A 57,237-nucleotide genomic window follows, 5' to 3' on the forward strand; every position below is an offset into this window, starting at 1 on the left:
TACCGGACACCCGACGAGGTCTACCTGAGCGGCTTGGGTGGCGGGGCATCCATACCCGATCATTTCAGTGGCCGAAGGGCGACATCGCAGAACGAAGAAACAGGGCAGCGCTGTGCAGCTGCGAACATGGCCGAGGTATTAGCTTAAACTCAGGCAAATTCTGTCTTGACCGTGGGGTCCACTATACAACACATGGCGACCGAACCGCTGAGGCAAGACTGGATGCCCTGGTCACTGTCGAACATATTGATGATGACCCCAGTGCCCATGTCACGCCTGATGCGGTCCGAGAATTCGCCTCTCTTAACCTGCTGGACGCAGAGGGAAAAGATCGCTTCAACGTCGTTCGTTCACTCGGTATTGCACAAAGCGAGGAGGCGGCGCACCTCCGTTTACAGCAGGAGCGTCACCCCCTTCGACGTCAACAGGGCGATTCTGCGTATTTGTCGGTGATTCGTGCCCGCTCAGCCGCAGCCCATCGTCAGAAGGCCGCGCAGCTGCTTCCTCACCGCTGGGATCAGCTCAACGAGTTCGATATTCGAACGCTCTGGAAGGCCGTCGAAAGGCATCGTGACAGTGATGTTCTCGGCGCTGTCATTGCATTGGTGCTGATGACAGGACGCTCCCTGGAATGCGTCCTTCAGTTCAAACTCGTACGCGAGTCATCACAACTTCCCGGCACGATCGAGTCGAACGCCCTCTACCTCTGTCAGAAAGACAGCGCCTGGGTAAGCGCTGTCCTGACACCCGAGCAACGCCGTCAGTTCCAGCCCCAGTGGTCTCCCCACATGCTGCCCACGGTGGACCAGCTGTCCCTGCCCATTCCCCCGGCGCTGCTTCCCCCCCTGCAGAAACGTCTCAAGAGCGCCGCGCGGCGTGCCAAACATCGCTCCGTGGGGCTGTTCAGCAAAGAACATCAGCGCATGATTACCGACGCTCTCAAGACGCTGCTCAGCAAGACCAACAAGACACATGGCACCCGGCTGACCCTCCACCGTCTCAGAAACCACCTGTTCAACACCCTGAACCATAGTGGTCAGGACATCGCCGACGCCTGCCTCATTACGGGGCTCCTGCCTCCCTTCGGTCAACAAGCTTCACTGTATTATTACGCCCCAAGCAGAGACAGCCTTGCCGCTGCCTATCAACAAGCCATGGATCGCATCAACCGACAAGTGGGGATTGCCGTGCCAAGCCAAGCGACTCTCACTGCCACCACGACATCTCCAGAGCGGATCGGCTCCCAGCTCGTGCCAACGGATAGCTATGTCTCGCAGATGGTGAGCACCATCAAGTCGGCCCTCAAGGGAAACCGGCATGAGTGGGCCGGAGAACGACTGATTCAACAGCACAATGCCTATACCGCCTACACGGCAATGATGTTGATGTTTGCCACGGGTTATCGGGGGGTGCGCGATCCACTCTCCACCATCACCGAAATCAATGCCCGTCGAGGCTGGATCATCATCTCTGACAAGGTCGACGACAGCAGCAGCCATTCACGAATTGTGCCGATTATTGGTATTGCCTCGACACAACTTCGCCATTATGCGGCACATGCCGAGTTCATGCGCCGGCGGCTCTCTGCATACCTCGATGCCCACTGGCAAAGCACCTTCTTCTTTCTCGATCAACGCATGGAGCCCACGCAAGTCAGCCCTCGCGCGCTTGTCAGACACCTCCAACTAGTCGATGCCCCTCCTCTCAATATCAACCGCCATCACCTTCGTACGCGCCTAAGGGAGCTCAATGTGTCAGGAGAATGCGTGGATGCCGTGATGGGCCACTGGGATCATGGGCAGGAACCGATGAGCAAGTTTTCCAGTTTCTCCCCCACGATATATCGGAAGAGGGTGGCCTTGGCATTGGATATGCTCATGAGTGATGTGGGCTGGGAAGCGATTGAGGGATTGGCATGACAAGCATTACGTCATACTGGACAGGATGGCCACTCACTCCTCCCGGCGCCAAACCGCATCAAGGTGGGGCCATTCGTGCCCATGAACGCGCCCGACAGCGATACCGCGATCAGCGGGCGTGTCTCGACCTTCTCGCCACGCGCTTCCCAGGGCTGGCGTATGGCGAGCCCGCTATCAGTCTCAGCACCGCACAGGTCGATGGCCTGTTTACCGAGCTGACTCAAGGGCTGTCGGGTCAACCCCTTCGGCACCGGCATAATTTCCTGGTCCGGGGGCTGGAGCGGGGCTGTCGCGAGCTCGGCTGGGAGATCGAGGTACCCGCTCCGATCGTCACGGTGCCCCGTGAGTCACCGGTAGCCGTCAACGCCGATTTCATCCGTCTCCAGCAGCTGGACCGCCTCATCGATTTGCATGAGACGGCGGGACTCATCAGGCCACCCAGTGGCCTGGAAACTCCTGCATGGTCGGCAGGCCGTCTGCTGTTTGCCCTGATCACCGAGGGCAGCGTGTTGCAGCGCAAGCTGCTGGAGCGGCTTCCCGATGCCCTTTGCCGGGGAGTGGGCATGGACGGTCATCGACCGTATTTGACGCTCCAGGAGGTCATAGAAGATGAACTGGAGCGCGAGGACGCCCCTCCGGACACTGAGCATGACCACACTGACGAGACACAGGGCGACACCGACAAGCGTCGCCGGAAGTCAGAAAAGACCAAGCACACGGCGTATCGCCGGATATTTCCGGGCCCCATCTCGGCGCTGCTCCTGCTGCGCTATTACCAGCAGCACGGCAAGGCCTGGCCAGACGACGGGTTGCAGGATCCTACGCCACTCTCGGTGGACAGCTGCCTACGCTGTTACTGCCAGTCACTGGTTGAGGCCTCGAGCCTACCCAATGGCCTGGTTGCCTTCCTGCTGGAGACATCCCGGACGGCGGCCAAACTGACCTTCACACCTTACTTGGCCAACTATGCCGCACATGACGGCATCGGGGTGTCCCTCCCTCCCTCGGTATGGCGCCGGCTGACGACGAAGAAAGCACCTTTTGATTTGGACAGGGTCACGGCAGATTCAGCCCGTCCGCCGTCACATAGCGAAGATGACATCCACCTTCTAGGGACTCTGACCCTGCCAGAGTCCCGACAGTATACCGATCAGGCCAAACGGCTGGTGGACCTAAACGCTTGCCTGGGCCCAACACAGGGGGCGACGTCCTTTTCCCGACAAAAGATCAAGGAAAATCTTCAGGAACTCATCACTCTGGTTCAGGGTGAGAGCCCCATCCTACAGCTGGTCTCCGGGTGGACACTGCATCTGTTGACCCATGGCGGCCGAGTCAAGCCTCGCCTGGAAATCAGCACCATCAAGAAGTACTTGAGCACCGTCGCCCAAGACCTTGTCCGTCTCGCCTGCACCCATACCAGCCTCGGCGACTGGTCCTCGGAGGACTGGGAGACGCTCTACGAAGCCGTGCTACAGCGTGCGAAAGGACATGGCAACAGGATGGACCGACTGGGGCGCTTGCACGATTTCCACCGCTATCTCGAGAGCCGTTATGACGTCCCCCCGGTCGTTCTGGAACATGGCAAGGGCCGAACTCGACGCGTCGACGCCAATCTCCTCACTCCTGCGGAGTTCATTCGAGCGCGGGACGTGATTCGAGCGTCCGGCCAGGATGATCGCCTGCTACTCATGCAGGAGTTGGTGCTGGTTATCGGCTATCGCTGCGGTTTGCGCCGCTCGGAAGTGGCAAGCCTGACGCTCAAGGACCTGCAGGGTGTCGAGGATCCCAGCATCCTGGAGCCGGAGCTGCTGGTGCGACCGAATACCCATGCCTCCGGGAAGACCGCCTCCGCCACGCGTCGCCTGCCGCTGCATATCTTGCTCAGTCAGGAGGAGCGAGCGCAGCTCGCGCTGTGGAAGGGCAGGCGGCATACCGAACAGGTGGGGGGGAATGATCTACACCACCTGTTGTTCTGCCTGCCGGGCCTCCCCCACGAGCGAATAGAGGATGCGCTATTGTTCGGCCCGATTCACCATGCCATGAGGATCGTGAGTGGGGATCCCACCCTGAGGTTCCATCACCTTCGGCACACCTTCGTGACGCTCATGCTGCTGCGTATGACGTCATCAGGGTCTGGCTCGCTGTTGCCCAGGGAATGGGCGACGGATGACGAGGGTCGAATCGCCTTGCCGTGTTGGAACGAGGATCTGTCGGCCCTGGCGATGTTGGCACCACAGCCCGAGGCGACCCGCAAACGCCTCTGGGCCCTGGGCCTGTGGACCGGGCACCTGACGCCCGACGAGACACTGGCGACTTACACCCACCTGATCGAGATGCAGCTTCGTCATGAGGTATGGACAACCCAGGACACCCTCCTGAGCACGCCTCTCCAGCAGAGTCTGATGGGACGCTCAGCCACTGCCGTGGCGGTATGGCGCCACAAATGGCGTAAGAAGGTCGGCGAGCAGGAAGAACTGACCGCATCTCGGCTCTGTGAAGCCCTGAGCGAGGAGTGGACACCATTTCTGGAGCCGAGTGACGATGGATTGGTGTGGTTAAGCTACTCCGCTTCACACGTCCCCCAAAGAAAGTTGTCGCCTCACCACCACCTGTCGGCCTCCACCGTCTACAGCACGCTCAATTTCATCGAGCTGGAGACCGCCAACGGCCAATCGATGACGGCCGCCTTGGCCATTGCATCACGACGGCTGCAGTTGCCTGCCGAGATGCTGTCCCGTTGGGTTGAGGAAGGCCAACGGCTGATGGCGCTGAAAACCTCACGCGGCAAACCCCGGTTCAGCGACATCGCGCGTCGCACGCCACTCCCTCAATCGGCCCATGCCCTGGAGAAACATCCCATGCCGGAACTCTCCACCTGCCTGGCGCCGCCCTATGTACCCTCTCATCAACGCGAGGCCAACCGCTCCTTCCGGGCCCTTTTGGACTGGTACGACGAGGCCCCGGACGCCTGCCTGGCAGCCATCACACCGATTCTGAAGGCCATGCAACGTACAGACGCCCAGATCAAAGTGCGAAGCGAAGAGACGCTGGTAAGCATCATGCCATTCTTCGAGCGACTTGGACTCAGTCGTTACCTTCGCCTGACGGTAGAGATCGCGGATTCAGCCACAGAAAGCCATGACAGAACCTATTGGCGCCGATGCTTAAGGGTTCCAGACCGCTCGATTCAGATCAAAGTGAAGGAGAATGGAAAACCCACCCGGCACCCCCATGGGAATGCCAACGTCATGCTTGCCGACTGGAACAAGCCATTAAGAAAACAGAAGAAAGCCCCAACCAAAAAGAAGCAGACGAGTCAGGATCTGCATGACTTCGGTATCTGGACGGCCGTTCGCTTCGCCCTGTTCACCGCCCTGGTCGTGATACAGCCCGAACGCAAGGAGGGGTTCCTACCGTCCCTCCACGAGGAACCAGGGCACTGTGCAGAGACCCCATAGCGGCCAGGAGCTCAGGTAACGGTCCGGCGGCAACACCTAGGCCCCGCCGCCCGCCCGGAGCCCATCACCTGAAGCCGGGACGGTTATCCGCCCCCTTCCCCAACGCCTCAAGCATCTCACGCTTGCGGATCAGTGCCTCGATGGAGTCAGCAGGAGAGAGGCGGATCAGCGCTTCGAGCAGTTCTGCCTGGCGATCCAGCCGTCGCTGCAGACCCTCTAGCCCCTCAGAGAGACGTCTAATCTCTTGCCAGGAAGCAGTGACAATGGGTGCGTCATGTCCCGTGACAGGTCGCTGACGTGTCACTGCCATGGCAATGACATCGTCTCGACACATGGCACGCCGACCATCGGGGCCTGTGCCAGCTGTCAGCCGCCCCTGTCGCAGCCAGCGATAGAGCGTGCGCGTGCTGATCCCCAGGATGTCCGCGGCCTGCGGCACGGTTACCTGCTCAGGAAGTTCCATCATGGCGGGGCTCGTCGTGTTGTGTCATGTCAGTCAGTTATCACTGACACGTCGGTGACAGGAGGCTGCCCCTGTCACCGACGTGGCTGACTAGTCTGTCAGCATCAGGTAGGTGTCCAGCATGTGGCAGCTGGCTACGCCATGGGGGTAGCCCCTGAGCGTGACCAGGATGGCCTGCCCCGTCCGCGGCACACCCTCGGCGGTCACGGACTCCGCCAGCAGAAAGACGCGCAGCCTTCTGGCTGGGGTGGTCAGTGTCAGTACCCAGCAGCGCTGCGCCTCGGGCACCGGTACCGGCAGCACCTCCACTCGTTCCACGGTCATGGCGTTCTCGAACAGGTCCATCACCCTTCCCTCCGTTCTAGCCTTGGTCATGACGGCATCTCCCAGCGAGTGAGCGTTGACTCCAGCTCACGCAGCAACATCGGAATTGCCTCGCGCGTCGGCAGCAGGTCATGGTTGATCAGCGCCTGAGCCACCCAGGTCTCCAGCGCCTCCTGATTGTTGCGCTCGTTACCGGTGCCGAGGACCATCACCAGGCCGCGACCTGGCTGGACGTTGAGGGCCAGCCCGACAGCACTGGCTAGCTTTCGGACATTGCGGCGTGCCGACTGCGTGATCAGGGTGTCCTGAACGGCCGTGATGGCGTAAAGATCAGCGGGCATGGCTCACCTCCTCGGCGTCTTCGCGTTCGGTCTCGGGATCCTGGGGTGCCTGCGGGACCTGCTGCCGAAGCATCTTCTCGAAGGCAGAGCCGTCCTGGCGGGTCAGGTTGGGCACGTAGCGGGAGTAGACCCGGAACAGCATCTCGGTGGTGGTGTGGCCCATCTGACGGGCGATCCACTCCGGGTTCTCCCCCGCGGCCAACCACAGCGTGGCGGCCGTGTGGCGCGTCTGGTATGGGCGCCGACGACTCAACTCCAGCTCATCGAGCAGCGGGTACCAGATGCGCTTGGTGACGTTCTGGTGGTCGAGCGCGTTGCCCACCCGGTTGCAGAACACCAGGCGCTGGTCGCCGGTCACTTGCTGCTGCGCCCGCAGCGCCTGGTAGACGGGCTCCGACATGTCGATGGCACGGTTCGAGCCATCGTTCTTGGTGTCCACCACCTCGCCGTGTACCAGCGACTCCTTGACCAGGATCTGGCGGCGGGAGAAATCGACGTTGGCCCAGGGCATGCCGTCGATCTCGCCGGTGCGCATGCCGGTGAAGAAGCGCACGGTGTAGTAGTTGCGGAAGTCGGGCCGCACGTTGTCGATGATCCGCCACACCTCCTCGAGCGTGAACGGCTGGACGTCGGTGCGCGGCACCCTCAGCGATTTAATCCCCCGGTACGGTGAGCTAAACTCGAAGCGGTCGGCGGCTTCATTCAACATCATGCGCAATGGCGTCATGATGTGGTTCATGCGACTGGCAGACAGCTTCTTGCCGCTCCGGGACGTCACTTTGGCGAGGGATGACCGGAACTCAAGAATGTCTGCTCGGGTGATGCTGCCGACCTCTTTCTCCCCCAGCTGGGGCAGGATGTGGCGATCGAGGCTGCTGCGCACCGTCTTGATCTGCGAGTTACGCCACTCAATCTCCTTCTCGGCGAACCAGGTCTCGGCGAACTCGCCCAGCAGCGGCGTCTCCCGGTACCCCCCCTGTCGCTTCAGCGCACGCTTGCTGAGCGTTTCGGCCCGCGGGCTGTTGGGGAAGTAGCGGCCGTAGTCGAAGCTATCCAGGGTGATCTCGGCCTCGATCTTCTCCATGATCTTCATCAGCTTGCGACGGTTGGCCGGCGTGTCATCCAGGGTCGTCTGCTCGCGGCAGCGCTTGCCGAGGTAGCGGAAGTCGAAGCACAGCTTCCCGGTTTCCTTCCTGGCAACGATCTTACCCATGGCAGACACCCCCCCGCGCCATCGGCACGCCCAGACTCTCCTCGGCAGAATGGAGCTTCATGTCGCGCTCGATCGGCTCCCAGAGGTAGAGGATCTTGCGTCCCCCGAACGGACGGATGTAGTGGATGCCCTCCAACAGCACCCGGTCCTTGAGGCGCTCGCGGATGGTGCGGGCGTCGTACTTGATGCGCTCAGCCAGCTCGGCCGTGGTCAGGTAGCTATGCTTCATGGTCGTCTCCTTTATCAAGTGATGCCTTTGCGCATCACTTGATAACACCATACATCACTTTGAGATCAATGCAAGCATCTTTTGATGCTTTTAGATATCATCGGATGCGTGATGCGATAGAGGCCTGACCATGCTGCGGTTCAAGATCAAGGAAATGATTGCCAAGAAGGAGTTCGCTGAGGGGCGTCGAATCACCATCGGCGAGGTCGCCAAGGCGGCCGGTATCCACCGCATGACCCTTTCGAAGATGATCAACCAGCGTGGATACAACACAGGGACCGAGAATCTTGATCGGCTGTGTGCGTTCTTCGACTGTGAGATAGAGGACTTGGTGGAGTACGTTCCAGCTACGGAGCAGCCGAGTGACTCCGAGTAGCTGAGATTGGCTGAGCTACGGTGATGGCCGAGACACACCCTGGATGATCACCATGCCGTTGGCGTCGATGGCCAGCAGAGCAACCAGCTTGTCGAAGGCGGTGCGTACCTGGCGGCCGATCAGCAGCCAATCCCGGTTGAGAATCGCCAGGTCCTGCATGGTCTGCTTTTCCAGCAGTCCCTCGTCGGCGAGGCCCGCGGGGCGCACTTGCGTGGCGGCTCGCCGGCGCTGTCCACCAGCTTCCAGATGCCCTGTTCGATGGCCATGGTAGCTCCTTCTCGCGGTGGCGGCTGAAGTCCTTGTCGTTTCCGTGGGTGTGCCCTATCATGCTCGGTAACACGGCCCCCGCCTCTTGGCTCTCACGAGCTTACGCGGGGGTTCTTATTTGCCTGTCTATTCGCCTACCTCACGCTGACCACCATTGCTGCCAACCCAGTGGCGCTCCCATATCGTCAAGCGAGAGCTGGCGCTGAGCGTGTTGCGCCGGGAATGTCACCAGGTGTGCCTGAAGGCGCCGATGCCAGCCGGTATCCGGGCAAACTACCCGGGTCATGTGGCGCGCGATGCCGAGAAGCAGGAAGGGCCGTGCGATCAGCTGTGGCTGATCGTGGAATTCGTCACACCACGGCAAAATGCCCAGCTCAGGCAGCTTGGGCTGGTCGATGACGTTGCGGTTCCAGAGCCGGCTATGGTGAGCGCAGACGTTGCGCAGGTAGTTCAACGAGCGCAGCCAGCTCTGAAAGACCTTCCAGTCGGGTACGCCGTATTTCCCGGCGATGCGGCGCTGGTCCGGTACCTTCATCATCGCAAATAGCTGGGAGAGGGTACCGAAGTCCCAGGTCTCCACGGCGACCCAGACCGGCAGGCGCGGGCCGTGCTTCTGCCGATAGTGCTTGACGAAGTCTTCCTTGGAACGCCTCTCCATGCCCAGGCACCGCTCCTGCCACTTCTCGAAGCTGTCGCGAGGGTCGCGTCCGAATCGCCGGCGGGCGAAGGAGGGGTGGAAGGTAGCGCGGTGGAGGTGCGCGAAGGCGTCGCGCTCCCCGAGCAGGTAGGCGATATCGACCCGCAGGGCGATCTCGATCCGCTCCAGGGCATCGGTCAGGCCCAGCCGAAGCTCCTTGTCGAACAGGTAGAGCCGCACCGCATCGACGAACTGGGTGTCGGGAACGAACCGGTCGGTGGCCTGGGTGATCGGGCGACCGTGGCGGTCATGGTTCACCGTCTCGAACACCCGGAAGGGATACCAGTAGGCGCTCAGCCGATAATAGCCGACGCGCTCCAGGTACTCCAGGGCGGCCGCCTCATTGCCGACCACCATGCCTCGCGCTTTCAGCAGCGCCAGCTGCTCCTCGAAGGACTTCCAGGGGCGATCGTAGGCCATCAACTCACCGCCTGCTCCACCACCGCCTCGGCCAGCTGAGTGCGGGTCTCGCCAATCTCCCTCAGGCGGGATGTGAGCTGGTCGCAGAGTGCCAAAGTTGCTTGAACTCTTTCAACAACTCTTCTTTGTTCATTTAGAGGAGGAAGGGATACATAAAAAAGTGCCTGCTTTGTGATGCTCACTTGATTTCTGGTTGTCTGTTGCATAATAGCGGCAGCTTGATTTTGCCATATCGGCGATGAGAAGTAATAGTAGAGGTAGTATCTATTCAAACTCACACTATTAACTCTATAAAAAGTTACTGATGTTCCAAGGAGAAAATCATCTTCAGGTGGCGCGCTCGCTAAACCAGTGCGCCCCACAGTAGCATTATGAGTAAAGAAAACATCTCCTTTCTGCGACCACCCTTTGGAAAGCTTATTGGCTTTTTTAGATGAAAGGCGTGGACAGTCGCTCCACTTTATCTCGCCAAAATCAGTAATCTGCGCTGCAGTCAAGAAAACAACCCCCTCATCGCCGAAGTCTCCTTTTCTTGGATATAGACTCCCGTGATTTCCATCTGCATAGTCAAGAAGATGATTGTTGGAATACAGTTTATCTATGCTGAAATATGCCCAGTTAGGCGGTATGCTGGGAAGCGTTTCTAGAGGTGTGGCCGGTCTTTCTTTTATTTTTTGTTTGGTTTTTCTGATATAACCTTCTGGTAAAGCAACCTTCTTTCCGTAAGCAATTTCTGCAGGTTCGTCTTCTTGATTTTGCTCAGTTATCCTACCTGTGACGGCCAGCTGAAGGAGGGTATTTTTGAGCTTGTCGATGCTGGCTTCAGTGGTAAATAGGGTATCGAAATGCTCGGTGATGCGGGCCCAGTTATCGGCCACGTCCGACGCGTCGGCGGAGCGGGTCAGGGCATCGAGCAAGGTATCGACTAGCACTTCATGGGCTTCCAGCTGGCCGCCGACCTGCTGCTCTAGCCGGTCGCAGAGGGCCATCAATTCGTCGACTTTTTCGACGATGCGGTGTTGCTCTTCCAAAGGGGGGAGTGGGACGGCAAGCAGCTTCACTGAGCCTGAATTAAGTTCGACTTGCTTAGTGGTGCCTGATACCAATGAGTTTTCATGGTCAGGTCCAATCCTCTGCTGAACACTGGGTGATGCAATGTAGTTCAGGATATGGTTCGGCTCGGTGGCCAGTGGTCGAATTATGGTGACATGAGAGTCAGCAACGATAGGATGCTGCAGATTTTTAGCTACAATGGCTCGGCCAACAGTTCCGGTGCCGGTTGAGTTCCATAGAATGTCGTTGTTTCGAATATATCGCTCACCTTGATAGCCGCTCAAGCTGCTGTCATCGATGAAGCGAGAGGCGCTCAGGTCAAAACCTGACCATTGAATACATTTCTGTGAAACAACGCGCACTTCTCCAAAGTCCGCATATTTGGGCCCTTTTCCGCGCTGGATATATTCACTAATTGCTTTCATGCGAGCCCACAACCAGCCTTCTGGAAGCTCAAACGGCTTTTCTTCCTCCGAAATCTCCGGCAGTTTCTTGGGCTTCTTGATTTTCCCTTCCTTGACCAGCCGGGCCTTCTCCTCGGCGATACGCTCCAGCAGAACGCTGGCGGGTTCATCGCTGGGATCTTGGTCGACCAGTTTGCCACGCACGGCGAGGTCCAGGATCAGCTCGCGCAGCTTCTTGATGCCGGTGAGCTCGATCTTTCCATTGCGTCCTCTACCTGCTGTCGATTTGGTCGTGACGGCGTCGGTCCAGAGGTCGAGGTGGTCGGTGATCAGTTCCCTTGCACTCACGCCTCGTCCTCCTGCGTCTCGCGGCTTGTCTCGGCGAGGCTGTCCTCGGCGTTGGCTCCCTGGCTGGCATGGCTTAGCGCATCGCCGAGGATCTGCTTGAGCTGGTCGCGGAGCTCCTGGATCTCGGCCTGCTGGCGGGCGTATGTTTCCAGCAGCTCGTCGGGATCATGGCTGACCTCTTCGCCCTGCCAGGGGTTCTTGATATCCAGGTTGTAATTGCGCGCCTGGATCTCCTCGATGCCGACCTTCCAGGCCTGCTCAGTCTCCTCGCGGGCGGCGAAGCCGTCGCTCTCCTCACCCCACCAGTCGACCTCGGTGGCAAACTCGGCAAAGCGCATCGGCTTGGTCTTGCTGTAGCTCTTGTAGCCCTTCGGGTAGGGGTGCTCGTAGTACCAGACCTGCTCGGTGGGCCGGCCCTTGGTGAAGAACAGCAGGTTGGTCTTGATGCCGGTGTAGGGGTTGAAGACCCCGTTGGGCAAGCGAACGATGGTGTGCAGGTTGCACTCGCTGAGCAGCTTCTCCTTCAGGCGGGTCTTCATGCCCTCGCCGAACAGGAAGCCGTCCGGCAGTACCACGGCGGCACGGCCGCCCTCTTTCAACAGCTGGATGAACAGCGTCATGAACAAGTCGGCGGTCTCCCGGGTGCGGAAAGCCTGGGGGAAGTTGGTCTCGATGCCGTCCTCCTCCATGCCGCCGAAAGGCGGGTTGGCGACGATGACGTCGACCCGCTCCTTGGGGCCCCAGCTAATCAGCGGGCGGGCCAGGGCGTTGTCGTGGCGGATCTGCTCCGGCACCTCGATGCCGTGGAGGATCAGGTTGGTGGTGGCCAGCAGGTGGGGCAAGGGCTTCTTCTCGATGCCGCGCAGGCTGGCCTGGAGGATCTGCTCGTCCTCCGGGGTCTTCACGTAGTGACTGCGCTTGTGCTCGATGGTGCAGGTGAGAAAGCCCCCGGTGCCGCAGGCCGGGTCCATCACGATCTCGTCGAGCTTGGGGTCCACCCGGTTGACCATGAATTCGGTGACCGCCCGCGGGGTGTAGAACTCACCGGCGTTACCGGCGCTCTGCAGGTCCTTGAGTATCTGCTCGTACATGTCGCCGAGCTGGTGGCGGTCGTCCTGGGTATTGAAGTCGATGCCGTCCTGCAGCCGGTTGATGACCTGGCGCATCAGCTGGCCGGACTTCATGTAGTTGTAGGCGTCTTCAAAGACGTTGCGGATCACCACGGCGCGAGTGTCGTCGCCGCGGGCCTGCAGCTGCTGCAGACCGGGGAACAGCATGGTGTCGACGAACTCCTTGAGCTCGTCGCCGGTCATGCCCTCGGGGTCGGCGGCCCAGTGCCGCCAGCGCAGCGGCTCGGGGATCGGCGAGCGGTAGTCGTCGTTGAGAATTTCCCACTCCTGCTCCCGGTCATCGAAGATCTTCAGGAACAGCATCCAGACCAGCTGACCGATACGCTGGGCGTCGCCGTCGACGCCGACGTCCTTGCGCATGATGTCCTGGATGGACTTGATGGTGGTGGAAATGCTCATGGGCGCGTTGTTTCCTTGGTGTTCCCGACGGATGCGAGTTCATCCACAGGGGAGGGGCGGCATCCGCCTGTGGATAGCGTCGTTTTGTGCGATGGAAAATGCCGACAGGATACCGATCAGCCGGCAGGTTGGTAGAGCGCGTCTTCCAGTTCGTGCAGGGCGCGGTTGTAAGCGGGCTTGCCGCCGAAGGCCTTGACCAGCTCCGTTACGGTTCCGATATCGCTGAACGGCGTGACGGTGAGGACGTTGATATCCTCGATGGGCTCGATGCCTGTATCGGCATACTTGTCGACCAGGGACTCCAGCACCTGGCGGGCCTGGCCCTCGTAACGGGTGAAGATATCGCGCTTCTTGACCTGCTCGGCGCGCTCGCGGCGGGTGAGGGCCGGGCGGTCGAAGGCGATATGACAGATCACGTCGAAGGGGTCGGGCTCGTCGCCGAGGCGGTCGCCCAGCTCCTTGATCAGGTCGTCCCAGAAGATGCCGCTCTCTTCCAGCTCCTCCAGGATCGCCTGCTTGCGTTCGGCGTCGTGCCAGCGGCGCAGGAAGTCGTCCAGCGAGGCGAACTGCTCCTTCACCTTCTTGCGGGTGTAGTCGCGCAGGCTCTCGGTGATCAGCTTGCCGTCCGGGCCGAGGTACTGCACCCGCTCGGCCACCACGCTGACCGTGACGTCGTCGACCACGTACTTGCGCCTGGGCTCGGGCGGCTCTTCCAGTGGGCCCAGGGCGCCGCTGTCGTCGCTCTTCCAGGTGGCACCTTCCTCCGGGGCGAAGTCGGCTCCCTCCTCCTCGACGCCTTCCGCCTCGCCGAGCCCCTCGGCGCTGTCGCCGGGGGCGATGTCGTCCTCCGCCAGCTCGTCATCCGGGGCGATGGGGTCGTCGCCCTTTGGCTGGTAGACCTTGACGGGGTCGCCGTCGAAGTCGGGGTCGGCGAACAGCTCGGTGGCCTTCTTGAAGTCGAGGATGGTGAACCAGTGCTTGTGGTAGTCGTCGTTGATGCGGGTGCCGCGGCCGATGATCTGCTTGAACTCGGTCATCGACTGGATGCGCTGGTCGAGCACGATCAGCTTGCAGGTCTGAGCGTCGACGCCGGTGGTCATCAGCTTGCTGGTGGTGGCGATGACCGGATAGCGCGCCTCGGGGTCGATGAAGTTGTCCAGCTCTGCCTTGCCCTCGTTCTCGTCGCCGGTGATGCGCATCACGTACTTGCGATTCTCGGCCACCCGCTTCGGATTGAGGTTGACCAGCGCCTGGCGCATACGCTCGGCGTGGTCGATGTCCTCGCAGAAGACGATGGTCTTCTGGTAGGGGTCGGTGCTCTCCAGGAACTCGGTGATCTTGCGGGCTACCAGCTCGGTGCGTGGCTCCAGCACCAGGTGCTTGTCGAAGTCCTTCTGGTTGTAGATGCGGTCCTCGATCAGCTCGCCGTGCTTGTCGATCTGCCCCTTGCTGGGCCGCCAGCCCTGCAGGTCGCGGTCGATATCGACCCGCACCACCTTGTAAGGGGCCAGGAAGCCGTCCTCGATGCCCTGCTTGAGCGAGTAGCTGTATACCGGCTCACCGAAGTAATCGATGTTGGAGACCTCCCTGGTCTCCTTGGGCGTGGCGGTCAGGCCGACATGGGTGGCCGAGGAGAAGTACTCGAGGATCGAGCGCCAGGCGGAATCTACCGCCGCGCTGCCGCGGTGGCACTCGTCGATGACGATCAGATCGAAGAAGTCCGGCGAGAACTGCTTGTAGATGTTCTGCTCATCCTCGCTGCCGGTCACCGCCTGGTAGAGCGAGAGATAGATCTCGTAGGACTTGTCCACCGTGCGGTTGGTGACCTTGGTCATCGCTTGGCCGAACGGCTTGAAGTCGTTGTTCTTGGTCTGGTCGACCAGGATGTTGCGGTCGGCCAGGAACAGGATTCGCTTCTTCTGCTTGGATTTCCATAGCCGCCAGATGATCTGGAAGGCGGTGAAGGTCTTGCCGGTGCCGGTGGCCATCACCAGCAGGATGCGGTCCTGGCCGCGGGCCACCGCCTCCACGGTGCGGTTGATCGCCACTGTCTGGTAGTACCGCGGTGTGCGTCCGCTGCCGTCGTCGTAGTAGGGCTGCTCCACCACCGGGCGTGCTGCCTGGTCGAGGCCCTTGTAGCGGCAATAGCGCTCCCAGAGTTCATCCGGGGAGGGAAAATCTTCCAGGCCGAGGGTGGTCTCGGTCTGGTCACCCAGGCCGGTGCAGTCGTGGAACAGGAAGCCGTCGCCGTTGCTGGCAAACACGAAGGGCACATCCAGGGCGTCACTGTAGGCCAGCGCCTGCTGCATGCCGTCGCCCAGGCCGTGCTTGTTGTCCTTGGCCTCGATCACCGCAATGGGCTGGTTCTTCTGGTGGCTCAGCACGTAGTCCGCCCGGCGGCGCTTGCCGCGGGTATGCAGCCGCCCGCGCACGATGATGCGCCCGGCGGTGAACGACACCTCCTCGCGCACCTGGGCCTGGATGTCCCAGCCAGCCCGCTCAAGCGCCGGGGTGATGAACTTGGTGCAGATGTCCCGTTCGCTGAGGGCCTTCTTGTCCATGGCAGCATCCTGCTGGTCGGTGGAGGGGCGGCAGCGGAGGTAGTTACCTAAGCTTACGCTACCCAAGCAGGCTAAGCATCCTGTGCTAGGCTGGCTTCAGCAACTACCGAAATGAAGCCGGTACGGCACCCGCCTGCACCAGGAGGAAGGGAACATGACTACTTCATCAGATGATAGCGGCCCCTCCCGCATTGCAGGCGAGATACCGAACGCTGATGCGGACAAGATATGGCAATCTGCTATTGAACTCTTCGGTGAGAATGAGTCCCTCGCCAGGGGTTGGATGAACACCGAAGCCATGGCACTGGACTGGCGCAAGCCGGTTGATGTCATGGTGGATAACCCAACGGCGGTGATGGACCTCATCACGAGAATTTCATATGGGGTCTATACCTAGATGGCCGATATCGACCCTGAGCGGACATGGGGGCAAATACAACAAGCACGTTCATCGGTATTATGCAGTATGCGCAATGATTGGGCCCTAGTGGCCGAGCAATACTTAATACTCCAATATCTCAGCACCTTAGGTGGTATACGTGTTCGTTCAAGAAATTCAACGAGTAGGCTCTCTAACAACCTGTTAAATGGATGAGGCTTCGTGCCGAAGAAACTGCCAAGTTATAAAGGAAGGTTAAGTTTTGCGCAGATAGCCGAAGGCATGATTGCTGCGTCGGAAAATGCGGCACGCTTGGCGCAGGATGCCAAGCTACTCCTTTACGCTGGACGGCTTCCAACAGCATGTTCTCTAGCAGCCCTTTCTATCGAAGAGTCTGGAAAGGTCTCAATACTTCGGGCCATGTCGCTTGCACGTGACGACAATGAGGTTAAGGAAGAATGGAAGCGGTACCGCTCTCACACCAACAAGAATGTACAGTGGATTTTTCCTCAGCTAGTGGCTGAGGGCGCGAGAAAGCTAGACGATCTTCGTCCACTGTTCGATAAAGGTGCAGAGCATCCATACCTGTTGGATCAGGTTAAGCAGCTCGGATTTTATACGGACTGTCTTGGCAATAAAGGACACTGGTCAATTCCTGACGAAGTGGTTGATGGCGAATTGGCAGACCAGTTAGTTGCTACGGCCGAGCTGCTCTCTTCGGCATCGCCTACGTCAGAGCGTGAGATTGAATTGTGGGTCAATCATGTCGGCCCTGTCTGGAAAAAGGACATTAACTGGATGAAGCATGCAGTGGCAAGTTGGTACGAAGCCATGCAGCGGGAAGGCTTAAAACCGGGCGGTGAAAATGATATGGAGAAATTTTTACATGACTGGATTTATCCAGAAGGCGTTTAACCAGGCGGTCAACCGGACCGCTTTTTCGCTGGCACTACAAAGCGTCCGGCAACCTCTACGTTAGATTTGCAAGGAGAGCTGAATGAACGTCTATTTTTCGGATTATTTTTCTGTTTCAAAGGACGAGCTTGAAGAATATGGCGCGTTCAACGTCTCCTTAATTAATGACCTGCCTGTATTTATAGATCCGTTTTTGCTTTTTAATAGTGATAAACCGGAATATCAGAATTTACATGATGAAATCATAAAATACATTGGGTTCCTCCGTGATATGTCAGAGGATGGCAAGATCTCTAAAGGATTGGTCAGGCACTGGTTCCTATTCCCTGAAGTAAAACAGAATTGGCTGGGTTTCAGTAAAGTAGGGAATGGTGGGTCTGGTCTAGGACCGGACTTTGCAAGCGCTCTAAATGACAACCTAGGTAATATATTCAATGATTTTGGTGCAGAGAAGATAACGAAAAGCAGCCACCTAGAAAAGCTATGCCTTATTAAGGAGGGGGTTGGAAAAGATAGCATAAGCGATTTTACTACTAACCTTATAAAGTCGTATTTGTGCGAATACACGCAATATTTCGCTCAAAAATATATCGATTCGTCGCAAACCAAGTCAGTTATGGTCCCGCATGCGGAGTTTAACTATAAAACTCGTCGTTGGACATCAAAAAAATATACGCTGCCTTATATTGATGGTGATTATGTATTATTAACGCCAAAAGACATCCTTACCAAGGATGAAGCTTGGATAAACAAGCATGACATAATTGGTGATTTTGATGATATTGTCGCGGCTATCCCTAACGTAGAGTTAAGAGGCCAAGTAAACGAATATTTCCTTCGCAGGGTTCCAGAAGACGCGAAGCAGCGTGAAATCAATGAGGCCATAGCTAAGACATTAAGGAATTTTCCAGAATTAATTGACCGCTACATCCGGCTCAAGGAAGATACAGGTGATCAAGCTGTCGCTTTGAGTGAGAAAAAAGTCCAAGAAATAGAGACAGTTTTCATACGTCAAGTAGCTAGCTTAATTGAGAGTTTAAAGAATGAGAGCAGCTTTTACGAGACTTCTGATAATACACATGACGAGGCTTATAATCGCGTTCTGTATTTAAAGCAGGTTATTGAAAATAATGATGGCTACCGAATTTTTTATTCTAATGGCCAACCAATCAAGCGTGAGTCGGATCTTCAGCTTATGTTTCGACTGACCTGGTACGCTTCGCAAGATGACGTTAACTCTGAAGTCAATAATGGTCGCGGCCCGGTCGATTATAAAATCTCTAGAGGTTCGAAAGATAGCACCCTTGTAGAGTTCAAATTAGCTAGCAATTCCAAGCTAAAGCAGAATCTGGCAAAGCAGGTTGAAGTGTATAAGGCAGCAAACCAAACAAAGAAAGCCATTAAAGTAATTTTGTATTTTAACGACAGCGAGCTATTCCGTGTTCAGAAAATAATGAAAGAATTAGAACTCAAAGAAGGTACGGAGTTGGTTTTGATAGATGCGCAAGCTACCAACAAGCCGTCTGGGTCCAATGCAAGGTGAAATCTAACCAATGCGTCAACGGGACCGGTTTTGGCCGGATGCTGAACTGAAGGATAAGCTGATGGATCTGGTGCCGCAGCTGACGACCCTTAGCGGGCATGGTGGCAAAGGCAACAGGCACGTTCATTGGTGATATGCAGCGTGCACGGTGATTGGTGTTATACTGCCGAGCTATTCTTAATATTTATTGATTTCAATGGGTTAGGAAGAGCGTGGCGTGCTGCATAACATTATTGAACGTGCATGCGCGTTCATCCGATATCAGACCGTGCGGTCTAATACCTATTGGACGGAGTAGAGGGGACACGTTAGTGAACACTCGTCTCAAGAATCTAATTGGCGGCCGTCCACTTTTGACTGGAGCGATCGTCTTACTCATCGCAGCGCTCATTGAGTACGTCGTACACACTCCAAGATTTGGTATGAGCGCCGGCTTGGCCGCTTTTCTTGGTTTCTCGTTACTGCTCTATCTTCTCCACAATGGATACAGTTTCAAGAAGATCGTGGCCTCTGGATTTGGCTTCACGGTTTCGGTAGATGGAATTGCTGCTCCGTGGGAGCAAAGCCCAGAGGATCGCAAAGAGACTGTAAAGGACTACATATTTGGTCTTGAGTTCTCTGGTGATGTGGTTGAAAGCGGCTCGAATAGCGATGGATACTGGTATCGTTATTCCAATGAATTGCAAATCGCTCGTTCCCGATGCAAATCCACTAATGCACGCGAGTGGGTAACCTTTCCACAAACGTTTGCGTCAGCCCCGGAGGTTTTAGTTAACTCAGATGCATATGCGCTAGATACCTCGTCTGTTACTGCGGAGGGCTTCTATGTGGATAAGCGCGGGGAGCATGAGCATGAGTCGGAAATTAGGTACTTCGCTATCGGGATGTGGATCTGAATTATGCATAGAATCATGAACGGCGTGGTCGTTCAATTCTGGCTAGACGCTGGTTCAAACCCGTCCAACAAGGCCATTCAGTCGACGCTCGTACCTCACGCGGCTGATGGCTGACGTTAGCCACTCAATCATAGTAAGTATCCCCCGGCAAAGCCGGGGGCTTTATATTGTTAGCCCCTCAAAGGGGCAAGAACCTGAGCCGCCTGAAGGCGGCTATCTTCACATGCCGAACTTGAGCTGATCATAATGCTCATCAGACTTTTCTTGGTTACGGATGTAGGCACGGACCATGTCTTCATCAAGCCCGACTGTCGAAACAAAATAACCTCTTGCCCAGAAGCTCTCGCCTGTGAAATCTTTCGCTCTACCCATAAAGTTCCTGGCTATCGAAATTGCACTTTTCCCTTTGATATAGCCAACAACGTGTGACACAGAATGCTTTGGTGGAATGCTAATGCACATGTGGACATGGTCACGCATCAGGTGGCCCTCCACGATCTGGCACTCCTTCTGCCGTGCCAGCTCATGGAACACCTCACCAAGGTGCTTGCGTATCTTTCCGAAAATCATCTTCTTACGCTTTTTCGGTATAAAAACAACATGATACCTGCAATTCCATGTCGTATTGGAAAGACTCTGGTACTCTCTCATTGGGAACATCCTATCTCTTGGCCGAGATTGGAGGTTCCCTGTGACCGCATCACACGGTCAAACCTCGGGTAGTCCCCCGGCAAAGCCGGGGGATTACCTTATTTATTTAAGGAGGATTTATGCGACTCAAGGAAATGAAGATAAAAAACTTCAGAGGCTATAAAGAGGAAGTCTCCATATCATTTGAGGATGGATTAACGGGTGTCACTGGAAGAAATGACGCAGGAAAATCCACGATTCTTGAGGCACTCGAGATTTTCTTTAATAACAAGTCTGTGAAAATAGATAGTGATGATAAAAATGTAGAGTCGGGTGAATCTGAAATCAAAATATCTTGTGTTTTTGATGAGCTGTCTGAAGAGGTCGTTGTTGATGAGAATTACCCCACAAGCTTTAAAAATGAGCACCTGCTAAATAGTAATGGTGATATCGAAATATCGAAAGTGTACAAGGTGCAGAAAACAGTCTCGGCACCTGCCATTTTAATTCACTGCATGCACCCTTCTCTCGAAAACGCTAATGATCTACACAGTTTAAAACTAGCTGAATTAAAGGCTCGAGGCAAAGAGTTGGGTATCGATGGAGAGGTAGAGGATAAACGAGTTGCAAGTTTATGGCGTTCTGCTATCTGGAAAAAATTTGATGACTTACAACTGACGGACTTCGATTTGGATGTCAGTGCGCTGGAAAAAGAATCAAAAAATATATATAAGAAAATTGAGGCGGAAATGCCTACTTTTGCCTTGTTCAAGGCTGATAGAGAGAGTAATGATTCTGACCCTGAGGCAAAAAACCCAATTCAGGTTGCGGTAGATCAAGCCAAAAAGTCACTTCAGCAAGAAATAGACGAGCTGCAAGAAAAAATCGAACAGTCTGTTTTGGAGGTCGCGGAGCGTACGAAAGAAAAATTGCGAGAAATGGATCCGGCGCTGGCGTCGGAATTACACCCAAGATTTAAGGATAAACCAAAGTGGACTTTCAATTTCACGTTAGATGGCGAGGGTGGAGTTCCGATAAACAAACGTGGCAGCGGTGTTAGAAGACTTATTTTGCTCAACTTCTTTAGAGCTGAAGCGGAAAAGGTTAGGGTGGAAAAGAGCTCTCCTAAGGTTATATACGCTATTGAAGAGCCTGAAACATCACAGCACCCAAGCTATCAAATCATGCTAATTGAAGCGCTAATCGCTTTGTCATGCAGGCCTGACTGCCAAATTTTATTAACAACGCATGTTCCAGCGTTGGCTGGACTCCTTCCTATAGAGTCTATTCGCTTTATCGAAAAAGACGAAAATAACACTCCCAAAATCACCAGCGGGTCAGATGAGGTGCTTGAAAAGGTAGCAATCAGCCTAGGGGTGCTTCCTGAAAGTGAAATTGCTTCATCACGGGGAGTTCTCCTAGTAGAAGGTCATAGCGACGTGACATTTGTTAACCATTCCGCCGAGCAATTAAAGATTAACGGTGATATTGAAAACACCTTGTCTGAACTGGGTATAGCTTGCATTCCTATAGGTGGCTGTGGAAATCTAAAGCACTGGGTATCCAAGAAGCTTATTGATCAATTGGGTTTGGAGTGGGGAATACTAATGGATTCTGATCTAGGGGATCCAATTCAAAACCCAAGGAATGTGGAGAAAATCTCTGAACTAAAGAGACAAGGTAAGATTGCTCTCCTTACCAGGAAAAGAGAGCCTGAGAACTATCTAGACCCTGCGCTTTTTCAAGCTTCTCATGATATCAACATTGAGTACACAGATACCTGTGATGCGAAAAAGAAAATCGCAACAGCTTTAACCGTCAGAAAAGATGATGTATTGGAAAGATTCTGGCCAAGGATGACAGCTGAAAAAATTAAAGAAAGATCAAAATATTGTGATGACGATGGCGTAGACAGATATGAAATCGAAGAAATTATTCAAACTGTCTCAAAGCTGGCAAATGGCTAACAAGTTGCTGAACGCGGATAAATTACTCGCTGCGCGCTTAATTTACCGGTGAGCGAGGCGTTAGGAGTAAAGAAATGGGATTGCTGGATCTGATTTTCGGTTCCAAGAGAAAGGCAGGAGAAATTAGTTCTCGTGGCAGTGAGTCTGGCGAGGACGTTACGTTCATGGATAATTTTATCAGAATTTCATCCATAGATTTCTTCGGTAAGTTCAGAAAGTCCCCCTCGGGAGAGTGGATTGTAGGCTGGAGCGATAGCAACCCAGAAGGGAGTGCTGGAGGGCATCGTCAGAGTGGGCATGGGAAATATGTCCTTTACAATTCTGTTGAGAAGAAGCTGGTTCTGCAAGGCTGCTTGGAGAGGCCAAACTCCGCGAACGTAGCAAACAATGGAAGCTTTTCAATTGAAGACTGGCATTTTGGCAGTGACCTGTCTGGAACATTCTATGTATTTTCATGCTTGGGTGATGCGCTTGTTAAGAAGAAGCTATCAGCAAATATCATGAACAGCGTCATTTCAAATAATGGCCTATTGGCTGTTTGCCAAACTGCGAATGCCAAGTCCGGAAGTGATGGCAACTTACTAATTGGATTCCGTGTAAATGACGGGCATGAGCTTTTCTCTATAAACCCTTGTACTGGCTGGGCCAAGGCATATGAGTTTGATGAAGATGATTCTAAATTTGGCGTAGTGTTGAAGGGTGTTGGAACATTCTTTTACAACTCAGAAGGCTCCCTATTGGACCCACAAGCCCTCGATTTAGCGCGCTTGCGTAGCGATAGGTACGAAGTTTGTTTGTTTGCATCCGAGGAAATCGTCAAGTCGGATCAGTCCAGCCAGGAGTTGGTGGAAGAGGCCCTTAGGGCTAGCTTAAAAGCACTGGCGTCCGGAGCTGAGGCGCATGATCATTGGAAGGCCATGGCTTTGAAGGTAAAAGGTTTAGCTAATGAGCGGCTTGGAAAAGATGAAGAGGCGCTCGAAGCATTCGATGCCGCTCTAGACATCAACCCAAAAATCGGTGTGAAGCGTAATGCTAATGCGATCAGGAAAAGGCTCAATAATAGAAACTCCTAACAAATGCAGGCAAGGGACGCTCCTGTCGTCGCGCCCCTGCTGCAAGCGTTAAGTCAGCATATCCTAAATGTGCGCTTCTGGCCGAAAAGAGATATTTCTACTACCCTGAACTTGAAAGGACTGATTAAATGTGCGTAGCCCGGTAGGGATGATGTCTGTACGCTTAATCATTCTTATAAATTGTTCATCCCTTGGATGACTGGTTTTAAAAAAGAGGTTGGCTATGGCTGTCAAGCACACACCTACAGGGGTGGTTCATAAGGGAACCAAAGGTGGTACTACTGGTTGCGGATTTAATACGCGGGAGAATGCTGGTCATTGGGTTTCATCCTCTCAACGAATAACTTGCGACAAGAACGGATGTAAAAACTAGGGAAGCAATAAGTGCAATCCCACTCGGCTTGTAGTTATGAGGGCTGAGTGGGTATCAGATGCCTAGCCAGCGAACGAATAGAGGCCGTTTACGGCAAGTTTTCATATTAGAGATTTTCAAATGTCAGCTTCTGGCCGATAGCTGCTGCGCACCATATGGTCGTTTTCTTTACGCATGCCGTCCGCCCCTCTAGGAGGGGTGGTTTTGCGTAAAGAAATGGCGTAAATTTTTCTATGCCAAGAAAAGGTATATTTTTTGTCTGTTTTTTGACCTATTGAAGGATGGCCCTGAGGCGGCAATTAGGGCATTATTTGAGGCTGCTAATGTTAAGCAAGCTTGCACTTGCGTAGCATTGGCACTGCGCCTCTGGCCAAGAGGCGCATCCCTGATATTCTTGCTTGCCCCTGGCGTCGTCCCGTCACCAGGGGCCTTCTTCTCTGCTAGATCTTGATGACCTTCACGCCGTAGTCGGCCGGATTGACGATGTCCTCCAGCTTGCCGATCTGTGCGAAGTCGCCACTGCCAAGCTCACTGCTGATGTTGGTTTCAGGAAAACGCAGGTTCTTGATCACCTTCACCTGGGTGGGCATGCCCTTGCCGTCGATCTCCATCACCCAAGCGAGGAAGCCTCCCGAGAACTTGGCCAGGCTGCCGATCGGGTAGAGCCCGTAGGCCTGGATGTACTCCACCAGCACCGTCTTGTCGTATGCCGTGGCGGCCTCATGGATCATGCGGTAGGCATCCAGCGGTGTGCGTGGTGGGATACCGTTACGGACGTGCATCAGCTTGTTGACCGCCTTGATCACCGATACCAGGCGCACTCGTTCCGAAAGCTGATCACCCCGCTTGCCAGCCGGGTAGCCGGTCCCATCCAGGCGCTCATTGGCATTCTCGATGATGTCGCGGCAGGTGGGGTTAGGCGTCCAGCCAAGTGCCTGCAGCTTGTGCTGTAGCGCGATCACATGGCCCTTAAGTATGTCTTTCTGCACCGGATTTATGTTGACCTTGAGCGACGGCAGCTGCGCGCTGATCAGTAGCGGCTTGCCCATGGTGTGCAGTAGCGCACCTAACACGGCTTCCCGCACGTGCGGGTCATGTGGATCACGGGCCAGCAACATGTCGGCCAGCTGACCGGCCACCTGTGTTGCATGACGCACCCAGTCCGGCTCGTCACGCAGGAAGGCCTGCGCATAGAGAAACGCCTTGCGGTCCTGTTCCACCAAATAGCGCAGGGTGTCGACGCAGTCGTAGAAGATTTCTTCGGGGAAGAGGTCACGGGTTTTCATGTACATCAGTCCCACCTGGAGCTGATGCGCCACGTCCGTGACACCACGCTCCATGGGCGACTGGCGGGCACGTTTCTCGCGCTCCTGAGCTTCGCGCTGCTGGATCTTCTTCTCCTTGGCTCCGGGAATGAACAGAGGAGCATGGTAGTCGAGCTTATCGTTGGCCCCGGTGCGATAGGCGGCCTCGCGCTCTGACTCACTCACGTAGTGGAACAGGGCCTCGGTCTGGGACGTACCCATGTTGATGAACTGGATACCTACCGCGGCGTAGCCATTATTGCCGAAGGGACGGATATGACGGATCTTGCCCTCGGCGAAGAAGCTGTCCCCGTTGGGAAACTCGATGGTGACCCCTGGGATCTCCTGGTCCACTCCGATGGAAATGCTTTCCGCCAGGTCGATGTCGACCATGCAGCCCCCCACCGAGAGGTTGCGCAGCCGTCCCGGCACATTCAGCTCGTGCAGGTAGACTTCGAGACTGACACGAGCCTGCATGCCAAGGACAAAGGGGATACGGATGGCCCCGCGCTGCTCGGCGACGAACACCGATTCCGGTAGCTGGCACTCCAGGCGATAGAGCGTGCTGTCGGTCTTGAGCAGCTTGGCGGCGACGTTGCTAAGGCTGTAGGTATCACGCTCCATGACCTGGTTGCCCTTCAGGGCCTCCAGATCGAAGCTGACGCCGCCGTCGGTCAGATACCGCTCGATATCCTGGCCGGTATACTCCACTTCCAGCACCAGGCGGCCACTGCTGAGATCGAGCTCGTGGACCACGGCCTTGAGCGGGTAGGCCATGCTCTTGGCATACAGGGAGATCTCATGAGTGTGCTGGAGCAGCGACCGAATCACGGCCGCTGAAGGGTTTTCGTACAGGGCGGGGAGGGCCATGTTGAGTGCCTGCGCATGCGATAGTCGTATTTATTGATATATCAACGAGACATATCTGTTCTATAGAAGTTGACTATATACCTCTTTGTTAGCAGGGCAACCATGCTGATGTGGCTCCTTGCCCATAGGGTCAGCGAGTGAGACGGAGAATACAGCCTGGGAACGTCCGCTTATCGGCCCTCCAGAGGGCTGGATTCAGGTCCCGGGAGACGGCAACATGCATAAGTGCAAACCCCATCCGCCGTTCCTCCCTGTGCGTGGTTGGGTAGTAGCCCGCCTCTAGCCAAGAGGCGCATCCTTGTAAGACCCTGCCTCCCCCCTGGTCTCGAGCTCCGAGATCAGGGGGGATCTCTTTGTGCAGGTAGCAAGCATCACGCTTCGGTGGCGGGCAGCCGGTCAGGCAGCTTCATGAGCGCATCCCACGGCATCGGCTTGGCAAAGAGATAGCCTTGCAGCAGGTCGCATTCCCTTTTCACCAGATCCTCTTGCTGCGCGCGCTCCTCGATACCCTCCGCTACCACCACTAGGTCCATGTGATGCGCCATGGTGATGATGCCCTGGACGATAGCGGCATTGCTGCGGCTGGTGAGGACGTCACGGATAAAGGCACGATCCAGCTTGATCTTGTGTATCGGCAGGTCGCGCAGGTAGCTGAGGCTGGAGAAGCCGGTGCCGAAGTCGTCGATGGCGACCGTGATGCTCATCCCGCGAAGGGTGTCGATCATCTCGATCGCCTGCTCGGCGCCGCCCAGCAGGATGCTTTCGGTCATCTCCAGCTCGAGGAGCTCGGGGGGGAGCCCTGTCTCGTCCAGGATGGCCTGCACCTCCTCGAGGAAGCCGTCACGGCGGAACTGCAGCGACGAGATATTGACTGCGACAGGGAACACTCGCTCTCCCTTGGCCCGCATGGTGGCAAGATGCTGGCAGGCCTGCCGCAGCACCCAGCGACCGAGGGGGATGATCTGCCCGGTCTGTTCGGCGATCGGGATGAAGACACCAGGCGACACCACGCCCTGTGTGGGGTGGTGCCAGCGGACGAGAGCCTCGAGGCTACGAATGTGCCCACTGACGGCATCGACAATGGGCTGGTAGTAGAGCTCGAACTGGTGCTCGCGCAGGGCGGTGTGGAGATCATGGCGCAGCAGCACGTGCTCGCCAGTGTCTTGCCTACCCTCCCCTTGGTACCACTGCCAGGTGTTACGCCCCTGGCGTTTCGCTACCTCCACGGCCAGGCCAGCATGCTGCAACAGCTCGAGGGGGTGCTGGACCACTTCATCGCTGCAGGCGATGCCGATGCTGGTACTGATGTGCAGAGCCTGGCCGTCGACCTCGAACGAATGTTCGAAGGCGGCGAGGACGCGCTCGGCCGCTGTGGCCACCTCTTCACGGTTTTCCAGATCCGGCATCAAGAAGGCGAACTCGTCTCCGGTGAGTCGAGTCAGGGTGTCGGAGGGACCGAGCAGCTGACGCAGACGCGCGACGATGGCGACTAGCAACTGGTTGCCGACCCGGTACCCCAGGCCATCATTGATGGTCTTGAAGCCGTCCAGGTCGAGGTGCATCACCGCCAAGAGGCGCCGGTCCTGTTGGCTCCACCGGTAGTCCTGCTCGAGACGGTCATCCAGGGCCGTGCGATTGGGCAGGCCGGTAAGCAGGTCGTGGGTGGCCTGGTAAGCGATCTTGGCCTCTTGGCGGCGCTCGCGGGTGATGTCCTCCTGGATGCCGATGAAGTGGGTGCAGTGACCAGCCTCGTCAGTGACAGGACTGATTGTCAGGTGATTCCAGAAAGGCGTGCCGTCCTTGCGGTAATTGAGCAGCGTGACCTGAGCATTGGTCTGCGCTTTCAGAGCATGGCGCAACGTCGCGATGGCCGTAGGGTCGGTCTTCTCCCCCTGCAAGAAGCGACAGTTCCGACCTAGCACCTCGTCCGGCTCGTAGCCTGTCAGCCGGCAGAACGCCTCGTTGGCATAGACGAGCGGCATATCGCTCCGGGTGGCATCCGCCATCAGCACGCCATTGGGACTGGCTTCGATGCCCCGTTGCAACAGGCGAAGAGCGGACTCCTGACGTTTGCGTTCGGTGATGTCGCGGCAGATGCCATAGACCCCGACGATCTCATCTTCGACGGTGACCGGGAAGTTGGTGATTTCGACGTGGTAGGGGTGGCCGTCGGCATGAATGCCGACAGTTTCGTAATGGCGCGACGCACCATTCTTGGCGGCATCGAAGGCTTCCTGAGTCAAATCACGATAGTCGGGATGGACGAACTCGTTGAAGTGACGACCCACTAGTTCCTCTTCCGAGTGGCCAGTGATGCTCTCTCGGGCGGCGTTGCCCCGCTGGAAACGGCCTTCCAGGTCAAACTCGTAAACCCCGTCAGGATGATTCACAAACAGCGAGCGGTGCCACTCAGCCAGCGTACGATGGTGGCGGCTGTCGCGGTCCTTGATTACCGCCAGAGCGATCAGGGCAGCGGCTTGGTGAAGCCGTCGCCGGCTCATCTCGCTGGGGGCGGTGGGTTCGCGGTAGTAGGTGCCGAACGTTCCCAGAAGCTCCCCCTGGGAGGTGAGCACGGGGCTGGACCAGCAAGCGTGCAACCCTTCGACAAGCGCCTCGCAGCGAAACGCCTCCCAGCGCCGGTCCGTCTGGATGTCTTCCGTGATGACCTGCCGGCGCCGATAGGCAGCCTCGCCGAAGGACGCCATCCCCTCCCCGATGGGGACATCCTGAAGCCGCTCGTAATAGGCCCGCGAGAAGCGTTGGCTGGGGGACAGACTGAGAGTGCAGCGTGCTGAATCGAAGCGCATGAAGGCCACGATAGCGCCAGGCAGTTGAATGCCGATCCAGCGGGCGATGGCGTCAAGCGTTCCTTCGAGCGGTGCCTGTTGAGCGATCAGTTCATGGATGTCCTGCTGCGCCTCCAGCAGGGTGAGGTCGTCGGTCACGCAAATGCCTCCTTTGGTCTTCCTCCTTGTAGTTGTTAGGAGGCCGATAAGTCCAGCGAATACTGAACAATCCAAGCAGGGTAGGCAAGCGAGCTATCGGCAGTCAATGAATAGCTCCCAACTGCTTGACGACCAATGAATCATCAATGAAAGAGCGGCTTTACTATCAAGCCCTAGCGTGGCCGTCATGCTTGAAGCACATATAAATAAAATGATCGTATTTTTTCCTAATCTAACGTCAATTGGGTATTATCGCCTTTCTCGGCTCCTGGGGCCTCTCCGGGCGCTCTTGTGGCATCATCTTCTTCCGTGCTCATTTCGCTAGGATATGGACCGCGCGACGGACGTTCCAGGGGGCATGTACGACATCCCCGTGAAACTGATTGAGAAGTCCGCTCGGTAGGAAGAGGCCGCCGCTACCAGCATGGCACGATAGCCCCTTTCCAGATTCAGCCAGAGCCCCGATGTTTCGCCACCCTGGTCCCCCCCTGATTCCACTCTCTGGAGCTAGCGCATGCCCAGCACCCATTACAGTGATGCGGAAATCGCCGCTGCACTCGAAGCCTGTGCCCGTGAACCAGTGCATATCCCTGGCGCTATCCAGCCGATGGGCTGTCTGGTAAGCCTGGACTCTGACATGAGCCAGATTCGCCAGGTGAGCGCCAATATCGAGAATTTCCTGGGTGTCAGCGTGGCGGATGCACTGTCCGGCGAGGCCAGGATGGTACTGGGCGATGAGTTGATGGATCTCCTGGCCACAGAACTAGTGAAGCAGGACAAATCAGCCACCGTTCTCACCGCCCAGCGCGAGGTGCAGGGAGAACGACGCCGCTATCATGTGGTGGCCTATCCCAGTGGCGACGACGCTTTCGTCGTGGAGCTGGAAGACCAGATGTGCCCGGAGGGGCATCGCCTGCTGGACAAGGTAAACGACTGGCTGGCCGAAGTGAGGCAAATCGACGACGCCGATACTCTCCTCGATGCCCTGACACAGTGGGTACAGGAGCTCACCGGCCACGAGCGGGTGATGGTCTATCGTTTCGATGAGCAGTGGAACGGCCAGGTGGTCGCCGAGACCCGTCTGGCCGCGGCGGAGAGCTTTCTCGATCACTACTTCCCGGCCAGTGACATTCCCGCCCAAGTACGCCGACTCTATGACATGAACAGGGTGCGCAGCATTCCCGACGCTTCGGCTCCGGCGATTCCTCTGGTGCCGCACGATGTCCCTGGCGAGGCAGCGCCACTGGATATGTCACAAGGGGTGCTGCGCGCCGTCGCACCGATTCACCAGGAGTACCTCACCAACATGGGCGTCGGTGCTTCGCTGTCGATAGCCATGCACGAGGGGGAGAAGCTCTGGGGCCTTCTGGCCTGTCATGGCCTGGAACCCAGGCCACTGGAGGCCGACCTGCGTGATGCACTGTGCGTCCTGGTACAGATCGCCATGTCACAGCTGAGGGTATTGCGCACTCAAGCTGACACCCGCCTGCTTCACGATATCCACGACAGCAACGAGATTCTCTCCGATGAGATGGGACGCCCTCTCGGGCCGGAGGGCATGATCCAGCGTCATGGTGCGCAATGGCTTGAGCTACTGGATGCCGCAGGCATTGCCCTCGTCACCGGGGAAGAGAGCTGTGGCCTGGGAACCCTGCCCGGCGAGGAGAATCTGGTCGCCATGGCCGGTTGGCTGAGCCGCCACCAGCAGCACGACACTCCCTGGCATACCCAGGCATTGGCAACGACCCCCCTGGCGCCATGGCAGGAGGGCGATCTCTGCGGCTTGCTCGCCGTAGCGCTGCCGACCGAGTCGAACCATTGGCTGATGCTGTTTCGCCGCGAACAGCGACACAGCAGGCGCTGGGCTGGTAAGCCCGAGGATACCCCCATGATGCGGGATGGCAAGCTGGTTCTGACGCCACGCAGGTCCTTTGCCCAGTGGCAGGATGAAGTCAGGGGGGTTAGCCGGGCCTGGCGCGACATAGAGTGCCGTGCCTTCGGGGACCTCGCCAAGACCCTGGCCGTCTTGACTTCCAGCCATGAGATCGCCCAGCTCAACGAAAAGCTTCATCATGCCAACCGCAAGCTCAAGAGCCTGGCCTACAGTGACGGCCTGACCGGCACCTGGAACCGCTACCGCATGGAGCAGGCGATCGACGCTGAGCTCAATGCCGCCGAACGTCACAACCGTCCCTTCGCCGTGCTGCTGTTCGATATCGATCACTTCAAGTGCTTCAACGATACCCACGGGCATGAGGCCGGCGATGAGGTGTTGGTGGCGCTATGCAGTGTCCTGCAGGGCATCCTGCGCCCCACCGACAACCTGGGCCGCTGGGGCGGCGAGGAGTTCATCGTGCTGGTCAGTGACTGCGACGCGGTCGGCGGCATGCATCTCGCCGAACGGCTCAGGCAGAGCACCGCGGCACTAGACCTGGGCAATCTGGGCAGCGTGACCATCAGCATTGGCGTGGCTGCCTGGCGCCCCGGCGAAAGCCTGAAAACCTTGATCGCCCGAGCCGACCAGGCGATGTACCGGGCCAAGGAAAGTGGCCGTAACCGGGTGATAGCCGAAGCGGCGAGTATCACATCGCCTCCCCCTTGATTCGAATCATGACAAACCCCGTCCAGCATTCATGCATGCAAACGGTCATCCATCAACGGATCGGTGACCCTTGGTATGACCACTCGTTCAATGTACCGTCATGGCCGTCACTTCGATTATGAAAGAACAGGATAATGGCCCTTCTTTTGTTGTCGTTTTGCAGCCCTGGTGCCATGTCTTCCAGACTGGATTCTTTATGTAAAGAAAAACAAGGATTGTTTATGAAAGGTGCACCAACCGTGCTGAGCTGATGAATCCGGCTGAATCGTCCGATCTTGGCCGGCAAAAGCTGCCCTGCCCACCTAATATCTGGTAGGCAGGATTGCATACTTTAATCTTCTGTTCTTACCAGCCAGCTCTCTACGGTATCGGCACCGAATTCTTCTTTCCACGCTTTCAGCGTCTTCTGGTTACCGCCACGGGTCTCGACAACCTCACCCGTGTTCGGGTTCTTGTAGATCTTCAGCTTGCGCTTGGCACGGCCTGTGCTTTTTGTGCTGTTTGAGGTCTTGTTGGCAGTAGGCGTCGGGTTGAGCAGACTGATGACGTCGGCTGCCGACTTGTCGAACTCCCGCATCAGGGCTTCAAGGTGGTTCTTGAAGTCCAGCTCAGCTTTCATCCGGTCGTCATTCTTCAGCTTATCCAGCTCCTCCTGAAGCTGCTTGAGCTGCTGTTCTTTTTCCACGTACGTATTGAGTAGGGACATTGCGGCTCCTGACGTTGCTATGAGTGGCGCGTGTAATATGGGACAGTCGTCAGAAATATTCAATTGATTATCTCGCCTAACAATCCATAAATATAATTAATTTCTTTTTGAACACATGGCGAGCGTGCCATTCTGTGCTGACCAGAGGTGCCATTAGTTCATGTCTTGGTAATACTGGTCCCATGGCCAGAATTGGGAATGTCGGGGGAGGAGGCATGACATTGCTGGTATTCGTAGCCGGTCTGATGCTGCTGATCCTCGGTGCAGAGGGGCTAGTGAGGGGCGCTTCGCGGCTAGCCACCCGCGACGGCATGTCGCCACTGATCATCGGCCTGACGGTGGTGGCCTTCGGCACCAGCTCGCCGGAGCTGGCCGTGAGCCTCAAGGCGGCCCTCGATGACCAGGCGGGCATCGCCATGGGCAACGTGGTGGGCAGCAACATCTTCAACGTGCTATTCATCCTGGGCGTCTCGGCGCTGATCGTCCCGCTGGCGGTGGCGCAGCAGCTGATCCGTTTCGACATCCCGTTGATGGTGGGGCTGTCCCTGGCCGTGCTACTGCTGGCCATGAACGGTAGCGTCGGGCGCCTCGACGGTGGGCTGCTGGTCGCTGGTCTGGGCGCCTACCTGGTGTTCCTGTTTCTCCAGAACGCCAAGGCGCCCTCGGCGGAGGCGGCGCCGGACGGCGAATCGGCCCCCGCCTCCCTGGGCATCAACCTGCTCTACGTGGGGGGAGGCCTGGCCATGCTGGTGCTGGGCTCGCGCTGGCTGGTGGACGGAGCGGTGAGCTTCGCCCAGTCGCTGGGCATCAGTGAGCAGGTGATCGGCCTGACCATCATCGCCGCCGGCACCTCGCTGCCCGAGGTGGTGACCTCGATCATCGCCGCGCTGCGCGGCGAGCGGGATATTGCCGTGGGCAACGTGGTGGGCAGCAACGTCTTCAATATCCTCGGCGTGCTGGGGCTCACGGGCTTGCTAGCCCCCTCGGGCATCGCCGTTTCCGACGCCATGCTGGGGTTCGATATCCCGGTGATGATCGTCGTTGCCCTGGCCTGCCTGCCGATCTGCTTCACTGGCGGGGTGATCAACCGCTGGGAAGGTGGCGTGCTGCTGGCCTACTATCTGGCCTACACCCTCTACCTGATCCTGGCGGCTACTCAGCATGACGCTCTGCAGGCTTTCAGCGCCAGCCTGATCTATTTCGCCCTGCCCCTGACGGCGCTGACACTGGTCATGCTGGCGATGCAGGATCATCGTAGAAGAAGGCGGCCATGATCTGTGACCAAAGCTGTGACCGTTCAGGGCCAACGGTCAATCAGCAAAGCCGCATATGGGTGGGCTCCAGTGAAAGGTGGTCACAGCGTGGTCACAGGATGGTCACAGGCACAAAAAAGGACCTACGGCATCACCGTAAGTCCTTGAATTCGTGGCGCGCCCGGCAGGATTCGAACCTGCGACCCTCGGCTTCGGAGGCCGATACTCTATCCAGCTGAGCTACGGGCGCACGTGCCTGGCGGTGGGTGCCAGGCGGTCGACATCGTAACCGCCAGCCCAGCCGCTGTCTAGGAGACTGTCGGACTTAACGCTGATCTACTGCGAGAACCGGTCGGTCAAACCCGACAGGCTCCTGGCGGCCATCCCGCTCGCCCCCGGCCATGGTATGAACCGGGACATTTTCCAGGCGTTGGCGATGCCGGTATACTGGCAAGCACTTATGCGCCATGGCGTCCACCGACTGACGTGATGCCGAGCGTGTTTCCGATGACAGGACCGTCGAGAGGTGGTGAGAGTGAAATCCAGCAAGCTGATCATGGGGTGTCTGGCCACCCTGGGCCTGATGACTGCAGGTATCGCCGTGGCACAGGACGACGCGGAGCGCGCGGCCATCGCAGAGCGCCTGGCACCCGTCGGGGAGCTCTGCGTGCAGGGCGAGGACTGTGGCACCGCCATGGCAGCCAGCAGCGGTGGCGGTGACACCTCGAGTGGAGGCAGCAGCGTGGATGGCGAGGGCATCTACAACAATGTCTGCATGGCCTGCCACGAGACTGGCGCCGCCGGCGCCCCGGTGCGCGGCGACGAGGCCGCCTGGAGCGAGCGCACCGGCAAGGGCTTCGAGACCCTGCTGAGCCATGCCATCAACGGCTTCAACGCCATGCCGGCCAAGGGCGGCAACCCCAACCTTTCCGACGAGGAGATGCGTGCCGCGGTGGCCTATGTGGTCAAGCCGGTGATGGATGTGCCCACCCAGGAGACTGGTGGCAGTGACACCGGCGACATGGCCGCTAATGGCGAGAATGCCGGTGGTGGCAGTAGCGAAAGTACTAGTGGCGAGAGTGCCAGCGACGAGGCCGCCACCGCCGGCATCGACGGCGCGGCGATCTACAACCAGATCTGTATGGCCTGCCACGAGACCGGCGCTGCCGGTGCCCCGGTGCGCGGCAATGCCGAGCAGTGGAGCGCTCGCCTGGAGCAGAGCACCGACACGCTCTACAGCCATGCCATCAATGGCTTCAACGCCATGCCCGCCAAGGGCGGTAACCCGAGCCTCTCCGATGACGAGGTGAAGGCGGCGGTCGATCACCTGATTGCCCCCGTCAAGTAGCAACGGCTGTCGGTTTCCATGACAAGCGGGGCGCCTTCAGGCGCCCCGCTTTGTGTATGGCGACTACTTTCAAGCCGGAGATAGCGACCCTATCGCGCAGCAAGCTGCGCTCCCACAAGTCCTCGCCGCAGCCCGCAGCGGGATCATCCCAGCAAGGAGCGCAGCCCGGCGATGGCGTCCTGGCCGCGTGCCTGCTTTTTCTCCGGGTCCTCGCGGTCGGCGCGGCCCTCCCACTCGAGCTCGCCCAGCTCGTCGAGGAAGCGGCTGGGCGTGCAGTCCATCAGCTCGCCATAGGTCTTGCGCTGACGGGCCAGCGTCAGGGTCAGGGTGCGGCGCGCCCGGGTGATGCCCACGTAGGCCAGGCGACGCTCCTCCTCCACGGTGCCCGCCTCGATGGCGTTGCGGTGGGGCAGCAGCGCCTCCTCCAGGCCCATCAGGTAGACGTGAGGGAACTCCAGGCCCTTGGAGGCGTGCATGGTCAGCAGCTGGACCCGGTCGGAGTCGTCCTCCTCGGCCTGCTGCTCGAGGATGTCGCGCAGCACCAGCCGCGAGATGGCCGCCTCGACGTCGTCGGTCTCGGTCTCCGTGCTCGCCGTGTCCTCGGGGTCACGATTCATGGACTTCTCGAGCTGGTCGACCAGCACCCAGACGTTGGCCATGCGCCGCTCGGCGATGGTCGGGGCGCTGGCGTTCTGATAGAGCCAGGCCTCGTAGTCCATCTCGTGCAGCATGCCGCGGATGGCATCGATGGCGTCGCCCTGGTCCATGCGCCGCCGCACCCCGTCGATGAAGTGGGTAAACCTGCCTAGCCGCTCCACGGCGCGCACCGGCAGTTGCTGCTCCAGGCCCAGCTCGTGGCAGGCGGCGAACAACGAGATGCTCCTGTCGCTTGCGTAGTTGGCGAGCTTCTCCAGGGTACCGGGACCGATCTCGCGGCGCGGCACATTGACGATGCGCAGGAAGGCGTTGTCGTCGGCCGGGTTGATCAGCAACCGCAGGTAGGCCATGGCGTCCTTGATCTCGTTGCGCGAGAAGAAGGAGGTGCCGCCGGAGAGCTTGTAGGGGATCTGGTAGTGCTGCAGCTTGAGTTCCAGCAGCCGGGCCTGGAAGTTGCCGCGGTAGAGCACCGCGAAGTCGCGCCACTCGGCGGATTCCTTGATGCGCCGGGTGAGGATCTCGCTGGCCACGCGCTCGGCCTCGGCCTCCTCGTGGCGGTTGACCACCGCGCGGATCGCCGCTCCTTCGCCCATCTGCGACCACAGGGTCTTGTCGTAGACGTGAGGGTTATTGGCGATCAGCGTGTTGGCGGCGCGCAGGATGGTGCCGGTGGAGCGGTAGTTCTGCTCCAGCTTGATCACCTTGAGGCGCGGGAAGTCCTCGCCCAGGGTCACCAGGTTCTCGGGGCGCGCACCCCGCCAGGCGTAGATCGACTGGTCGTCGTCGCCGACCACGGTGAAGGTCGACCGCTCGCCCATCAGCAGCTTCACCAGCAGGTACTGGCTGATGTTGGTGTCCTGGTATTCGTCCACCAGCATGTAGTGGATCTTGCGGCGCCAGCGGGCCAGCGCCTCGGGATCGTCGCGCAACAGCACCACCGGCAGCAGGATCAGGTCGTCGAAGTCCACGGCGTTGTAGGCCTTGAGGTGGCGCACGTAGGCCTCGAAGACCCGGGCGGCATACTGCTCGTCGTCGTCCGCGGCATGGGAGAGGGCCTGGCCGGGCAGGATCAGGTCATTCTTCCACTGGGAGATCTGGTGCTGCACGGCGTTGATCTGATCGGCGTCGACCTGGGCGTCCTTGTTCATCAGGTCGCGCAGCAGCGCCTTGGCATCCTCCGGGTCGAACAGCGAGAAGCCCGGCCGGTAGCCCAGCGCCTTGAGCTCACTGCGGATGATGTTGAGCCCCAGGGTATGGAAGGTGGAGACGGTCAGCCCGTGCCCCTCCTTGCCCTTGAGCATGCTGCCCACGCGCTCCTTCATCTCCCGGGCGGCCTTGTTGGTGAAGGTCACTGCGGCGATGCGCCGGGCGCTCATGCCGCACTCCTGCACCAGATAGGCGATCTTGGTGGTGATCACGCTGGTCTTGCCGGAGCCCGCCCCGGCCAGCACCAGGCAGGGGCCGTCGATGTAGCGCACGGCCTGTTGCTGGCGGGGATTGAGGCCGGCGAGCCGGCTGGCGATGGTCGGTGACATCAGCGGCTCCTCGCAGGCTCGGGGTCGTCGCGTTCCGGCAAGCCGGACCCCGGGAGGCCGGACCCCGGAAGGCCGGCCCCCGGGAGGCCGGACCCCACGAAGCCCAGCTGGCGCCAGGCTTCAAAGACCACCACCGCACAGGCGTTGGAGAGGTTCAGGCTGCGGCTCTCCGCCAGCATGGGAATGCGCAGCCGCCGGGGTTCGGGCAGGGCATCGAGCAGCGCCTGAGGCAGGCCACGGGTCTCGGGGCCGAACACCAGGGCATCCCCTTCGCGATAGGCCGGTGCATCATAGCCGGTGCGCCCGCGGGTCGAGACGGCGAAGACCCGCGCAGGAAGCACGGCCGCCAGGAAGGCCGCCCAGTCGGCATGGACCCTGACTCGCGCCCACTCGTGGTAGTCGAGCCCGGCGCGCCGCAGGCGCTTGTCGTCCAGCACGAAGCCCAGCGGCTCGATCAGGTGCAGGCGGAACCCGGTGTTCGCGCAGAGGCGGATCAGGTTGCCGGTGTTGGGGGGAATCTCGGGCTGGTAGAGCACCACATCGAGCATCAACGACTCCTGATATGAAGGGCGCGCAACGCACTCGGGCCCCGCACGGGGCCCGAGGGACGACCGGCAGGCGCCGGCAGTATGCCGTGTGACGCTCAGCCGCCGCCCACGCCATAGCGAGCGCGGTAGGCGCGGATCGCCTCGGCATGGGGCTGCATCGCCTCGCCGGCGTGTTCTTCGAGGTACTCGAGCACCAGGTCCAGGGTGACGATGCTGACCACCGGCATGTCGTAGGCGGCCTCGACCTCCTGAATGGCGCTGCGCGGGTCGTTCTCGTCGCGGCCGCGCTCCTGGCGATCCAGGGCGATCAGCACGCCGGCCGCCCGGGCGCCCGCACCCTCGATCAGGCCCATCACCTCGCGGATGGCGGTGCCGGCAGTGATGACATCGTCGATGATCAGGATCCGTCCCTCGAGCGCGGCCCCGACGATGTTGCCTCCCTCGCCGTGGTCCTTGGCTTCCTTGCGATTGAACGCATAGGGCAGGTCACGGTCATGGTGGTCGGCGAGCGCCACGGCGGTGGTGGCCGCCAGCGGGATACCCTTGTAGGCCGGACCGAACAGCACATCGACCTCGAGGCCGCTGGCCTGGATGGCCCGGGCATAGAAGCGCCCCAATCGCGCCAGGGCGCCACCGGTACGGAACAGGCCGGCGTTGAAGAAATAGGGACTGACCCGGCCGGACTTCAGGGTGAACTCGCCGAAGCTCAACACGCCTTGCTCGATGGCGAATTCGATGAACTCCCGCTGGTAGTCGTGCATGCGCTGCGCGTCGGGCTGGTCCGCCACAGGGCCTCCTCTTCACGGTCAAGGGCCTACTATTTCACGATCAAGGGCCTATATCACATCTATCGACCGGGGCCATTTACCCAAACGTCGAAACGTCGGGTATCATACACGCGCGACGCAAAAGGGACCATGTATGAAAATCGCCACCATCAATGTCAACGGCATCCGCGAGGCCGTCGGTCGAGGCTTCCTCGACTGGCTGGCCGGCCAGGACGCCGACGTCGTCTGCGTGCAGAACCTCAAGGCCAAGAGCTTCGAGCTGGACGACAGCATCCTCTACCCGGAAGGCTACGAGGGCTACTTCCTCGATGCCGAGCAGGACGGCTTCTCGGGGGTCGGCCTCTATTGCCGCAAGATCCCCAAGGCGATCATGTACGGGCTGGGCTTTCCCCAGTGCGACCATGAGGCGCGCTTCCTGCAGGCCGACTACGACCGCTTCAGCATCGCCAGCTTCCTGATGCCCGACGGCAGCGACGTTGCCGCCAAGCAGGCCTTCATGGCCCAGTACCAGGAGTACCTGTCGAAGATGGCCCGCAAGCGGCGCGAGTACATCATCTGCGGCACCTGGCACATCGCTCACAAGACCCTCGACCTGGAAAACTGGGCCGACAACCAGACCACGCCCGGCTTCAAGCCCGAGGAGCGCGCTTGGATGGACCAGATGTTTGGCCCCACCGGCTTCATCGACACCTTCCGCGAGATCAACCGTGACGCCGGCGAGTACACCTGGTGGCCCAAGCTCGACCAGGAGGTGCCGCGCTCCCGCCAGGAGGGCTGGCGCATCGACTATCAGGTGGTGGGCCCCGAGTTCCGTCGCCACGTGGTGGACGCCTGGATCGACTACGATGCCACTTTCTCCGAGTTCGCCCCGCTGATCGTCGAGTATGACCTGACGCTCTGAGCCCGCTCCCTACGTCGCCGTTCCGGCCCACCGGAACGCACCGTGCCGGCCTACGTGGCCGGCACGATGCGTTAAGGAGGATGAACAGGATCAGCGGGGGATGCCCAACGCCTCGCGCTGGTGCTCGAACAGCTCGTTGCCGGCCTTCTCGGCCAGGTCGAGCATGGCGTCGAGCTGGGCGCGGCTGAAGGTGCCGGCCTCGGCGGTGCCCTGCACCTCGATCAGTCCGCCCGCCTCGGCCATCACCACGTTCATGTCGGTATCGGCGCTGGAGTCCTCGGGGTAGTCCAGGTCGACCACCGGCAGTCCCTTGAACAGCCCCACCGAGACCGAGCTCACCAGCTGGTGGAAGGGATCGCCCTTGATCAGCTTCTCGCGCTGCAGGTGGCGGATGGCATCGATCAGCGCCACGCAACCACCGGTGATGGCGGCGGTGCGGGTGCCGCCATCGGCCTGGATGACGTCGCAGTCCACGGTGATGGTGAACTCGCCGAGCTTCTTGAGGTTCACCGCCGCCCGCAGCGAGCGACCGATCAGCCGCTGGATCTCCAGGGTACGGCCGCCCTGCTTGCCGCGGGTCGCCTCGCGGCTGCCGCGGGTGTGGGTGGCCCGCGGCAGCATGCCGTACTCGGCGGTCACCCAGCCCTGCTTCTTGCCACGCAGCCAGCGCGGCACGCCGACCTCGACGCTGGCGTTGCACAGCACCTTGGTGTCGCCGAACTCCACCAGCACCGAGCCCTCGGCATGGCGGGTATAGTCGCGGGTGAGACGGATCTCGCGGGACTGGTCGGGGGCGCGTCCGCTGGGACGCCGGATCTGTGAAGACATGGCACCTCTCTTGAACCGGAAATGAAAGGGTGACGGGACGTCACGCTGAAGGATGGCGGCCATTCTACACGCTCTGGTCTACACGGTCTGGCCGGGGAATCGGTTACACTGCGGGCCCCTGCACACCACGCGTCATCGGGAGGCTCCATGGCCCACAGCATGACCGCCTTTTCACGCCAGGATCGCGACACCGCGGCCGGCAGCCTGCAGCTCGAGCTGCGCTCGGTGAACCAGCGCCACTTAGAGCCCCACTTCCGCCTGCCGGAGGCGCTGCGCGACCTGGAGCCGATGTTCCGCGAGGCGCTGCGCGCGCGCCTGGCCCGGGGCAAGGTCGAATGCACCCTGCGCTTCGAGCCCGCCGGCGACGAGGCCGCCCCGACCGTCGACCGCCAGCGCCTGGCGGCGCTGGCCACGGCCCTGGAGGAGGTCCGCGAAAGTGTCCCCGGAACGGCCATGCCCGATGCCCTGAGCCTGCTCGGCCACCCCGGCGTGCTGGACAGTCGCGGTCCCGACATGGCGGCCGTCAAGCAGGAGGCGCTGGCGCTGTTCCAGGCCGCCCTGGACGACCTGGTCGCCGGCCGCGCCCGGGAGGGTGAGAAGCTCGCCGCGCTGATCCGCGAGCGGATCACAGCGGTGAACGCCCAGGTGGCCGAGGTGCGACAACTGATGCCCCTGATCCTCGAGCGCCAGCGGGCCCAGCTGCTGGAGCGCCTGGAAACGATGCGTGCCGAACTGGACCCTCAGCGACTGGAAGCCGAGCTGGTGCTGCTGGCTCAGAAGGCCGACGTCGACGAGGAGCTCGACCGCCTGGCCACCCATGTCGCCGAGGTGGAGCGCCAGCTCGGCCAGCCGGGCCCGGTGGGGCGTCGCCTGGACTTCCTGATGCAGGAGCTCAACCGCGAGGCCAACACCCTGTCATCCAAGTCGGTGGTGGCCGCCACCACCCGCTGCGCCGTGGAGCTCAAGGTGCTGATCGAGCAAATGCGCGAGCAGATCCAGAATATCGAGTGATGTCCTCTCCTCAGCGTCAGTTTCACGCGCGGCCGGCTCATCGCAGATCAGGACGTGATCGCGGATGCGAACGTCGGTGCGGGTGTGGGTGGGGCACTGCGCGCTCAGGCTCAGCGTGAGTGGTTTGGGTTTGCTGCGTACGGTCATGGACAAGACTCCTTTTCAGGCTCGTCAGCAAAATCTGTGGGCGAAATCCGGTTCAGGTAGATCGCCGAGGGCATGAGTTATTGTCAAATCTGGTATATGACCATCAGGCAGCGTTCTTGTCAGATTGAGGTTGCGCAGGGTGAAGATAACCCCGGGCTGCAGGCCCTTATCGGGGCGGGCCGGCACGACGGTATGCAGGCCGTTGGGGAGTCGGCTCAGGTCGCCGTTCTCCTTCATGTAGCCCAGCAGGTCCATGCGGAACTCGTTCAGGCCCAGATCGGTGATCACCATGCGGTTCTCGACGCGCTCCTTATCGCAGGGCTCACTCCTTTGCCCCTCTCCCCACTGAGTGCGGGTGAGGAGTGTCCTCGTGTAGCTTTCCGAGGCGATCGAGGTCGGCGTTGAGACGTTCACAGTGTTGTGCCAACTGCTCGCGAAGCGACTCTCGGGCATGTCATCGCAGTACGCGGGCCTCATCGTCATCCATGGAGGTGCCATCGCCATGGAAGTAGTGGATGCCGCCCTCGGCATCGATCTCGAGCCGGACCGGGAGTGATTCCCCCTGTGACAGCCGCGCATCCAGGGCAGCCGCGGAAATGGAGCCCGTGTTGCCACCGCTGGTGCCACCGCTAAAGCCGGACGCACGCCGGTTTCGGCCATTGAGCTTCTGCCGATAGGCCAGTCCGGTACCGGGAATACCGGCATGGCCATGCACGCCGCTCGGTCCCACGCTGAGGCTGGCACCGCGTGGACCCACCGAGAGGCCCAGGCCCCGCTTGCTCAGATTCAGCCGGATTCCCGGTGCGAGCATGATACGACGTCGAAAGCGAAAGCCCACGGCAGCCTCTCAAGACGGTAGATGCAGACAGCTCAACAGTGTAGCGAGTTCAGAAGGCCGAAGGCAGGTATCCCCTTTGCGCCGCCGAGCCTGGAAGCTCTTTTTGAATCCGTGGCTCAAAGGCGACATCATTCCTCGCTCTCTCGTCGGTGATCTGCAAGGTGAGGGTCTGCCACTCATCGTGGCCGATGCCTGGGATGCCCAGGGGGACGTAAACACGATCGTCTAGGATGAAGTCATCGAGCGGCAGTTAGCGGAGTTGCGAGGTATCTTCCAGAGTGTCAGTGGCGGCGTTGTAGACCGCGCACAGCTCGGTGTCGTGGAAGCGATTTAACACTTGGGCTGGGGTGAATCTCCAGCGGATGCTTTCGATTCCCGGCGGTTGCCGGGGGCTTAGGCATGCTGCGGGAGATTGAGACGGGTATCGAGGGCAAAAGGCTCTTCTAAAACGACTTCAAACAACACTTGGGCTAGAGTCGGGCTCATCACGATATTTTGGCTGTGCCGTGACACGGTAGACGGCACGATGATGAAGGGGTGTAGATCCAAAAGTGAATCCCCATACGTTTGTTGCCCCTGTCCCGGCGACCCCGGGATCAGCCAGTTTGGATTCGGCAACGACGCTGGCGTTACTACATGCACCTGAGATGTGTCGAGGATGCGCAAGCACAGGAGCACATGCGGGACGGTATCCAGGGACTTGAACCCCTTGTGCGCAGCGACCTCCAGAATGGCCGTAGCCGGGTCAATCGATCCGTACACTGCAGGCTTGCCCTTCGAGTTCCAGCGACCGCCGCCCAACTCGGCACCGATACCGCTGTCCCAGGTCTCAATGTGACGCTTACGCTCCAGTCGCCACAAATGGATATCACCGGCTGGCGCGTTGTCAACCATCAGGTGTAGACCCCGTAGTCCATGCGGGTCAGGAAATCATCAACAAGCTCGTAGCCCACTTGGGTAGTGATCAGGTCAATCGGCTTGCGCCCTTCCAGCCCCATGGCCGGCGTGTTCATCCAACGCTGGGCTTCCTCGCGATCGCCGAAGACATCCTCCGCCTTGGTGAGGATCTTGGCCAGCCGCCAGGTCCGGCTGCTTTGCTCCGCAGTGAGCGGCGCTGGGTTCTTCACGCGGCGATACAGGGTTCGCTCGGAGATGCCGATCACCTTGAGGGTCATTTCCTTGTTGTAGTGCGTAGTGAGCGACTCGACGAAGTAGATGATATCTTGAGACGGCAAGCCTTTCTCGATCATTTCGTGGATCTCGAAAGCCGTGTGCGTATTGGTGGCTCGGCCGCCCGACAATCGCTTCAGCGTCCGCTCCAGGATGTTGAGCTCTTGTTCTTCATGTTTGTCGGCGACAGTCATGGTGTTGCCCTCCTGTCTCTGCCATTTGACACAAATATAGCGCCACAGGGCGGGCGCGTCGAGCTTGCCCGACTCGTTTTCTAGGCTTGATGAGCCAGGCCCTGTGCTTGTGGCGTATCAATCGGGGCGAGCCCCAGCCTCGGCGCTGCCGACAGGACTTTATGTCGCTGCAGACACATCTGCGCTATACTTGTGTCTATAGACACAGATCGGGAGATGGGAGCCATGGCGGTCCTGGAAGCTCAAGCCCAAGACAAGGCGAAATGCGCAGCCGGCCTAAAGGCCGCCGTCGCCATCCTCGAAAAGTGGGGGGCCACTGGCGAGCAGACCACAGCGATCCTGCGCGTCTCCCGCAGCACCTATGCCCGGGCCAAACGTCGCGATCCTGAATGGCGGGTCAGCTTGGATGAAGACCAGCTCACGCGGATCAGCCTGATACTGAATATCCATGCCGCTCTGCGGGTGATTTTTGACAACCCCGAGAACATCTATGGCTTTATGGCAATGGCCAACCATAACGCCTACTTCAATGGCCGCTCACCCCTGTCGATCATTGCTAACGGCGGGATTCTCGAGCTCTATGAGGTATTCCAGCGCATCGACAGCTTGCGGGGCGCTCAGTGGTGAGACGTGGGGATCTACCGTGCCTGCCGCCCAGTGCTTGCCAAGGGTATCGGCTGGCGAACTCCAAATACCCGCCGATCGAATTGTTCGATGACGTCTCAAGTGCCGAAGAGTTCGAGATGCTCTACCAAATCCAGGCGATAACGAACCCTCGGCTGAAGGCCGAAGTGGGTGAGATTGGGCTTATACCGACCACTGAAATCCCATTTGGGATTCCAGGCTGCTCCTATGCCACTGCGCCCTTCACCCATCTGGCTCAGGAGGGCTCTCGGTTCAGCCATGGTCGGTACGGGGTGCTCTATATCGCCGACAAAATAGAAACGGCCTTAGCTGAAGTTCGGCATCATCAGGAGGCCTATTGGCGGAACCTGCCGGATCTGAGCTATGACCGCTTCGTCTTCCGTGGCCTACTGTGCCACTTCAATGAAGACGGGTTGATAGATTGCCTGACGGTCCCAAAAGAAGACCCCATCTATGCCCCTGATGACTATCACGCCTCCCGAGAGCTGGGAGAGGCCGCAAAGGCTGCCAACGCCCCAGGGCTTCGCTATCACTCTGTGCGACACCCCGGGGCTGTCTGTTGGGGGCTGATGACTCCCAGACCCGTAACGTCCATCGTCCAGACTGCTCACTACGAGATGGTCTGGAATGGGTCAATCTCCGGAATAAGCCGCCTCTCCTATCCGTGACAGGCACGCTTGTCTTATGAACGAATACAACTATACGATAGCTAAACCGATGCACTAGTCGAACCCGCCAGCATCGTCGTTGGTGATGAACATCAGGCAGTCGATAAACACCATAAACTGGTCATTAATGTCATCTGCCAATATATTTCTTCTATTCATTCCCATTTATCAATTGACTGTGAGAATCAACGAGGACGCCACTGGACGGCAATGAAGATCGCCCCAAAGATGGATAAAGTCTGGCCGATCGAAAGCTTTTGAAGATTCACGACGTCACCGATTGCAGTATCTGTGCCAGGGCTAATCAGTAGCAGATAAAGGCCTATCGCCATACAAGTGATGCCAAGGACGCCCAGCACAAAGTTTTCCGGCTTGCCGGCATGAGAAGAGTGCGCAGTAGATGCCTGCTCAGCCATGGACTGAACTTTCTGTGACGCAGTCTGCCCGGATGGCAGACCTACTTTCCCTGTAGTGTTGACAAAGGGGGCGCCATTGAGTGTCTCTATCTGGCCAATGTCGACAGTCGGTGCCTTCAAGCTGAAAGCCTTGAGAGCTTTCTTTTCATTGTCAGCACGTGTTCTCACCTCCACCAGTTCGCCTGTTGTTTTATCACGGTATTCAAATAAAAAGACCCGCATATATTCTCCATAGATCGATTTTCAATTATTCGCTAAAGCTTACGGGTCGACTGGCGCCACTCCCACCGTCTTCCCTGCCCCTACTTCATACCCGCTGACCAGCACATAGCGGCTGCCGCGGCGGTGGCTGGCCCATTTGCCGCGGTAGAAGCGCTCGTCGCGCAGCTGCCGCCAGTAGGGCGATACCGTGTGTGGGGCGGTCATGGCAACCCGCAACTCCCTGTCCTCGCGGTCGACGCCGACCTGGGCGAAGGGGATGCCCTTTCTGCCCTCGGGGTGCTTGTTCTTCATCCAGACGGGCACGCCGCTCGACAGCGCCTCGGGATAGGCGGAGAGGTACATGCCCAAGGAGAGCACGTAGCGCACCACCTCGCGCAGGATCATGCCCTCCTCGTCCGCCAGCGGCTGGGCCCGCCCGCCGGCATACGCGATGGCCTCGCGGTTGATGAAATCGGTGATCTGGCTGTGCTTGAAGGCGCCGCGCAGCATGGTGGGGTTGAGGCTCGGCTTGTCGTCCAGCGGGTTGTGGATGGCGACGATCAGCCAGGGATCGCCGATGCCCTTCATGTCCACGCCGTGCGGATTGCCGTGTGCCTTCAGAAAGGTTTCGTAGCGGCTGGGCAGCTCGGTCGAGTCCACCCAGGCGACCAGGGCACCGTCGACCTGATGGCCATGGAACGTCTGCTTCGCCGGGAACGACAGCGTGCTGAACTCCCAGGGCCACGACCAGGCATCGCCCTGAACCTTGCTGAGCTGCACCGTCTGCAGCCATTCAGACAGCGACGGCTCCGGCACCACCACCCTGCCCTCGCGGCCGTGGTGCCACTCCAGCATCAGGATCTCGCCATTGATGGAATGCACCATCTGCTCGTCGTGCACCATTTCACGAAAGATCTCGGCCTCGACCTTGGGCTTCTTTGGCAAGCCCAACATCTTCATCACCGACCGGACATATCGTCGGGTGAAGCTCGGGTAGTGGCGGTAAGTGGCCTGTGTCATGCGCAGCTCGTCGATCGTCTCGCCCCATCAGCACGCAGGCGGTCAGGTGGCCTGTGTCATGCGCGGCTCGTCGAGGGGGCTCATGCCTTCGCCACCTTCACGGCCGTGCCGGTAGCCACCAGGAACAGCATCGACTTGCCGCCGCCGGAGATCTCGCTGTAGTCGAGGTCGATGCCGATCACCGCATTGGCGCCCATCTCCCCCGCTTCTCGACGCAGCTCGTCCAGGCAGGCCACCCGCGCGTCACGCAGGGCGTCCTGGGACGACTTGTTGCGGCCACCGAAGAAGTCCCGGAAGCCGGCGAACATGTCCTTGAGGATGTTCATCCCGAACACACACTCGGCGGAAACGATATCGATGTGCTCGGTGACGCGGTAGCCCTCGAGGTGCGAGGAGGTGGTGAGGATCACGCGGTCCGACATGTGGGGGCTCCTTTCGAAGTTACGTTACCTGATCCGGTCGAGCAAAAACTGCTGACCCGACCGAAAACACATGACTAGCATGGCGGTTTTAAAGCCATGTGCAAGGCTCATCCCCCCGAGAAACTTCACAGCGCCTCCCCCCGTGGCCTGCGGTGTCCCACTCCATGAAGCGGATAACACTTCACTGGAACTGACGCGCATCTCCTGGCGCGGCCACACAGGAGCAAGCGAAACAGCCAAGTTTGACTACTCTTGTCAGCGAGTTTGGCTGAAACAAACCGGACCACTGATTGAATCATTGGAATCTTACCACCATAATTGGCGCCAATACTCACCAAGGCAAGGTACCCCATGTCAATTCTCAGCATCTACTTGCAGAAAGAACAGCAGCTCAAGCAGCTTCAGGAAGAGCTGGACAAGCTGAAGAACGACGAGCGCCTCAAGACCGAGCTGGACTTCAAGCACCACCTCGAGACGCTGATGCGCGAATTCGACAAGTCCGCGGCAGATGTCATCAAGCTGCTGGACCCCACCCAAGGGGCTGGCCAGGGCTCCAGCACTGCCAAGGGCTCGGGTCGTGCCAAGCGCAAGCTGAAAATCTACCAGAACCCCAACACCGGCGAAACCGTCGAGACCCGTGGCGGCAACCAGAAGACACTGAAAGCGTGAAAGGAAGAATATGGTGCCGAAACCGTCGAGGGGTGGCTAGTGAGGACTGAAGACTAACTGCCCGCGGCCCTTCCTGCCACCTCTGGTAGGAAGGGCTGCTGTCGGCGAAAAGCGGACTTTTAAAAAATTCTGATGTAACGGTAAGCATACCTAATAAAATTTAGCTTTATTCTGATTCCGAGGTCAACCTCTGATAGGGCCACCCCTTCCTCTCCATCTGAGGAGAACTATGTCATGAAAGCTTCAGCAACAGCAACGCAATGAGATTTTGTTATTCAATTTTCTAGGCTCGGCCGTTATCAGTAAAAACCTATTAAATAATTAATAAAGGAAAGTTATTAAATCATAAATCATGCCAAGAAGCTAACTTTGGATTTAACGAATGGTAGCAACCGCTTTCGAGACGGCTCAAAATAACACCCGTTCGTCTCGAAATTTTGTTATTCCACTCTTCAGTAGGGATGCGAGGCCGTGGGTATTTAAGATAAACAACCACCTGCAATGCTTGCTGAAAAGATACGTTTTTTAAATCCTCACCAAAATGGGCTCTTAAGCCGCTAATTCCTACAAATTCAGTTCCATAAAATGCGATTGCAAGATAAGCGGAAGCAATTGACGCCTTGCTTGCGCGGCGAGAAATCATGATTGCCAGCATTTGCTCTCTAAATTTGCGAAACATAGTTCGCTCGTATCGGCCTGTAACCACGCGAGCAAACTGCTGCTCTATTGTGCTTGCGCCACCACGGGGTTGATTTTTTTTAATTCTAGCCAAAAACATCCTACCTATCGCTATCGGATCAACTCCTGGATGAAAATTGCTTCGGTGATCTTCGGCAATGACGAGCGCCTCAATAATAACACCGGGAATTATTTCGCTGTTCTCCACTACAGACAAGCAGCTATCAAGGTCCTCACGCATCTTTTTCGTCATGAAAACTTCTAGAGGCAAGGAAGCAAACAGAAGCGGGAGCGATAGAGTCCAAAGAACAAATCTCAAAACTCGTTCCTTTGCCATGTAACGCTACCATCTTGTTTAGCGACCATAGAGCTGAAGCAACCAGTCATTTTTTCTTTGGAACTGAGCGTAAGTTCATAGAAATTAGTTGACTCTCTTCCATGACCATCTTCAGTGACATGTAATACAATTCGATCTTTAGAGAAATAATTTTTTTCAATATAGCCTACTACCAATCCTCTAGTTCTATTTTTCCCTTCGTATTCCCTTTCTCCAGTAGAAGAATTTTCGTACACCTTCTCAACTGTTCCCTCAATGCGACTTCCTTCGCGCCAGAGCATAGCCACGTATCGCAAAACCATATCTTTATAGGGGTTATATGCAGAATTTACCGTTTGCATTTCAAAGTACCATCGCCCGGTTACATCAGGAAGGGGAAATATTACCTCTCTTAACCAAAAGAAAAGAAGAGTGAGAATCCCACCACCAGTAACAGTAGCCAGAATACTGTACAAAAAATTTAACCAAAATTGCTCCGCGGTCATACCCCCTCCATTTTTTCTGCCTTACTGAACAAATTTAGCTTAAAAAACTAGTAAAAATCAATGGTATTCCATATCTCAAATGCTGATTAAATGTTTTTTCTTATCAAATTTTACAAATAATAGGATGAATAATAAAAAGCCGTAAATGTTCTTCCAAAAAGTCCGTTTTGGGTTGGTAGCTGTCTTTGATCACACGCTAATACTCTATCGGTAGCACTTCGCTCGATTTTCCTCAAAGACAACGTGTTGTTCGTCGTCATCACGATTTCACCCTGACCAACTCTTCCCACCGCGTCGTATACCTCGGCGTCCTCCGATTACACCTTAGCGCCCAGGCGTTGCCTTGTCTCGGTAAACCTAGCCTGACGGCATCGCGGCCCAACTCGCGGTTCAGCTTGTCCACCGTGACCATCAACCGCTGGCTGCGCTGGCGGTCGTAATCGCTCTGCGGGGTCTCGTCGAGGGAGAGCTGGCGGTTGCTGTCGGCGCTGAGGTCGAGCAGCATCACGCCGGCCTTCTGGTAGCGGTAGCCTGCAAGGAAGATCGCCTGCAGGCCTTGAGCGGCGGCCTGGGCGATCTCGCGGGTGTCGTCGGTGGGCCGTGCCAGCGGCACCACCACGCTGTTCCGGTATTGCGGCTGGTCGAGCTGGAAGGGGTTGGTGCGCACGAACACCATCACCGCGCTGGTGACGCTGCCCTGGCGACGAAGCTCTCGTCGATGGAGTAGACCTCGACATGGCCACTGGCTTCCTTGCTGGTCACACCTTGAGATTAGCCAAGGGATAGGGCATGAGCTGAGACGCTACTTCAAAATACGCAAAATCCGCAGAAGGCTCACAAGCGAGACGCCCGCCAGCAGGGCGACGGCGCCGGCGAAGGCCATGCCGGCCGTCGCCAGGCCGAAGGCGCGCGCCGCCAGCCCGATGCCCACCACCGGAATCGACAGGGCGAGGTAGGCGACGATGAAGAAGGTCGCGGTGACGCTGCCTCGCTGATTAGCGGGACTGGCCTGCACGACGGCTCCCAGGCCGGCACGAAAGGCCATGCCCTGGCCGAGACCGCCGATCAGCGCGCCAAGCATGAAGAGCGCCAGGGACGCCATCCCGATGCCGACACCCACCAACGAGGCACCGAGGATCACCCCGACGCAACCCAGCGGCAGCCGCCAGGAGGCCGGGAAGCGCTCTTGCAGGAGCTGCCCGAGGGTCGAGGCGAAGAACACCGAGCCTGCCACCAGCCCGGCAAGCGCCAGGTTGTCGTGGCCGAGCACGCCAATCATGAAGGCCGGTGCGGTGGCGGAGAAGAAGCCCAGCAGGGCAAAGCCCGCGAAGCCGGCGATCGCCGCCGGCAGGAAGATCGCGCGGACCTCCTGTGGCACCTGCAGCCGCTGCAGCCGGAGGCTCGGCCGCGCCGGCCGAATTACGGTCTCCGGCGCCTTGAGCACCATCAGTATCGCGAGCGCGGCCAGCACCAGATGCACCCCGTAGGCCAGGTGCAGCGGCCAGGGCAGGGTCTCGACCAGCAGGCCGGCGAGGATCGGCCCCAGCCCCAGGCCGCCCATGTTGACCGCGGTGGCCACGAAGGCCGCGCGTCGCGGCCAGGCCGAGGGGGCCAGCTCCATCACCGCCACCGTGGCGGTCGCGGTGAAGATGCCGGCGGACACCCCCGAAATGAAGCGACCGACCAGCAGGCTCGATAGGCCGTCGCTGGACAGGAAGATCAGGTCGCTGATCACCGCCGCCGCCAGCCCGGCGCCCAGCATCGGGCGACGCCCGAGCTGATCCGACCAGCGCCCGGTGGTCACCAGAGCCCCCATGACTCCCAGTGCATAGAAGGCGAAGATCACCGTGATGGTCAGCTGGGAGAAACCGAAGCGCGCCTGATAGATCGGGTACAGGGGCGTGGGCAGGGTGGTGCCCAGCATGGTGATCAGAAAGGTCAGTGCTATCCCCAGGAAGGGCAGCGCCGATTCCGGGGCGCGGCGATCGCCGGCAGTGGTCATGGTCTCTCCTTGGATGAACAGGATCGGCGCCACTTCAGGCAGACACCGGCGCCACGCGTCCCCGCCAGCGCGATGAGGAAGATCGACAGGCCAGCGCTGCCAACGGGCGATGCGAAAACGGGCGATGCAAAAAAGGAGCGCCATTATTCCAGAGACCGGCCGGCAATGCGCGGATCGTTGCTGGTGGGGCAGACGACGGCCGGGGTGGCTACAGTCGCACCATCATTGTGTGCGATACTCCGCCCTTTCTGCCGCCGCTCACCATCCGTTGTAACGTCAGGGACCCCTGCTCATGGCCCAAGGTACGCTGTTCATCGTTTCCGCTCCCTCCGGCGCCGGCAAGACCAGCCTGGTGCGCGAGCTGATCGAAAGCCTCGACGGCATCCAGGTCTCGGTCTCCCACACCACCCGCGAGCGCCGCGCGGGCGAGGTGGACGGGGTCAACTACCACTTCGTGGACGTGCCGGCCTTCGAGGCGATGATCGAGCACGGCGACTTCTTCGAGTACGCCCGGGTCTTCGACAACTACTACGGCACCTCGCGCCGCAGCGTGGAGGCGATGCTCGCCGCCGGCCAGGACGTGATCCTGGAGATCGACTGGCAGGGCGCCCGCCAGGTTCGCCAGCAGCTGCCTGATGCCGTCTCGGTGTTCATCCTGCCCCCCTCCCGAGAAGAGCTGGAGCGTCGGCTGGCCAGCCGCGGTACCGACGAGCACGCGGTGGTCGCCCGGCGCATGCGCGATGCGGTGGAGGAGATGACCCACCACGACGAGTACGACTACCTGGTGATCAACGACGACTTCACCACCGCCCTGCGCGAGCTGCAGGCGCTGGTCATCGCCCGTCGCCTGACCCGCGAGCGGGTGAACGAGCACCACGCCCCGCTGCTCGCCGAGCTATTGTCTTGACTTCAGCCGCGGCGCTTGTCCTGACCCCGCCGCGGCGCTTGTCAGGGCAACCGGGCGTCGCGTAATCTATCCGGTCTACCCATTGGTGGAATTCCCGGGGCGTTCCCACGTCGGCCGGGGTTTTGCCCGTCAGCATCATTCAGGAAGGCATCCATGGCACGTGTCACCGTCGAAGATTGTCTGGAAAACGTCGAAAACCGCTTCAAGCTGGTGATGATCTCCACTCACCGTGCCCGCCAGTTGGCCCGCGGCTCCCGCGACGCCCTCTTGCCCTGGGAGAACGACAAGCCCACGGTCATGGCCCTGCGCGAGATCGCCGAGGGGCTGGTCGACGCCAGCGTGCTCAACGAGCCCATCGAGGCGGCGCCGGTGCGCGTGCGGACCGAGTTCGAGCCGGGCACCCACGTCGAGGAGTGATCCTGGCCGCATGTTCACCATCGATGACCTGGCCGACCGACTCGGCGGCTACCTTCCCCAGGACGAGATCCGGCAGGTCAGGCGCGCCTTCTACTATGCCGAGCAGGCCCACGACGGCCAGCGCCGGCGTTCTGGCGAGCCCTACGTCACGCATCCCTTAGCCGTGGCCAACATCCTGGCCAACATGCACATGGACCATCAGAGCCTGATGGCCGCCATGCTGCACGATGTCATCGAGGATACCGGCGTCTCCAAGAAGGCGCTGGGCGAGCAGTTCGGCCAGCCCGTCGCCGAGCTGGTCGACGGCGTCTCCAAGCTGACCCAGATCACCTTCGAGGACAAGGCTGTCGCCCAGGCCGAGAACTTCCAGAAAATGGTGCTGGCGATGTCCCGGGATATTCGGGTGATCATCGTCAAGCTCGCCGACCGCCTGCATAACATGCGCACCCTGGGCGCCCTGCGCCCCGAAAAGAAGCGCCGCATCGCCCGCGAGACCCTGGAGATATACGCCCGCATCGCCAGCCGGCTGGGCATCAACACCATCCGGGTCGAGCTTGAAGACCTCTCCTTCCAGGCCCTCTACCCGATGCGTGCCGAGCGCATCAAGCGCGCCGTCTCCAGCGCCCGGGGCCATCGCCGCTCGACGATCCGCCAGCTTCAGACCAGCCTGCAGCAGAGCCTCGATGACGAGGGTCTGCCGGGAACGGTGATCGGTCGACAGAAGCACCTGCTGTCGATCTACCGCAAGATGCGCGACCAGCGCAAGTCCTTCGCCGAAATCATGGACGTGTTCGGTTTTCGCATCATCACCGAGGACGTCGACAGCTGCTACCGGATCCTCGGCGTGGTGCACAACCTCTACAAGCCGGTGCCGGGTCGTTTCAAGGACTACATCGCCATCCCCAAGGCCAACGGCTACCAGAGCCTTCATACCACCCTGTTCGGTCGTGGCGGCATGCCCATCGAGGTGCAGATCCGCACCCGCGAGATGGAGGCCCTGGCCAACAACGGTATCGCCGCCCACTGGCTCTACAAGGCCGGCCAGACCGAGCATCCCATCGCCCAGGGCAGCCATGCCAGGGCCCGCGCCTGGGTCAAGGGCCTGCTGGAGATGCAACGCCACGCCGGCGACTCACTGGAGTTCATCGAGCACGTCAAGAACGATCTCTTTCCCGACGATATCTACGTGTTCACGCCCAAGGGCGACATCATGGAGTTGCCTCAGGGCGCCACGGTGATCGACTTTGCCTACAGCGTGCACACCGATATCGGCAACAGCTGCATCGCCTGTCGTATCGACCGCCACCTGGCCCCGCTCTCCACCCGCCTGGAAAGCGGCCAGACCCTGGAGATCATCACGGCGCCGGGAGCGCGCCCCAACCTGGCCTGGCTCAACTTCGTGGTCACCGCCAAGGCGCGTTCGGCGATCCGCCACGCGCTCAAGCATCAGCAGCACACCGAGGCGGTGCAGCTAGGCCGGCGCCTGCTCAACAAGGCGTTGGCCAGGTTCGAAACCAGCCTGGAGGAGTTGCCCGAGGGTCTGCTCGACAGCCTGCTGGAGGAACATTCGCTCAAGAGCGCTGAGAGCCTGCTGGAATCCATCGGGCTGGGCACCCGGGTCGCTCATGTGGTGGCCCGACGGTTGGTCGACCTGCAGCAGGGCGAAACAGGCGAACCCCTGGAGCATCCGGAGCGCACTCAGAGGCCAATCATGATCAGCGGCGCCGAAGGCATGGTGATCAAGTTCGCTCGCTGCTGCCGTCCGCTGCCCGGCGATCCGGTAATCGGCCACCTCTCGGTGGGCAAGGGTATCGTGGTTCACCGCAGCGATTGCCGCAATATCGCCGAGCTCAGAAACGATCCCGACAAGCTGTTCCCCCTGGAATGGTCCGATAACATCACCGAGGACTTCCCCGCCGCCCTGCGCCTGGAGATGGAAAGCCGCCGCGGCCTGGTGGCGGAACTCGCCGCCCTGGTCACCGATGCCGGCGCCAACATCGAGCGCATCGGCATCGAGGAGCGCGACGCGCGGCTGTCGATCGTCAACCTCATCCTCTCGGTACGCAACCGCGTGCACCTGGCGCGCATCATCAAGCGCCTGCGCAACCTCGCCCATGTAGGCCGCATCACCCGCCTCGGCAACTGAACCCTTTCCGTCCGCCGGCCGCATGAGGCGGCAGGCGGGCTGCTTTCCCATTTCGCGATGCTGGACTGAAAGGAGCACCACCATGAGCAACAAGGCCGTGATCAACACCGACCAGGCGCCCGCCGCCATCGGCCCCTACTCCCAGGCCATCAAGGCCGGCAACACCATCTACCTCTCCGGCCAGATACCCCTGGACCCGGCCACCATGGTGCTCGTCTCCGACGACGTCGAGGCCCAAGCGCGCCAGGTCTTCACCAACCTCAGGGCCGTCTGCGAGGAGGCCGCCGGCACCCTGCAGGACGTGGTCAAGCTCAACCTCTACCTGGTCGAGCTGGACAATTTCGCAGTGGTCAACAAGGTAATGGAAGAGTTCTTCGAGAAGCCCTACCCGGCCCGCGCCGCCATTGGTGTCAAGGCGCTGCCCAAGGGGGCGCAGTTCGAGGCGGAAGGGATCATGGTCATCGGCGACTAAGGCGAAGCAGTGAGGCTCTTCCTGGCGCTGGAGCCACCCGAGACGCTGCGCCAGCGGCTGGGCGAGCTGGCCGAACTTGCCCAGGCCCGCTGCGGCGGGCGGCGCGTGTCGGATGCGAGCCTGCACCTGACGCTGGCCTTTCTCGGCGAGGTCGAGGAAGAGCGAGCCAGCGAGCTGGCCGAATGGGTTGGCGCCGTGGCGATACCACCTGGCGAGTGGGGCCTGGACAACTGGGGCTGCTTTCGTCGCCCCGGCATCGTCTGGGTAGGAGGCCAGTCGCTAGCGCTGGAACGGCTCCATGCCTCACTGTGGGATGGGCTGGCTTCGTTCGGTTTCAGCAACAGGCCAGAGCACTTCGTGCCCCATGTCACCCTGCTGCGCCGCGCCCGCCGGCTGGAGACCCTGGGCCTGCCCGCACTCGACCTGGCCTGGCCCTACCGACGGCTCTCGCTGGTGCGCTCCTTCACCGAGAACGACGGGCCCCGCTACGAGACCCTGGCCCGTTCGCCGGCGGCCTGATCAGCCGTCGTTTCTATCACGCCCTTTCGGGCAGGAAGCCCCCTGCCTTCAGCACCTGGGCATAGCCCTCGCGGAAGCTAGGATAGCGGAAGCGATAGCCGCTCTCGATCAGCCGGGCATTGTCGCAGCGCTTGCTGGCGCGGCGGCGCAGTGGCGACTGGATGGTCTCGGTGGCCTCGACCCTGAGCTGCTTCGCCAGCCAGGCCATCACCTCGTGCAGCGGGGCCGGCTCGCAGTCGCTGGCAAGGTAGAGCGCCTCGAGCGGCTCGCCAGCCAGCTGCCGGCCGATCAGATGCGCCAGCACCCCGGCGCAGTCGTCACGGTGGATGCGGTTGGAATACATGACGGGGCTCGACGGGGCGATGCGTCCCTCGCCCACCTGGCGAATCAGGCGGTCACGACCCGGGCCGTAGATGCCCGAGAAGCGCACCACGGTGCCCGACAGGTCATGCTCGATCAGCGCCTGCTCGGCCTCGCGCATCAGCAGGCCCGAGAAGCCCGAGGGCTCGGCGGGGCTGGTCTCCTCGACCACCTCACCTTCGCGCTGGGCGTAGACGCTGGTCGAGGAGACGAAGAACACCCGCCCGGGCGCCGTGTCTCGGCGGGCGAACTCGGCCAGTACCGCGGTCAGACCATCGAGGTAGGCGGCGCGATAGGCCGCCTCGTCGAAGCGGTCGGCGCTGACCGCGTAGACCAAGGTATCGGCGTCCGGCAGCCCGGCCAGGGTGGCCGGGTCGCTCAGGTCGACCGCGACGGCCTCCAGCCCGCTGCCTTCCAGTGCGCGCGGATTGCGTCGCGCCCCGATCACCCGGTGCCCCGCCTCGCGCAGCTCGCGCCCCAGGGCCATGCCGATGTCGCCACAGCCCAGAATCAGTGTCGTCGTCTTCACCTTTCCCTCGCCCCCTGATAAAAAGTCCCTATTGGCATTATTGTGTCCCTGTGCATTGAGCGAGGTCACTGGGACCTTCACCCGTTTCGGAAGAGGATGCCTGTCGGCACCACCATGACTCTAACAGAACTCCGCTACATCGTGACACTGGCCCAGGAGCGCCACTTTGGACGCGCCGCGGAGCGCTGCTTCGTCTCCCAGCCGACGCTGTCGGTGGCCGTCAAGAAGCTCGAGGAAGAGCTCGGCGTGGCGCTGTTCGAGCGCTCGAAATCCACCGTGCAGGTCACCCCGATGGGCGAGCGGATCGTCGAGCAGGCCCAGCGCGTGCTGGAACAGAGCAGCGTGATCAAGGAGCTGGCCACGGCCGGCCGCGACCAGCTGGCGAGCCCGCTGCGCATCGGTGCCATCTACACCATCGGCCCCTACCTCTTTCCGCACCTGATCCCGGAACTCTCCCGGCGTGCGCCGCAGATGCCGCTCTACATCGAGGAGGGCTTCACCGGCAACCTGCGCCGCAAGCTCAGGAGCGGCGAGCTCGATGCGATCATCATCGCGCTGCCCTTCACCGAGACCGACGTGGTCACCAAACCGCTCTACGAGGAGGCCTTCGAGGTGCTGCTGCCGGCCGACCACCGTTGGGCCGAGCGCGAGAGCATCGACAAGGAGGACCTGCTGGAGGAGCGCCTGCTGCTGCTCGGCGAGGGCCACTGCTTCCGTGACCAAATCCTCGAGGCCTGCCCGGCGATCAGCCACCAGCTCGCGAGCCCCTCCAACACCCTCACCGCCGAGGGCGGCTCACTGGAGACCATCCGCCACATGGTCGCCTCGAAGCTCGGCATCACCGTGCTGCCCCGCTCTGCCATCGGCACCGGCCACTACGAGAGCGGCATGCTGATCAGCCGCCCCTTCACCGCCCCGGCACCCGCGCGGACCGTGGCCATCGCCTGGCGCGCCAGCTTCCCGCGGCCCCGGGCCATCGATGCCGTCACCGACGCCATCGCGCGCTGCCGCCAGGCAGAGCTCGAACCGACATGAGTGAGCTCGACGCACCCATCACGGAGCTCAAGGGCGTCGGCGAGGCGCTGTCGCTCAAGCTGGCCCGGCTGGGCGTCGAGCGCGTCAGCGACCTGCTGTTCCACCTGCCGCTGCGCTACCAGGACCGCACCCGCATCACCCCCATCGCCACCCTGCGCGCCGGCCACGAGGCCGTGGTGGAGGGCGAGGTGGTGGCCGGCGAGGTGGTGCGCGGTCGGCGCCGCAGCCTGCTGGTACGCCTGCGCGACGGCTCCGGGATCCTCAGCCTGCGCTTCTTCCACTTCTC

Annotated in this window: 53 protein-coding genes, 1 tRNA gene and 1 pseudogene (1 of these 55 only partly in view); 24 read left to right on the forward strand and 31 right to left on the reverse strand. The window is 59.5% G+C overall.

The window, feature by feature from the left end:
* Both OP498_RS03225 and OP498_RS03230 read left to right on the forward strand, forming a co-directional pair.
* Positions 1-1,919 (forward strand): annotated as a pseudogene (locus OP498_RS03225) (hypothetical protein); the annotation flags it as partial.
* The gene (locus OP498_RS03230; protein WP_280552478.1) at positions 1,916-5,377 is read left to right on the forward strand and encodes a hypothetical protein; all 3,462 of its coding nucleotides are present in this window, start codon (positions 1,916-1,918) and stop codon (positions 5,375-5,377) included. The pseudogene OP498_RS03225 and the gene OP498_RS03230, both read left to right, overlap by 4 nt.
* Before the next feature lie 64 nt (positions 5,378-5,441).
* Here the strand turns inward: OP498_RS03230 and OP498_RS03235 are convergent, their stop codons facing one another.
* From OP498_RS03235 to OP498_RS03255, 5 genes are all read right to left on the reverse strand, one after another.
* Positions 5,442-5,843 (reverse strand): helix-turn-helix domain-containing protein, encoded by a 402-nt coding sequence (locus tag OP498_RS03235; RefSeq protein ID WP_280552481.1) that lies wholly within the window; start codon positions 5,841-5,843, stop codon positions 5,442-5,444.
* Between the two features lie 87 nt (positions 5,844-5,930).
* Complete coding sequence (locus OP498_RS03240) at positions 5,931-6,215, reverse strand: hypothetical protein (protein WP_280552483.1); 285 nt, start codon at positions 6,213-6,215, stop codon at positions 5,931-5,933.
* Positions 6,212-6,505, reverse strand: coding sequence for a hypothetical protein (locus tag OP498_RS03245; RefSeq protein ID WP_280552485.1), 294 nt, complete (start codon positions 6,503-6,505; stop codon positions 6,212-6,214). The genes OP498_RS03240 and OP498_RS03245 overlap by 4 nt, the downstream gene beginning before the upstream one ends.
* Positions 6,495-7,718 (reverse strand): site-specific integrase, encoded by a 1,224-nt coding sequence (locus OP498_RS03250; RefSeq protein WP_280552488.1) that lies wholly within the window; start codon positions 7,716-7,718, stop codon positions 6,495-6,497. Before OP498_RS03250 ends, OP498_RS03245 begins: the two co-directional genes overlap by 11 nt.
* Entirely contained in the window at positions 7,711-7,947 is a 237-nt protein-coding gene (locus tag OP498_RS03255) for a hypothetical protein (protein WP_280552490.1), read from the reverse strand. Before OP498_RS03255 ends, OP498_RS03250 begins: the two co-directional genes overlap by 8 nt.
* A 130-nt stretch (positions 7,948-8,077) precedes the next feature.
* Here OP498_RS03255 and OP498_RS03260 point away from each other — a divergent pair, with 130 nt between their 5' ends.
* The gene (locus tag OP498_RS03260) at positions 8,078-8,323 is read left to right on the forward strand and encodes a helix-turn-helix transcriptional regulator (RefSeq protein ID WP_280552492.1); all 246 of its coding nucleotides are present in this window, start codon (positions 8,078-8,080) and stop codon (positions 8,321-8,323) included.
* Positions 8,324-8,338: 15 nt separating this feature from the next.
* Here the strand turns inward: OP498_RS03260 and OP498_RS03265 are convergent, their stop codons facing one another.
* The 5 genes from OP498_RS03265 to OP498_RS03285 form a co-directional block, all read right to left on the reverse strand.
* Positions 8,339-8,530, reverse strand: a complete 192-nt coding sequence (locus tag OP498_RS03265; RefSeq protein ID WP_280552493.1) for a hypothetical protein — start codon at positions 8,528-8,530, stop codon at positions 8,339-8,341.
* Between the two features lie 199 nt (positions 8,531-8,729).
* Positions 8,730-9,707, reverse strand: a complete 978-nt coding sequence (locus OP498_RS03270) for an Abi family protein (RefSeq protein WP_280552494.1) — start codon at positions 9,705-9,707, stop codon at positions 8,730-8,732.
* Complete coding sequence (locus OP498_RS03275) at positions 9,707-11,512, reverse strand: restriction endonuclease subunit S (protein WP_280552496.1); 1,806 nt, start codon at positions 11,510-11,512, stop codon at positions 9,707-9,709. Before OP498_RS03275 ends, OP498_RS03270 begins: the two co-directional genes overlap by 1 nt.
* On the reverse strand, positions 11,509-13,041 hold the full coding sequence (locus tag OP498_RS03280) for a class I SAM-dependent DNA methyltransferase (RefSeq protein ID WP_280552498.1): 1,533 nt from the start codon (positions 13,039-13,041) through the stop codon (positions 11,509-11,511). The genes OP498_RS03275 and OP498_RS03280 overlap by 4 nt, the downstream gene beginning before the upstream one ends.
* Positions 13,042-13,157: 116 nt before the next feature.
* Complete coding sequence (locus tag OP498_RS03285) at positions 13,158-15,602, reverse strand: DEAD/DEAH box helicase family protein (RefSeq protein WP_280552500.1); 2,445 nt, start codon at positions 15,600-15,602, stop codon at positions 13,158-13,160.
* Between the two features lie 154 nt (positions 15,603-15,756).
* Between OP498_RS03285 and OP498_RS03290 the strand changes: the two genes are divergently transcribed.
* The 4 genes from OP498_RS03290 to OP498_RS03305 all read left to right on the forward strand — a co-directional run bounded on the left by OP498_RS03290 (position 15,757) and on the right by OP498_RS03305 (position 19,335).
* On the forward strand, positions 15,757-15,999 hold the full coding sequence (locus tag OP498_RS03290; protein WP_280552516.1) for an antitoxin Xre/MbcA/ParS toxin-binding domain-containing protein: 243 nt from the start codon (positions 15,757-15,759) through the stop codon (positions 15,997-15,999).
* Positions 16,000-16,203: 204 nt separating this feature from the next.
* Positions 16,204-16,896 carry an AbiV family abortive infection protein gene (locus OP498_RS03295; protein WP_280552517.1) on the forward strand — a complete coding sequence of 231 codons (693 nt, stop codon included), beginning with the start codon at positions 16,204-16,206 and terminating at the stop codon, positions 16,894-16,896.
* 82 nt (positions 16,897-16,978) lie between these two features.
* A complete protein-coding gene (locus OP498_RS03300) occupies positions 16,979-18,439 on the forward strand; it encodes a hypothetical protein (protein ID WP_280552518.1) in 1,461 nt (486 codons plus the stop codon).
* A 311-nt stretch (positions 18,440-18,750) separates the two neighbouring features.
* A complete protein-coding gene (locus tag OP498_RS03305) occupies positions 18,751-19,335 on the forward strand; it encodes a hypothetical protein (RefSeq protein WP_280552519.1) in 585 nt (194 codons plus the stop codon).
* A gap of 219 nt (positions 19,336-19,554) precedes the next feature.
* Here the strand turns inward: OP498_RS03305 and tnpA are convergent, their stop codons facing one another.
* Positions 19,555-19,986, reverse strand: a complete 432-nt coding sequence (gene tnpA, locus OP498_RS03310) for an IS200/IS605 family transposase (protein ID WP_280552520.1) — start codon at positions 19,984-19,986, stop codon at positions 19,555-19,557.
* 119 nt (positions 19,987-20,105) lie between these two features.
* Here tnpA and OP498_RS03315 point away from each other — a divergent pair, with 119 nt between their 5' ends.
* Positions 20,106-21,932 carry an AAA family ATPase gene (locus tag OP498_RS03315; RefSeq protein WP_280552521.1) on the forward strand — a complete coding sequence of 609 codons (1,827 nt, stop codon included), beginning with the start codon at positions 20,106-20,108 and terminating at the stop codon, positions 21,930-21,932.
* 74 nt (positions 21,933-22,006) lie between these two features.
* On the forward strand, positions 22,007-23,005 hold the full coding sequence (locus OP498_RS03320) for a tetratricopeptide repeat protein (protein ID WP_280552523.1): 999 nt from the start codon (positions 22,007-22,009) through the stop codon (positions 23,003-23,005).
* An 813-nt stretch (positions 23,006-23,818) separates the two neighbouring features.
* Here OP498_RS03320 and OP498_RS03325 read toward each other — a convergent pair.
* Entirely contained in the window at positions 23,819-25,513 is a 1,695-nt protein-coding gene (locus OP498_RS03325) for an HD domain-containing phosphohydrolase (protein ID WP_348533472.1), read from the reverse strand.
* 410 nt (positions 25,514-25,923) lie between these two features.
* Positions 25,924-28,497: an EAL domain-containing protein gene (locus OP498_RS03330; protein ID WP_280552527.1), complete on the reverse strand. Its 2,574-nt coding sequence runs from the start codon at positions 28,495-28,497 to the stop codon at positions 25,924-25,926.
* A 514-nt stretch (positions 28,498-29,011) separates the two neighbouring features.
* Here OP498_RS03330 and OP498_RS03335 point away from each other — a divergent pair.
* The gene (locus OP498_RS03335) at positions 29,012-31,099 is read left to right on the forward strand and encodes a diguanylate cyclase (RefSeq protein ID WP_280552529.1); all 2,088 of its coding nucleotides are present in this window, start codon (positions 29,012-29,014) and stop codon (positions 31,097-31,099) included.
* 331 nt (positions 31,100-31,430) lie between these two features.
* Here OP498_RS03335 and OP498_RS03340 read toward each other — a convergent pair whose 3' ends face one another.
* Positions 31,431-31,805: a histone-like nucleoid-structuring protein, MvaT/MvaU family gene (locus OP498_RS03340; protein ID WP_280552531.1), complete on the reverse strand. Its 375-nt coding sequence runs from the start codon at positions 31,803-31,805 to the stop codon at positions 31,431-31,433.
* Between the two features lie 215 nt (positions 31,806-32,020).
* Between OP498_RS03340 and OP498_RS03345 the strand changes: the two genes are divergently transcribed.
* Positions 32,021-33,079 carry a calcium/sodium antiporter gene (locus OP498_RS03345; protein WP_280552533.1) on the forward strand — a complete coding sequence of 353 codons (1,059 nt, stop codon included), beginning with the start codon at positions 32,021-32,023 and terminating at the stop codon, positions 33,077-33,079.
* A gap of 152 nt (positions 33,080-33,231) precedes the next feature.
* On the opposite strand, the gene OP498_RS03350 is transcribed toward OP498_RS03345, so the two are convergent.
* Positions 33,232-33,308: transfer RNA gene (locus tag OP498_RS03350), tRNA-Arg, on the reverse strand.
* Between the two features lie 285 nt (positions 33,309-33,593).
* On the opposite strand from OP498_RS03350, the gene OP498_RS03355 reads away from it, so the two are divergent.
* A complete protein-coding gene (locus OP498_RS03355) occupies positions 33,594-34,406 on the forward strand; it encodes a c-type cytochrome (RefSeq protein ID WP_280552535.1) in 813 nt (270 codons plus the stop codon).
* Between the two features lie 143 nt (positions 34,407-34,549).
* On the opposite strand, the gene rep is transcribed toward OP498_RS03355, so the two are convergent.
* The 3 genes from rep to pyrE all read right to left on the reverse strand — a co-directional run bounded on the left by rep (position 34,550) and on the right by pyrE (position 37,907).
* Positions 34,550-36,598: a DNA helicase Rep gene (gene rep, locus OP498_RS03360; RefSeq protein WP_280552539.1), complete on the reverse strand. Its 2,049-nt coding sequence runs from the start codon at positions 36,596-36,598 to the stop codon at positions 34,550-34,552.
* Positions 36,598-37,146 (reverse strand): tRNA (uridine(34)/cytosine(34)/5-carboxymethylaminomethyluridine(34)-2'-O)-methyltransferase TrmL, encoded by a 549-nt coding sequence (gene trmL / locus OP498_RS03365; RefSeq protein WP_280552542.1) that lies wholly within the window; start codon positions 37,144-37,146, stop codon positions 36,598-36,600. Before trmL ends, rep begins: the two co-directional genes overlap by 1 nt.
* 95 nt (positions 37,147-37,241) lie before the next feature.
* On the reverse strand, positions 37,242-37,907 hold the full coding sequence (gene pyrE / locus OP498_RS03370; RefSeq protein ID WP_280552720.1) for an orotate phosphoribosyltransferase: 666 nt from the start codon (positions 37,905-37,907) through the stop codon (positions 37,242-37,244).
* A gap of 160 nt (positions 37,908-38,067) precedes the next feature.
* On the opposite strand from pyrE, the gene OP498_RS03375 reads away from it, so the two are divergent.
* Positions 38,068-38,835, forward strand: coding sequence for an exodeoxyribonuclease III (locus tag OP498_RS03375; protein WP_280549965.1), 768 nt, complete (start codon positions 38,068-38,070; stop codon positions 38,833-38,835).
* Positions 38,836-38,925: 90 nt separating this feature from the next.
* Here OP498_RS03375 and rph read toward each other — a convergent pair whose 3' ends face one another.
* Positions 38,926-39,663, reverse strand: a complete 738-nt coding sequence (gene rph / locus OP498_RS03380) for a ribonuclease PH (RefSeq protein ID WP_280549963.1) — start codon at positions 39,661-39,663, stop codon at positions 38,926-38,928.
* Positions 39,664-39,810: 147 nt separating this feature from the next.
* Here rph and OP498_RS03385 point away from each other — a divergent pair, with 147 nt between their 5' ends.
* On the forward strand, positions 39,811-40,674 hold the full coding sequence (locus OP498_RS03385) for a YicC/YloC family endoribonuclease (protein WP_280552544.1): 864 nt from the start codon (positions 39,811-39,813) through the stop codon (positions 40,672-40,674).
* 171 nt (positions 40,675-40,845) lie between these two features.
* Here the strand turns inward: OP498_RS03385 and OP498_RS03390 are convergent, their stop codons facing one another.
* From OP498_RS03390 to OP498_RS03405, 4 genes are all read right to left on the reverse strand, one after another.
* Positions 40,846-41,112, reverse strand: a complete 267-nt coding sequence (locus OP498_RS03390) for a hypothetical protein (protein WP_280552546.1) — start codon at positions 41,110-41,112, stop codon at positions 40,846-40,848.
* Positions 41,113-41,275: 163 nt separating this feature from the next.
* Positions 41,276-41,659, reverse strand: coding sequence for a DUF4236 domain-containing protein (locus tag OP498_RS03395; RefSeq protein ID WP_280552549.1), 384 nt, complete (start codon positions 41,657-41,659; stop codon positions 41,276-41,278).
* Positions 41,660-42,052: 393 nt separating this feature from the next.
* On the reverse strand, positions 42,053-42,553 hold the full coding sequence (locus OP498_RS03400) for an RES domain-containing protein (protein WP_280547299.1): 501 nt from the start codon (positions 42,551-42,553) through the stop codon (positions 42,053-42,055).
* The gene (locus tag OP498_RS03405; protein WP_280552551.1) at positions 42,553-43,023 is read right to left on the reverse strand and encodes an antitoxin Xre/MbcA/ParS toxin-binding domain-containing protein; all 471 of its coding nucleotides are present in this window, start codon (positions 43,021-43,023) and stop codon (positions 42,553-42,555) included. Before OP498_RS03405 ends, OP498_RS03400 begins: the two co-directional genes overlap by 1 nt.
* Positions 43,024-43,248: 225 nt before the next feature.
* Here OP498_RS03405 and OP498_RS03410 point away from each other — a divergent pair, with 225 nt between their 5' ends.
* Both OP498_RS03410 and OP498_RS03415 read left to right on the forward strand, forming a co-directional pair.
* Positions 43,249-43,650, forward strand: coding sequence for an antitoxin Xre-like helix-turn-helix domain-containing protein (locus tag OP498_RS03410; protein WP_280547296.1), 402 nt, complete (start codon positions 43,249-43,251; stop codon positions 43,648-43,650).
* A gap of 116 nt (positions 43,651-43,766) precedes the next feature.
* The gene (locus OP498_RS03415; protein WP_280552552.1) at positions 43,767-44,336 is read left to right on the forward strand and encodes an RES family NAD+ phosphorylase; all 570 of its coding nucleotides are present in this window, start codon (positions 43,767-43,769) and stop codon (positions 44,334-44,336) included.
* Between the two features lie 185 nt (positions 44,337-44,521).
* On the opposite strand, the gene OP498_RS03420 is transcribed toward OP498_RS03415, so the two are convergent.
* The 3 genes from OP498_RS03420 to OP498_RS03430 all read right to left on the reverse strand — a co-directional run bounded on the left by OP498_RS03420 (position 44,522) and on the right by OP498_RS03430 (position 46,395).
* On the reverse strand, positions 44,522-44,974 hold the full coding sequence (locus OP498_RS03420; RefSeq protein ID WP_280552553.1) for a hypothetical protein: 453 nt from the start codon (positions 44,972-44,974) through the stop codon (positions 44,522-44,524).
* Between the two features lie 39 nt (positions 44,975-45,013).
* Positions 45,014-45,973, reverse strand: a complete 960-nt coding sequence (locus OP498_RS03425) for a hypothetical protein (protein WP_280552554.1) — start codon at positions 45,971-45,973, stop codon at positions 45,014-45,016.
* Positions 45,974-46,053: 80 nt separating this feature from the next.
* On the reverse strand, positions 46,054-46,395 hold the full coding sequence (locus OP498_RS03430; RefSeq protein ID WP_280547291.1) for a YbjQ family protein: 342 nt from the start codon (positions 46,393-46,395) through the stop codon (positions 46,054-46,056).
* 351 nt (positions 46,396-46,746) lie between these two features.
* Between OP498_RS03430 and OP498_RS03435 the strand changes: the two genes are divergently transcribed.
* Positions 46,747-47,064, forward strand: a complete 318-nt coding sequence (locus OP498_RS03435) for a histone-like nucleoid-structuring protein, MvaT/MvaU family (RefSeq protein ID WP_280552555.1) — start codon at positions 46,747-46,749, stop codon at positions 47,062-47,064.
* A 343-nt stretch (positions 47,065-47,407) separates the two neighbouring features.
* Here the strand turns inward: OP498_RS03435 and OP498_RS03440 are convergent, their stop codons facing one another.
* The 4 genes from OP498_RS03440 to OP498_RS03455 all read right to left on the reverse strand — a co-directional run bounded on the left by OP498_RS03440 (position 47,408) and on the right by OP498_RS03455 (position 50,566).
* A complete protein-coding gene (locus OP498_RS03440) occupies positions 47,408-47,995 on the reverse strand; it encodes a biosynthetic peptidoglycan transglycosylase (protein ID WP_280552556.1) in 588 nt (195 codons plus the stop codon).
* 62 nt (positions 47,996-48,057) lie between these two features.
* Positions 48,058-48,564, reverse strand: coding sequence for a hypothetical protein (locus OP498_RS03445; protein ID WP_280552557.1), 507 nt, complete (start codon positions 48,562-48,564; stop codon positions 48,058-48,060).
* Between the two features lie 259 nt (positions 48,565-48,823).
* On the reverse strand, positions 48,824-49,348 hold the full coding sequence (locus OP498_RS03450; protein WP_348533473.1) for a DUF4113 domain-containing protein: 525 nt from the start codon (positions 49,346-49,348) through the stop codon (positions 48,824-48,826).
* 18 nt (positions 49,349-49,366) lie between these two features.
* Positions 49,367-50,566 carry an MFS transporter gene (locus tag OP498_RS03455; RefSeq protein ID WP_280552558.1) on the reverse strand — a complete coding sequence of 400 codons (1,200 nt, stop codon included), beginning with the start codon at positions 50,564-50,566 and terminating at the stop codon, positions 49,367-49,369.
* Between the two features lie 292 nt (positions 50,567-50,858).
* Between OP498_RS03455 and gmk the strand changes: the two genes are divergently transcribed.
* The 5 genes from gmk (at position 50,859) to thpR (ending at position 55,027) form a co-directional block, all read left to right on the forward strand.
* Positions 50,859-51,473, forward strand: coding sequence for a guanylate kinase (gene gmk, locus OP498_RS03460; RefSeq protein WP_280552559.1), 615 nt, complete (start codon positions 50,859-50,861; stop codon positions 51,471-51,473).
* A 153-nt stretch (positions 51,474-51,626) separates the two neighbouring features.
* Entirely contained in the window at positions 51,627-51,890 is a 264-nt protein-coding gene (rpoZ, locus tag OP498_RS03465) for a DNA-directed RNA polymerase subunit omega (RefSeq protein ID WP_280547282.1), read from the forward strand.
* A 10-nt stretch (positions 51,891-51,900) separates the two neighbouring features.
* The gene (locus tag OP498_RS03470) at positions 51,901-54,036 is read left to right on the forward strand and encodes a RelA/SpoT family protein (protein WP_280547280.1); all 2,136 of its coding nucleotides are present in this window, start codon (positions 51,901-51,903) and stop codon (positions 54,034-54,036) included.
* 82 nt (positions 54,037-54,118) lie between these two features.
* Complete coding sequence (locus tag OP498_RS03475) at positions 54,119-54,508, forward strand: RidA family protein (protein ID WP_280547278.1); 390 nt, start codon at positions 54,119-54,121, stop codon at positions 54,506-54,508.
* A gap of 9 nt (positions 54,509-54,517) precedes the next feature.
* A complete protein-coding gene (gene thpR, locus OP498_RS03480) occupies positions 54,518-55,027 on the forward strand; it encodes an RNA 2',3'-cyclic phosphodiesterase (protein WP_280547277.1) in 510 nt (169 codons plus the stop codon).
* Between the two features lie 16 nt (positions 55,028-55,043).
* Here thpR and OP498_RS03485 read toward each other — a convergent pair whose 3' ends face one another.
* The gene (locus OP498_RS03485; protein ID WP_280547276.1) at positions 55,044-55,916 is read right to left on the reverse strand and encodes an SDR family oxidoreductase; all 873 of its coding nucleotides are present in this window, start codon (positions 55,914-55,916) and stop codon (positions 55,044-55,046) included.
* Positions 55,917-56,030: 114 nt separating this feature from the next.
* Here OP498_RS03485 and OP498_RS03490 point away from each other — a divergent pair, with 114 nt between their 5' ends.
* A complete protein-coding gene (locus OP498_RS03490; RefSeq protein WP_280552560.1) occupies positions 56,031-56,951 on the forward strand; it encodes a hydrogen peroxide-inducible genes activator in 921 nt (306 codons plus the stop codon).
* Positions 56,948-57,237, forward strand: partial view of an ATP-dependent DNA helicase RecG gene (gene recG, locus OP498_RS03495; RefSeq protein WP_280552561.1) — the 5' end (the start) only. 1,792 nt of this gene lie beyond the right edge of the window; the window shows 290 of its 2,082 coding nt (coding positions 1-290); it begins with the start codon at positions 56,948-56,950; the stop codon falls past the right edge of the window. Before OP498_RS03490 ends, recG begins: the two co-directional genes overlap by 4 nt.

Source organism: Halomonas sp. 25-S5 (assembly GCF_029889845.1).
Lineage (GTDB): Bacteria > Pseudomonadota > Gammaproteobacteria > Pseudomonadales > Halomonadaceae > Halomonas.

Coding starts and splice junctions, on each gene's coding strand:
- OP498_RS03230 (WP_280552478.1), top strand. CDS start 1,916: ATGACAAGCATTACGTCATACTGGACAGGATGGCCACTCACTCCTCCC.
- OP498_RS03235 (WP_280552481.1), bottom strand. CDS start 5,843: ATGATGGAACTTCCTGAGCAGGTAACCGTGCCGCAGGCCGCGGACATC.
- OP498_RS03240 (WP_280552483.1), bottom strand. CDS start 6,215: ATGACCAAGGCTAGAACGGAGGGAAGGGTGATGGACCTGTTCGAGAAC.
- OP498_RS03245 (WP_280552485.1), bottom strand. CDS start 6,505: ATGCCCGCTGATCTTTACGCCATCACGGCCGTTCAGGACACCCTGATC.
- OP498_RS03250 (WP_280552488.1), bottom strand. CDS start 7,718: ATGGGTAAGATCGTTGCCAGGAAGGAAACCGGGAAGCTGTGCTTCGAC.
- OP498_RS03255 (WP_280552490.1), bottom strand. CDS start 7,947: ATGAAGCATAGCTACCTGACCACGGCCGAGCTGGCTGAGCGCATCAAG.
- OP498_RS03260 (WP_280552492.1), top strand. CDS start 8,078: ATGCTGCGGTTCAAGATCAAGGAAATGATTGCCAAGAAGGAGTTCGCT.
- OP498_RS03270 (WP_280552494.1), bottom strand. CDS start 9,707: ATGGCCTACGATCGCCCCTGGAAGTCCTTCGAGGAGCAGCTGGCGCTG.
- OP498_RS03280 (WP_280552498.1), bottom strand. CDS start 13,041: ATGAGCATTTCCACCACCATCAAGTCCATCCAGGACATCATGCGCAAG.
- OP498_RS03285 (WP_280552500.1), bottom strand. CDS start 15,602: ATGGACAAGAAGGCCCTCAGCGAACGGGACATCTGCACCAAGTTCATC.
- OP498_RS03290 (WP_280552516.1), top strand. CDS start 15,757: ATGACTACTTCATCAGATGATAGCGGCCCCTCCCGCATTGCAGGCGAG.
- OP498_RS03300 (WP_280552518.1), top strand. CDS start 16,979: ATGAACGTCTATTTTTCGGATTATTTTTCTGTTTCAAAGGACGAGCTT.
- tnpA (WP_280552520.1), bottom strand. CDS start 19,986: ATGAGAGAGTACCAGAGTCTTTCCAATACGACATGGAATTGCAGGTAT.
- OP498_RS03315 (WP_280552521.1), top strand. CDS start 20,106: ATGCGACTCAAGGAAATGAAGATAAAAAACTTCAGAGGCTATAAAGAG.
- OP498_RS03320 (WP_280552523.1), top strand. CDS start 22,007: ATGGGATTGCTGGATCTGATTTTCGGTTCCAAGAGAAAGGCAGGAGAA.
- OP498_RS03335 (WP_280552529.1), top strand. CDS start 29,012: ATGCCCAGCACCCATTACAGTGATGCGGAAATCGCCGCTGCACTCGAA.
- OP498_RS03340 (WP_280552531.1), bottom strand. CDS start 31,805: ATGTCCCTACTCAATACGTACGTGGAAAAAGAACAGCAGCTCAAGCAG.
- OP498_RS03345 (WP_280552533.1), top strand. CDS start 32,021: ATGACATTGCTGGTATTCGTAGCCGGTCTGATGCTGCTGATCCTCGGT.
- rep (WP_280552539.1), bottom strand. CDS start 36,598: ATGTCACCGACCATCGCCAGCCGGCTCGCCGGCCTCAATCCCCGCCAG.
- trmL (WP_280552542.1), bottom strand. CDS start 37,146: ATGCTCGATGTGGTGCTCTACCAGCCCGAGATTCCCCCCAACACCGGC.
- pyrE (WP_280552720.1), bottom strand. CDS start 37,907: ATGCACGACTACCAGCGGGAGTTCATCGAATTCGCCATCGAGCAAGGC.
- OP498_RS03375 (WP_280549965.1), top strand. CDS start 38,068: ATGAAAATCGCCACCATCAATGTCAACGGCATCCGCGAGGCCGTCGGT.
- rph (WP_280549963.1), bottom strand. CDS start 39,663: ATGTCTTCACAGATCCGGCGTCCCAGCGGACGCGCCCCCGACCAGTCC.
- OP498_RS03385 (WP_280552544.1), top strand. CDS start 39,811: ATGGCCCACAGCATGACCGCCTTTTCACGCCAGGATCGCGACACCGCG.
- OP498_RS03390 (WP_280552546.1), bottom strand. CDS start 41,112: ATGGTGATCACCGATCTGGGCCTGAACGAGTTCCGCATGGACCTGCTG.
- OP498_RS03400 (WP_280547299.1), bottom strand. CDS start 42,553: ATGGTTGACAACGCGCCAGCCGGTGATATCCATTTGTGGCGACTGGAG.
- OP498_RS03405 (WP_280552551.1), bottom strand. CDS start 43,023: ATGACTGTCGCCGACAAACATGAAGAACAAGAGCTCAACATCCTGGAG.
- OP498_RS03410 (WP_280547296.1), top strand. CDS start 43,249: ATGGCGGTCCTGGAAGCTCAAGCCCAAGACAAGGCGAAATGCGCAGCC.
- OP498_RS03415 (WP_280552552.1), top strand. CDS start 43,767: ATGCTCTACCAAATCCAGGCGATAACGAACCCTCGGCTGAAGGCCGAA.
- OP498_RS03420 (WP_280552553.1), bottom strand. CDS start 44,974: ATGCGGGTCTTTTTATTTGAATACCGTGATAAAACAACAGGCGAACTG.
- OP498_RS03425 (WP_280552554.1), bottom strand. CDS start 45,973: ATGACACAGGCCACTTACCGCCACTACCCGAGCTTCACCCGACGATAT.
- OP498_RS03430 (WP_280547291.1), bottom strand. CDS start 46,395: ATGTCGGACCGCGTGATCCTCACCACCTCCTCGCACCTCGAGGGCTAC.
- OP498_RS03435 (WP_280552555.1), top strand. CDS start 46,747: ATGTCAATTCTCAGCATCTACTTGCAGAAAGAACAGCAGCTCAAGCAG.
- OP498_RS03440 (WP_280552556.1), bottom strand. CDS start 47,995: ATGACGAAAAAGATGCGTGAGGACCTTGATAGCTGCTTGTCTGTAGTG.
- OP498_RS03445 (WP_280552557.1), bottom strand. CDS start 48,564: ATGACCGCGGAGCAATTTTGGTTAAATTTTTTGTACAGTATTCTGGCT.
- OP498_RS03455 (WP_280552558.1), bottom strand. CDS start 50,566: ATGACCACTGCCGGCGATCGCCGCGCCCCGGAATCGGCGCTGCCCTTC.
- gmk (WP_280552559.1), top strand. CDS start 50,859: ATGGCCCAAGGTACGCTGTTCATCGTTTCCGCTCCCTCCGGCGCCGGC.
- rpoZ (WP_280547282.1), top strand. CDS start 51,627: ATGGCACGTGTCACCGTCGAAGATTGTCTGGAAAACGTCGAAAACCGC.
- OP498_RS03470 (WP_280547280.1), top strand. CDS start 51,901: ATGTTCACCATCGATGACCTGGCCGACCGACTCGGCGGCTACCTTCCC.
- OP498_RS03475 (WP_280547278.1), top strand. CDS start 54,119: ATGAGCAACAAGGCCGTGATCAACACCGACCAGGCGCCCGCCGCCATC.
- OP498_RS03490 (WP_280552560.1), top strand. CDS start 56,031: ATGACTCTAACAGAACTCCGCTACATCGTGACACTGGCCCAGGAGCGC.